Consider the following 57,671-nt stretch of genomic DNA (forward strand, 5'->3'; position numbering starts at 1 on the left):
CGTGGTGCAGCGGCAAGCCGCTGGTGATCGTGCTGAGACGTCGAAGGCGAAGCGCTCGCCACCCTCGTCGTCAACCGCCTGCGCGGCGGCCTGAAGGTCGCGGCCGTCAAGGCTCCGGGCTTCGGCGATCGCCGCAAGGCCATGCTGCAGGACATCGCGATCCTGACCGGCGGCCAGGCATCTCGGAAGACCTCGGCATCAAGCTCGAGAACGTCACGCTCAACATGCTCGGTCGCGCCAAGAAGGTGATGATCGACAAGGAGAACACCACGATCGTCAACGGCGCCGGCAAGAAGGCCGACATCGAGGCGCGCGTTGCCCAGATCAAGGCGCAGATCGAGGAGACCACCTCGGACTACGACCGTGAGAAGCTGCAGGAGCGTCTCGCCAAGCTCGCGGGCGGCGTCGCGGTGATCCGCGTCGGCGGCGCGACCGAGGTCGAGGTGAAGGACGCAAGGATCGCGTGGATGACGCGATGCATGCGACCCGTGCGGCTGTCGAGGAAGGCATCCTGCCGGGCGGCGGCGTCGCCTTGCTCCGAGCCACCGAAGCGCTCAAAGGCCTGCGCACCAAAAACGACGACCAGAAGACCGGCGTCGAGATCGTGCGCAAGGCGCTGTCCTGGCCGGCTCGGCAGATCGCGATCAACGCCGGTGAAGACGGCTCGGTCGTGGTTGGCAAAGTCCTGGAGAAGGATCAGTACTCTTACGGCTTCGATGCGCAGACGGGCGAGTACAGCAACCTGGTCTCCAAGGGCATCATCGACCCCACAAAGGTCGTGCGAGCCGCAGTCCAGAACGCGTCCTCCGTGGCAGCTCTTTTGATCACCACCGAGGCCATGGTCGCCGAGTTGCCGAAGAAGCCGGCTGCCGGGCCTGCAATGCCTCCGGGCGGTGGCATGGGCGGCATGGGTGGAATGGACTTCTGATTGATCCAGCCTCTCTAAAAGACATGCAGAACCTCAGCCGTCGTGCTGAGGTTCTTGCACTCGCTGGTGTTGACAAGGTGTCTTTGGCTATTGGCCCGCTTTTGCCTGTCGATCGGTAGCGAGCTGTGAGCCGGTGTCAAAATATGTTTCGGGTGCCCCCATTAGAACCGCGCCGACTGGGCCGGTCCCGCATGTGCTGTTGCGGCTGTCACATTGGACCGTACTCTAGATCAGGCCCCGCATGGCTTCGGCCCCGTGCATGCAACCCACGTGCGGCGGGGTTGGTCGATCTCTCCCTTCGACACCGCGAAAGGCCCCGACGCCGGGGCTGATTGCGTCGAGTGCCAGACTGGCCTGACCGAACAATGTTGTTCCCCGCAACGGCAGATCCTCGTCGCTAGCAAGCGGCCGAACCCGGGCCCGCGGTTCGCCATTATTAGGAAGCGTGGCGGCCACACTCACATCCTTCGATCCACCCGCACAGCCGCTCCCGATATCCGCCGGTCTGTTCCGTGCATCACCCAGTTCCATGGTAAGGTCCGTTGGCGCCCCGCAAGGTCGAGGCCCGCTATAACCGAGGGTCACTTTCCTCATCAAGGGCCGCTTTCTTCGCCTTGATTGGGGTTTTCTTGAATAGTCCGCAGACAACGTCTGCGGTCCTCCAACGGCAACTGATCGCGCGAACGCTGCGCAGCCAGATCGAAACGGCGCCAGGGCTGGCGGATGGCATCGGCCAAACTAGAGATGCCTCGTTCAACATGTCAGCTGACCTCGGCGCGAGGCATTTCAATTTCTGAGAAATTTTCTAAAGTTACCCGCAACCATCGATTTCGTTGCGCGTCATTATTCTGTCTGCGGAGCGTGTCATGGACGACAACGAGGAACTGCGAAGCCTTCAAGACTGCATCATGCGTTACCGCCTGATGCAGCGCGATGTGACCGATCCGCTCGCCCTCGGCCTACTGCACGATATCGTTGCAGAATTAGAGGCGGCTCTGCCGCAACGAGTGCCCGGTTGCGCCGCCGTGTTCTCCAGCCGTGAGCGCTGAGGCGGACGAGCGTGATGATCATCGGCACCGACACGCAGCGCGTACCATCAGGGGGATCGCATGCCCGGTGCGAACGTCCTCCCGCCAAGCCGCCCCGCAAGAGCCCAGCCTCGAAGTTCATGGGTGAATTCTGCGATAACTCGACTCTACAGTGGCCGAGTTGCTTCCGAATCATCGCGGTGACTTCGACCATCTTCCGAACGAAGGACTATGGCACCACCATACCGCAGCTGCCGTACGGGTTCGTTTGTAGTGCCTTGACGTTCAAAATTGCAGCGCAATGCCCTGGAGCCGGCAGTGATCGTCGCCTTGCGGGGCGCCATGCAAGCAGAAGCGCCGGTCCGCAACAAAAGCAAGAAGCATGACGAACGCCAGCGAATACTTCGATGTCGTGACGTCGCCAACGGCATTGAGTTCAGTGTCGTCAGTGAGGATCAACGACAATGAGCGAAGAGCTTTCCGACGATCGTCACCGGAAAGGATGGCTATTTTCCCTCGTCCATCCGAGTTGAGTTGCGAGGTCGCGGCGAATCGCGGGCCGCACAGTGCATACCCTTGGTGAGCGCTCTACGGCCGATCTTTGCGAGCGTCTCCATTCTTCGGCAATTGTCCCCCAGCGTGCAGCGCGGTCGAGTTGTGTAGGAGCTAGCTAGAACTGTATCGGGCTGATACGTCGGACGCGTCGCCACTTCTCCATAACTGCGTGATGGTACCGTATGGCCAGTTTTGTTGCAGGCATGTGATATGCTTTGGTTTGTAGGCATCTTGTATGCGCGATACCTTTATGGAATATTCGTACGCGACGATTGTGCCACTAACGTGACTCCACCCCACACTCGAAGTTTTGCCCCTTCCGGACGCTGCGGTTCTCCCGCTAATCTCGCTATTGAGAAGCAAGCCTAAGCTAGTCGCCGATCTGTGCCCGAAACCAACGGCCGCTGACTGAAGAAGAAGGGACATAATCTCGATGTTTATTGAATGAGCACGCTAGGCGCAGGTTGCGCGTCAGGTCACCGGGTGGGCCACGATGGCGCACTCGCGTTTCGCCTCGATGAGATGGCTCCGACTTAGTCCGCTACCGAAGCGCGCTTGAACAAGAATCGGCCTGGTGAAATCCGCTGGCAGGCGGCGCTGGATCGCTGGATCTAATCGTCAGAGCGAACGAAATTGAGTAAAATAACAGGCTTGCGGGCAGATAATGTCGGAGATAGACGCATCATCATCGGGGCATTGGCAGGAGCGGGACATGGCCATCCATTTCTACCGAGCCCTCTACCGCTTCCGCATGCGCTTGTATGTATAGACGTTGTTTCGTCGCAGCGGGCGCGAGAGGCAAGAAACGATCTGGCTGACGTGTAGCCTGATGCGGCTCGGGAATGAACTGCGGCAATCTGAGCACTGGTCCTGCGCTGCGGGTCGGCTAGGTCGGCACGAAGATGAGGCGACCAAAGCGCTCGCCAACGTCAGCCTCCGCTGATCGTGGCAAGACAGGCGCGATCGGTATCGCGGAGTAGGGCGGTCGCGGAGATCGTACGCCGCCCGACATAAAATCAGCCAGCCGTGCCGGCAGCAAGTCCAGTCAAGGCGCTACATTCTGTGTCCGCGCCATGAAAGAAGACGCGCGTGCCGGGAGGCCAAATCCGATGTTTTCCGGTCGGGCTTGCTCCAATTTCCCAACCAGCGCCTCCCCATACGGCGTCAACCACACCAAGATCACCGACATCATCACGAATAAAGAATATGTTGGGAGCGGCGTTTGTCTGCAGCGCCCCGCCTTCACCATTGGCTTGGCGGCTTAAGAGGCGCCAGATATCCGCCAGTTTGCTCTCGCCCGGAATGCCTAGTTCTCCGATGATCTCATCGTCATTCGAGAGAGTCTTCAAGATACATGTTTGCAGACATCTATTAACCGCGGTTTCGACTTTGACTGCAAATCGGCGCACAAACGTCGCGCCAAGCCACGAAATCCTGACGGGGGCCGATGACGTGATGTCTTCCTTAAAGTGGTCTCGCGCGGCGAATGTTTCAACCTCTCCCGGCTCGCCAGCACTTCCCTTCAGGGAGCATTCGATTCTGACATTGGTAGCAACGGGGCCATTATCAGGCCTGTTCTCCTCCGCAGTCGCGCTGAAACCAAATATTGCCAGAACAGAGATGAGCGGAATAAGCGCCAAACGGCGCGTTATTAACGTCGCTGGCAACCGGCACAAAATTACTTCCATTGATTAGTCTGCGATCGCTTCTGCGCTGGCTGGCTCGCGACGCTTACCAGGAGTCAGCGGGAGGGCTAATCGTTCAGACGGATCGCGCCCCACCTTTAGCTTCAACTCCGCTAGGTCGATAAACTCATCTGCCTGCCGCCGAAGTTCGTCGGCGATCATCGCCGGCTGGATCGCGAAAGTGGAAACCACTGTGACGCGGACGCCACGACGTTGCACGGCCTCGACCAGGCGACGGAAGTCACCGTCGCCGGAGAACAGAATGATCTGGTCGACGCGCTCAGCGAGTTCCATGGCATCGACGGCGAGCTCGATGTCGATATTACCTTTGACTTTTCGGCGGCCACAGGCATCCACGAATTCCTTGGTCGCCTTAGTGACAACTGCATAGCCATTGTAGTCGAGCCAATCGAGGAGCGGCCGGACCGATGAATATTCCTGATCCTCAATAATCGGCGTGTAATAGAACGCTCGTAGCAGGGTGCCACGGCGCTGAAACTCCCCGAGCAGGCGCTTGTAGTCGAGCTCAAAACCGAGCGTCCTGGCAGTTGCGTGGAGATTGGGGCCGTCGATAAAGAGCGCAATCTTGTGGTCGGGTGACATGCTTGAATTCACGCTTGGGCGGGTGCTACTGGCAGTCTGCTGTGATCGGCGCGTCTATACCTTGGTTCCGCTGGTTGCGCTCCAACGAATACAGTACGCCGCGAACTAAGAATCTAATTTCTCGCCTTTGTGCCATCTGAGTTTCCCAACCCAGATGTCGGGGTTGGGCAATACTGATTGGATTACCTCGCGTGACGCCGGTTCGGCGCGCCTGACTCTTTGTACGAATCGTTCAAATCTGAGACCGGGATGACACACTCTGCTGAGCGCGAGATTGTCTGTACCTCGCGTACCGTTTTCGTCGAAGCATTGTTCGACGAACAGGCCTTACATGTACCATCGCAGTCGCGTGACGGACTCTCTGCGCGGGCATCGGCAATGACAAACGAGCGCTGTGCGCTGGAGCGTTGTAAGCAAGAGAATGCGCGCCTCAGAGAGCTGGTTGTGCAGCTCTCTGAAATTGTCTTCCGCGACGTTGTAAACCGCGCCGAAGGAGCCCCTCAGAACGGTCACCAGCCTGCAGCATCGAGGCTTACGCTTTCAGGACAGATGGCGGGCGCCGTTCCAGTCTCCTTGGAAACTCCGCACGTATCTTCGTCGGGAACTAAGCAGGGCACAAATAATCGCACTCGAGGAGAGGGACAATGACCGACCGCGTGCCCACCGCACCCGAAGCGCTTGACTGCTCAAAAGATGCAGCTCCCGCACAGCAGATGTTTCAACAGCCTTTTGCGGTGCGCCCTAAGACGCGGTCTTTTATGAAGAACGCGATCCTGGCGGGTCTTTCTCCGCAGGACCTCGCGGCAATAGGGAAGTTCCTTGAGCCGATTGTGCTGAAAAAGCGTATGGCTCTGCAAGAGCCGAATAAGCGTGTCGAGCACGTCTATTTCATAGAATCAGGCCTTGTCTCGCTGAGGCTTGTCGCTGAGGGAAGCATCCTTGAAACAGCGGTGATAGGACATCAGGGCGCGGTCGGCGCTTTGCTGTTGGCGGGAGGGCATCTTTCAACGCATCAAGCTGTTGTGCTCTTTCCCGGAAGCGCGCACAGGATCCGTGTCGAGGAGTTGCGCCGGGTGATGAACGAGCGCCCAGAGATCCGAGAGCATCTCTTTGCATACGTTCAAGCGCTACACTTGCATTGCGCTATGACAGGATTGTGTGGAGTTCGGCGCGATCGCGATCAGCGGCTCGCCAGTTGGCTGTGCCTGGCGAGTGATGCCGCTGACGCTCGCGTGCTGCCCGTTACGCATGATTACCTTTCCTCGGTCCTAGGATTGCGCCGCGCCGGGGTAACCGAGACGCTCATCCAATTCGAAGAACAAGGGCTCATTCGCAAGATGCGTGGCGTCTTGCAGATCGATGAACGCAAGGGCCTCGAGCAAAAGGCATGTTGTTGTTACAGGCTTGTCTCACGCGCCTATGCCTCGGCTCAGTCCGCAGTCCCAGCAAAAGATTCGACGAGTTAGACAAAAATTGCTCAACTATTAGCCGACCTCCGAGATCGCCCATAGGTCGGTTCTTCGGCGGAGCAGTCCGTTCCGTAAGCCGCGCATCCTGCGCAAGACCCTCGCCACCTATTTGCTCCAGATCGTCATGCTCGGCGGCTACTCGCCTACCCGCACCTGCGTAGGGCACTACCGACCCCACACGGTCCACGCTGTTTCATCAGGGCAACGCACAACTTGTTAGGATGAACGTCTGTCTGATCGAGGGTCTGCTGACGCCAATCGGTATGTACGCAACGTACAGAGCGCGCCATGGGTCCCTGCAATCGTAACGCCTTCTCTTCCATATTCATTGGCGCTGTCTAAATCAAACCACTCCTTTCATCAAATAGAACGAGTAGATTTCATCTAGATTTTACAGCTTGCACCCTAATAGGACCTCGCTGCCCTGTGCTGCCCTCGGGGTAGCCTTTGACTGCGACGGCCCTGTCGTACTCCCCGCACGACAGGGCCGTTTGCCTGAGTGCTCGCGGCGCCTGCATGACCTTTAGCGTTGGCCGGAAGCTTGAGAGCCAATAATTTCTCAAAACCTACGCCGGCCGCGGTAAGAAGCGCCCGAAGCAGATGTTTAAGCGGCTCGGCACGACGCCGATGTTCCGGATCGCCGGGCACTTCGATCATCGGTGCCGGCAGTTGATGGGGGATGTTAGTGTCCTGCCGTACGTAACGTATGGTTCGAGTTCAAGATTTCGAAATCAATCTGGATTAGTTGGCGGTCGTCTCCGACGAAGCAGGTCAGCTCTCGTTGAGCGCAATATGGCAATCGCCCATCGGTCCCCGTGCTAATCAGCAGCCGTGCCATGGGGATACAATCATTCAAGGGGAATCATGAGTGACATCACGATCGAGATCGGAGGCCGACCAAGGGTTCACCGGAGCTTTCGCATTGGATTGCGCGGTCAAATAGCGCTGCTCGGACTTTCCGGGGTCCTTGTCACAGGTGCAATCTGCGTCGCCGCTATTAATTACGCGAGCCGGGTCCAGAGCGCTTCGAACGATAGCAAGGGATTCAAAGCCCATGTCACGTCATTGGCGCAAAGCGTCCTAGAGTCGCGACAAATCGCAATCAACTTCCTGCGCAAACCAAGCGAGATGTTGATCAAGACGCATACCGAGAGTTATGAGCGGCAGCTCGCAGACCTAAGTCGCGTCGAAGCATTTGTGACGGGTTTGCCCGAGGATGATCCGCTGAAGCAAGGGAGCGTGTTGCGGCCGGCAGTCAATCTCTATGCAACGCGCTTTCAGAACGTGGTCTCGGCCCAGCGCAACCTTGGCTTTAATGAAGACGACGGATTTCAGGGCAAGCTGCGCAATGCCGTGCACGTGGTCGAACAGCGGCTGTCAGAGCTGAACCAACCACGCCTCATGATCTTGATGCTGATGATGCGCCGGCATGAGAAAGATTTCATCTTGCGCGGCGAAGACAAATATGGCGATCAACTGGCGGATCGGGAGGTGGAATTCGAGACCTCGCTCGCTCAAGCGAACCTACCCGCTGATGTGAAATCCCAGATCCTCGAACTAATCCGGGCGTACAAGGCGACTTTTGTGTCGTTCATGGTGACACAACAGGCGTTGAGCGATCAGGTCGACGACCTCGGACAGATCTACGACCGCATTCGCCCGGCGCTCGTAAAGATCATGGCTGCCGCGGACGCTCATTCGCAGGCTGCCGCAATGCGAGCCGAAGAAATTCGGCGGAATCTTGTCTGGGTGATTGGGCTTGCAACGATGCTCGTTGGCCTGATCGCGTTACTGTTCGGCCGGCGCATTGCCCAGACAGTCGCTTCGATGACGGCGGCCATGCGTCAGCTCGGCGACGGTCGGTTCGACGTCGTTCTGCCGGGACTCGGCCGAAAAGACGAGCTTGGCGAGATGGCAGAAGCTGTCGAACTGTTCAAGTTGAAAGCTCGCGAGAAGGCGCAGGCCGAGCTCGATGCCAAGGCCGTACAGGATCGTACCGTCGCCGAGCTACGTCAGGCCGATATGGCTCGGCTCGCCAGCGAATTCGAAACCGCCGTAGGCAGGGTCATCGAGAGCGTTTCGTCCGCCTCCTCGCAACTTGAAGCCTCCGCACGCAGTCTGACCGGCACGGCCGATCACAGCCGGCAACTCTCCATTGCGGTCGCTTCGTCGTCGGAGGACGCATCCACCAACGTTAGGCGTGTCGCGGCCGCGGCGGGTGAACTGGCGAAAACCATCACCAACATCGGCCGACAAGTCCAAGAAGCGGCCAGTATAGCGGGCGACGCCGTTCTCAAGGCCGAACTCAGTGACCAGCGTATGGCCAGTCTGGCGGCCGCCGCGGAGCGGATCGGCAGCGTGGTCCAGTTGATCGCAACGATCGCACGGCAATCCAATTTGCTCGCTCTCAACGCGACGATTGAAGCCGCGCGCGCCGGCGACCGCGGCAGAGGGTTTGCGATTGTCGCTCAAGAGGTAAAATTGCTCGCAGCGCAAACCGCGGATGCGACCGTTGAGATCAGCCAGCAGATTAGCGGCATTCAGGCGGCGACGACTGAGTCGGTCGGCGCGATTACCGAAATTGGCGTCATCATCGGCCGCATCGCGGAGATTGCCCGGACTGTGGTCGACTCCATTGGAGAGCATGAGGCAACAAGCAAACGCATCGCGTTCAATGTACAGGAAGCGGCGGTCAGGACTACCCAGGTGGCGGCAAGTGCCGGTGAAGTCACCAGCCACGCGAAAGAAACCGGTGGGGCATCCTTGCAGGTGCTGACGTCTGCTGAACTGCTGTCTGAGGAAAGCTCTCGACTGAAGCACGAACTGGACAGCTTCCTAGTCAGGATTCAAGCGGCTTAGGTTGACGAGTCAAGTCGCTGTGTACCCGCCAAGCGAGCTCAAGAAGATCACTTCTAACCGATTGCTTCCGATTTTCGCGTGAAGTACGGCATGGACGAACGAGCCCCCCTCTGCAAGGAGCGGAACGGTACGTTTCGTACGGGAGCGCTGACACCACTGCCGTATTCATAGTTCCGACGCACCAGGCGCCGTGCCACGAGCGGCGGCGCGCCGCATAGACTTGCCAGTGTCCTTCGAATCCGATGTTCGCTAACGTGCCCACCGCAGAATAACTCGAATTTCGGATAATGGCACACTGGTCCAGTCCAACCATGGCACTCGCACCGCTGATCGCCTACGCTCATATCGGGAAGCGCTTTGCCGACGGTCATGACGGCGAACGCATCACAGCCGTCGACGATGTCTCGCTCGATATTGCCGCGGGCGAATTCCTGGCGATCGTCGGCGCCTCTGGCTCCGGCAAATCCACCTTGCTGCGGCTCGCCAACCGCCTGCTCGACCCCGATAGTGGTCGCGTCACCGTGGAGGGCGAGGACGTGCGCGACGTCGATCCGGTGCGCTTGCGCCGGCGCATGGGCTACGTGTTCCAGAGCGGCGGGCTGTTTCCGCATATGCGCGTCGCCGACAACATAGCCGTCACGCCAAGACTGCTCGGCTGGCCCACCACCGAGATCGCCGCGCGGGTCGATGAGCTGCTCGACCTGGTGCGGCTCGATCGCTCCCTCCATCGCGACCGCTACCCGCATGAACTGTCGGGCGGGCAGCAGCAGCGTGTAGGCGTGGCGCGGGCGCTTGCCGCCCGCCCCCACATCATGCTGATGGATGAACCCTTCGGCGCCCTCGATCCGCTGACCCGCGATACCCTCGGCGAGGAGTACCGCGCCCTGCATCGCAGGCTCGTCTTGACTACAGTAATGGTCACCCACGACATGACAGAGGCCTTGCTGCTTGCCGATCGCATCGCGGTAATGCGGACCGGACGGGTTGTGGCGCAAGGCCAGCCGGCTGAGCTCGCAAACAACAACGACCCCTATGTGGCGGAGCTGTTGAGCACGCCCAGACGGCAGGCTGAGCGGCTGAACGCCCTGCTCCCGGGAGCAAGCGCACAATGAGTTTCCTGACCGACCCTCGCTGGCGTGACGCGGCGGCGCACTTGCCGGACTATCTTGGCAGCCATGTTCAGGTCAGCCTGGCAGCCCTGGCGCTCGGACTCGTGATCAGCCTGCCGCTGGCGATCCTCACGCGCAACCATGCCGTGATCCGCGGTATCCTGCTCGGCCTCGCCAGCGTCGTCCAGACCGTGCCGGGACTGGCGCTGCTCGCGCTGTTTTACCCGCTCCTGCTCGCCATTGCGTCGTTGACGCTTCGCTGGTTCGGCTTCGACTTTTCCGCGTTTGGATTCTTGCCCGCCATGCTGGCGCTGGCGCTCTATTCCATGCTGCCGGTGCTGCGCAACACCATCACAGGGCTGAACGGCGTCGATCCCACGTTGCTTGAGGCGGCGCAAGGGGTCGGTATGACGGGGCGGCAATCGCTGTTCACGGTGGAATTGCCGTTGGCGCTGCCGGTGATCATGGCCGGCATCCGCACCTCGGCGGTATGGGTGATCGGGACCGCGACATTATCGACCCCGATCGGACAGACCAGCCTCGGCAATTACATCTTCGCCGGATTACAGACCCAGAACTGGGTGCTCGTGCTGTTCGGCTGCGCCGCCTCGGCGCTGCTGGCGCTCGCGGTCGATCAACTATTAACGCTCATCGAGCGCGGATTGCGCGAGCGCAAACGCCTCCGCACCATGCTCGGCGGCGTCGGCATCGCCGCACTGGTCGCGGCGACGCTGATCCCTTCGATGGCACGGACCCCATCGACCTACGTCGTCGGCGCCAAAACGTTTGCCGAGCAATATGTGCTCTCCGCGCTAATCGAGCAGCGGCTGCAAGCGGCGGGATTGCAGGCCTCGACGCGCGAGGCCCTCGGCTCCAGCGTGATTTTCCAGGCGCTCGCGGCCAACAACATCGACGTCTATGTGGATTATTCCGGCACGCTGTGGGTCAACCAGTTTCACCGCACCGAGATGCCGTCGCGTGAAGCATTGCTCGCCGAGCTGAAGAAAATCCTGGCAAAGCAGGACATCGCCCTGCTCGGCGCGCTCGGTTTCGAGAACGCCTACGCGCTGGTGATGCCGCGGCAGCGCGCCGAAGCACTCGGTATTCATTCGATCACCGACCTGGCTGCGCACGCGCCGACGCTGTCGATTGCGGGCGATTACGAGTTCTTCTCGCGCCCGGAATGGACTGCCCTGCACAAGGCCTACGGGCTCTCATTCCGTACGCAACGACAGATGCAGCCTGATTTCATGTATGCGGCCGTGGCGAGCGGCAACGTCGACGTCATCGCGGGTTATACCAGCGAGGGGCGGATCAAGGAATACGACCTGGTGACGCTGGCCGATCCCAAGCACGCGATCCCGCCTTATGATGCGGTCCTGCTGCTGGCACCGCGGCGGGCGCATGATGCGGCGTTGCAGGCGGCGCTGAAGCCGCTGCTTGGCCGGATCGACATCGCGACGATGCGCGAAGCTAATTTGCGTGCCAGCGGCAGCGATGCGAGCTCCTCGCCCGCCGCGGTGGCGCGTTGGCTGTGGCAGAGGATTGGCGGGCGGTAGGCGCAGGTCCAGCGTGCAAAACCGGTCAGGGCACAGCACCGTGGATACGGTGCAGTCGCTCTTTGCTCACCCGACCGGCTTACGCACTCATGCCCTGAGCTCCTGCCGCTGAAGCACCACTCGCCAGCAACGAAGAGCACGATAGTGCCGTCGGTCGGGCCGACGGTCCGCGGCCAGGCAATCATGAGGCTTTCGGACAGCGGCAGCGGCGCGCCCATCGAGAAACACCGCGCCAGGCGCGCGTATCGTCGCCACGGCCGCCGCCAGCATCGCCTCCTCGAACGGGCCGTTGGACGATATGGTGACAGGTATTGCGTCCACGAACCGTGTCCCGACGTCTCCAGCCACTATCGACAGAGCCGCAGGCGAATGCCCTGAGGGTGATCATTCCGACGTGCCATGATCGCCAAGCTTCCGAAGAAGCTATCCGCCGCTGTCCGTCTGGCTTTCATTGAGTAGAGCAGGATGTTCGTCGGATTTAATCGCTAATTGGCGCTCATTTGCATAAATCAAGCTTAAATTAAGTCTATACCGCCAATGTTGACGAAGCACTCCGAGTTTGGGGGATTTTCGTCAAGGAAATGCAACTAGAGGCGAACTCGTGCGCCGGTCTGATGCCGAGTAGTCTCGACCGCATTGTGTGCGGGTGTGGCTCTTTAGCCGAAGTCGTGACATCCCAGGTTAGTCGACCGGAGGCGAGGAATGCGCAGAAGCTCGCATAGTTCCCACCGTCATCCAGTAAGGTGCTGCGCGATTTGCGGCGGACGATTCGGGCTAATCCGTCATTACTGCTGGCAAACGGCTCTTTGCTCAAAGAAATGCGTCGACCGTTACAAGGCGCGTCGGGCGGCCTACCATAAATGGCTTCGCTGGTTGCACGCCGTTTAGAAGAGCCCGAGATAATGATCTGCTTTGTCGCAGGCGTCGCCTGCCCAGGATCTCTTCGCTCTGAGAGGCAGCGATGTTACGGCGATGTATTGCAGATCGTCGAAGGCATCGATGAAGCCGCTTGCCATATTCACCGAGGAATTCGTCCCATCCACTCATTTCTTACGGATCGGATAAAGGGGTTGCGTGCGAAAAGAACGAAGCGGTCAAAAGAAGTGAACTATAGCGTTTGGTCGTTACGTGCACCTCGCGCCGGCCATCGCTGTTGACGCCGACCGCGATGATCACCGCGACCGAGACAATGCGCCCATTCTGGCGCACCTTCACGTAGGTGGCGTCGATCCACAGACAGGGCCAGTCGCCCTCGATCGGGCGATTGAGGAAGGCCTTCACCTTGTCGTCGATCTCGCCGCACAGCCGCGACACCTGGCTCTTGGATATCCCCGTCATGCCCATCGCCTGTACCAGATCATCGACCGAGCGGGTGGAGACGCCCTGCACGTAGGCTTCCTGCACCACGGCGGTGAGCGCCTTCTCGGCCATCCGCCGCGGCTCGAGGAAGCACGGGAAGTAGGAGCCCTTGCGCAGTTTGAGGATACGCAGCTCGACCGTGCCGGCGCGGGTCTCCCAGCTCCGATCGCGGTAGCCGTTGCGCTGGACCTGGCGCTCCTGGCTCTTCTCGCCGTAACCGGCCCCGGTCAGGCCCTCGACCTCCAGCTCCATCAGCCGGCGGGCAGCAAAGCCGATCATCTCGCGCAACAGATCGGCATCTGGGGTCTTCTCTGCGAGCGCGCGCAGGTTCATCATGTCGTCGGTCATCGGTGGTTCCTCGAATCAGGTTGGCGTCGCAACCCAAACCTTACCGACGAATCATCGGTGACCACCCGCAAGGCCGCTCGCTCGCTACGGCGCCATGTGGGGCGCGCGTCGCGAGCGGCTTAGCTAATCAGCTACACCACTCCTTGGGACACGACCGACGCCAATGCGCGGCATCATCTGCTCGAAATCCTCGAAGACCGTTACGGCCGTCGATCGACACTCGTCACCAGCCAGCTTCCAATTGCCAAATGGCATGAGCTCATAACTGAACCGATGCCTTCATGATGCCTCCTTCTTCGACCGCTTAGTGCGTCGTACCCGATTGCGAAGCTGACTGATTTGTTCATCTGAGAGCTCGATCTGCCATGGCTGGCCTTTGGTTAACTGATGACCGGCCAGCAATCCGCGCGCGAGATAATCGAACACCGTTTGCGGGGTTACTCCAAGCTCAGCCGCAGCGCCCTGAATCGAGAAGCTACCGTCGGGCCAGCGCATCGGATTCTTGTCCGTGCCGTTGAGTTTGACGGTTGGAATGCCCCAGCGGGTACGCAACAGCCAGACGTTCTCGCCTTTGAAGGCGCAGCCTCAAGCCGCGACGAAGCCTTCCCGATTGAGTGTTGCGGCGATCTCGCCATCCATTTTGTGTTCGGCATTCAGCTCGGCGATCCGTTGCCGTAACCGATCAATGTCGATGTAATCGCGGTAGGTGTGAACGCGCCGCTGCACATGATGCTCGCTGGTTGCGCCGGTGTGCCAGATGATCTTGAGCCACACTTGACCTCGGGTCCGCTTCTGATCAAGAACGACTTCGCTGATGACAAATTGCAGAATGCGCTTGCGATCGGCCGCCGACGTGGTGGCCGCATTCCAAATCCGCGGCAGATTCTCGCCGAGCGCTTGTAGCCCCGCGCGTTCCGCCGAGCCGATCAGAAGCGGCTCTTGCGCGCGCCAGCGCGCATGCTCCTGCTCAACCGCCTCGACAACACGAAGCTTATCTTCCCAAACCCGCTCAAGCGAGCGCGCCACAAGACGGTTCTCGGGCTCGACGGCGTCATACTGACGCCGAGCGCGCTCGGCCTCGTAGCGAGCGCGCTCCACGCGAAGCGCCCACTGGCGCTCGAGCTGACGGCTCTCCTGCTCCAGTTGGCCCGCCGCCGCGAGTGCGATTGCAATCTGATCCGGCATCAGGGCGTCGAGGACCACCCTCTCGACCAGAGCATCAACCGCCAAGGCCCGGACTTCCTGGCACAGTGCACTGCCTTGCTGGTCCCGATCCGAGCGGCAGCAATACACCGGATAGTCGCCATTCGGCCCCGAGTAGCGCAAGCTCATGCGCCGTCCGCAACGGCCGCAGACCGCAATCCCTTGTAGCAGGGCCGCCCCTTTGCGCGGCACGCCAGCGTGCCCTGCCTCAAAGTGGGCGACGTTATCTGCCAGTCGGCGCTGGTTGGCCATGAACTCCTCCCAGCTGATATAACCCGTGTGAGCGGCGCGGAGGCAAACCGGCCAATCGGCGATCGCTACCTTGACCGTTCCCGTCAACGATCCAGGCTGGCATCGGCTCAGATCCTTTTGCCGGCGACCATAAACATACGCCCCAGCATAGGCTGGACAGGATACTAAGGACGCGTCCACTCTCTGACGCACGCCAGACGACCTCGTGTGGAGATGGCCCAAGTAGCGGTCGAACCGGCAAGGACAATCCGTTCCTGCCCAGGTAACGCATCACACGGCGAGCGCTTTGCAGTTCCCGGAATTTGGCAAATACAAGATGAAGACGGGCCTGCACCTCCTCGTCGGGATTGAGAACAATCGTACCCGCCCGATCGTAGGCGAGCCCGGCCGGCAGGGGCAGCCGCAGTTCGCCCCGTGCCGCCTTCTGACGCTCCCCTTGGTGAAGACGCATCCGAAGCTGATGCAACTCCGCCTCGCTCATGATACCGGACAATCCCAACAGCAGGCGGTCGTGGTAGGCTCGCGGATCGTAAAGCCGCTCACCATCCGCAATGAGGACGCCGAACACCGAGCACAGTTCGAGAAGCTGATGCCAGTCCCGGTTATTGCGGGCCAGGCGAGAAGCGTCGAGGCTCACCACAAGACCGGCGTTGCCAAGGCCGATCTCGGCAATGAGCTTCTGGAAACCATGACGATCCATGCCGCCAGCACCGGATTTGCCCAAGTCCTCGTCAATCACCTGGACGCGCTCGGGCGGCCAGCCCAGACCGATGGCACGATCGACAAGGCGGTACTGCAGCTCGGTGCTCTCCTGATGCTGGCGCACCTGGTGCACGGACGATTGCCGCACGTAGACATAGGCCAACTTGGCGCGGTGTGCGGTCGTAAGCCGCTCGTCAGCGATGTTCGATCTGATCAGCACGACCCAGTCCCCTTCCGGGCGTGCCGGGGATCGCTTGCATTCGCCGCATCAGCGCGGCGATGGTTTGAGCAATCTGCGTTTGTGTCGCGGTCGATAGATTCGGCCAGAGACGCGGAATGTCGGCTGTTGGACGGCCGGGTGGATTTGCCAACGTCGGCAGGGGTCGCTACGCAACGCGACCTGGAAGTGGTCGGTGGGTCATCGCGAATCACCTTCTCGTCGAGAAGGCTCAGACTCGCGCTCAAATGTTGCATCAATGGGATCAGCGTCCGTGCACTGATGCGCGGCAGATCGGCTGCGTTCGGGCGGGAAGTGATCGCCGTCTTGGCAAGATTCGTCGATGCGATCCGAACCGCTCGCCGCCGTCCGTCTGCCAGCGCGACGACGACGTAGGCGGAACCGCGCCCCGGCCGCTCCTTCAGGACGGCAAGCCGCTGTCCAAACAGAAAATGATGCGGGTCGGTAATCGTGACATGAGACACGACCCGGTCAAGAATAGGGGTACCCTGCCGTGTTCGGCGAGCCAACCATCGCAGATGCTATCCTCGACCGGATCATCCACAACTCCCACCGTATCGCCCTCGAAGGCGACAGCATGCGAAGGAAAAAAGCCGCGCGCCCCTTGACCGACGTCGAAAACAGCGAAACGAATATCAACTGACTTCAACAACCAGGCAACCAAAAGCCAGCGCCGCCACGCTGTCCGCGATTTAGCGAAACTGCTGTCCGTCAGTTAGCGAAACCGCTGTCCCGTTTTTGCGAAATACGCAAGAATAGGGGTACCCTGCCGTGTTCGGCGACCCAACCTACGCCGATGCCATACTCGATCGCCTGCTTCACAACGCTCACAGGCTCGCACTGAACGGTGACTCCATGCGTCGTCCGCTTCTTCTTCCGCGGCCTTGATTGCATCGTCGGCCCGATGAAGACCGAGACTGCAGCCCGCGAAGCTGACCGGCCGCTACGGCAAAGTTGGGGGTGCGCGTCCGGTCAGCTTCGCTCCGTCGAGCGACACCAGACGTGATCTCTTCGGCCAACGCTTGACCACGGGCTAACGATAGTGCCAATTGCCTTTAACGATCGGGGGCTTCACCTGCGCGCGATCAGATTGGAACGCTGCGCGGCATCAGATTGGAATAGCCGCGCGCGATCATCGGAATCCGCATACCTGAACGCGAGGCGTGAGTTTCTGGTGGTCACGCAGGGATCGCCATTACCGGTGAGCGGCGCGCTCAGGAAATGGCGAAAGCGAAAACGACGGGTTATAAAGGTGAGCGACGAGATCAGGTCGGCTCTTCAGAAGCAGGGCTACTACATCCGAAGGCTCAGCGATTTTCGGAAGCAATCACGCAAGGCCGCTCTCCCATTGGTCGCCAATGCCATTCGGGAGAGCAGTCTCAGGAAACCGGAAGGTCGCCCTTGCCGTCTGTAACGCTCTCTCATCGACCTTCAACGACGGACAATGCCGTAGGTGCTGCCTTGATGTCAGTTCTATCCGGACTCCCTTTGGGCTCTAGTTGACCGCCGATGATCGCGACGGCGATAACGTAGAGCCATCCCTGGTAGAAATCGAACAAATGCGAGTTGAGCAGCGAGCTTACGAAATTCTGCGCGACGGCCAGGAGGCCGATCCATGCAAGCAGGCTGCCCTTGCGCCGGCTGAACCCTTCTTTGAACAAGAGAAGATGAGCGCCCCACATGGCGTAGAGAACGATGCATCCGATGGCTCCCCACTGGATCGCTACCGCAAGCGTCTGATTGTGTGGATTGTCAACGATTTTCGCCCTTATGCCGGTTTGGCCGGCCGCTTCGTTTGCAAACAGCTCCTTCGTCGAACCGGTACCGTGACCAACAATCGGCGCCGAGCGAATGACCCCAATAGACTTGCGCCAGAACTCGAGGCGCTCCGCGCCACCGGTCTCCAATCCGCCGACAACCATGGTGTTGGTCTGATAGGCATCAACTTCTCCTAACAGACGCGCCATCTTGAACTGAAGATTGGGAGACACTCCCCACGCGCCGACGCCAAGCACACAAACTGTAGCCAAGACGGCGAGCGACGGCCATCCGCGTGCATAGCGGATGGTGACGAGCGCAAGCATGACCGGCAGGTAAATGAACGCGGTTCGGGCAATATTGACGAAGGCGAGGTTCGCGAAAAATGCGACGGCTATAGCGGCAAGCGCAATCGCCTGGCGTCGCCGTTGGTGGCGAAGGGCTTCGATTGCAAGTGCCACGCAAATGACCGCGATGAACGCGAAGCCCTGGGTCTGGTCCAAATAATTCTTCAGCGGAACCCCTGGTGACTTGGCCCCGATAAAGCTGGAGATGTCCGGAGAACAGAACACGACGAACGAGAGCAGAAGGAGGAGAAGATTCGATATCAGATAAGCCGCGAATATCAATCGTGCGCGAGACGTGTTCTGAAAATGCACGAAGAACGGCAAGAAGCAGACTAGCTTTGATGCTTTTCCGAACGCGTGCAACCGGTCAGTCCAGGGGACCCCATCAGCCCAAGCTGTACCGACGGCCGCTAGTCCGACGAGCAGGACAGGGAGCGCACAGGCCGGGCGCTTGAGCCCGTCGATGATCTCATCCGGCCGATAGGTGAAAACTATAAAGATAAGCGACAGGAGCACCAGACCGGTTGCTACGGTGGTCGACCATGGAAATGCGAGCGCCAGCGCGACGAAGCAAACGTCTGTTCTTCCGACACGGACATCCCTCGGACATCGCTCATTCGGCGCGCCCCACACCGATCGGACCAAGTTGGTCGGCTCAATCACGGCATTCGAGAAGGCACGCCTCCAACTCGAGAGGGAGAGTGCCTGCGCTCGCATTTTCTCCATTTCACGAGTTCCATTGGTTTTGTCATGCCAGGCGCGTTCCCACTATAGGGGCCTGGTTCCTGGCTCGGCTGAAGTATGGGAGGAGTCAAGCGCGAGTTCTGCGCGATCGAATTGCCCGATCGCGCCGCACAGCCTTGTGCACCGGCTAAGCGATTTTCAAGATGTGGCAATTCTCGCATGGCAGGCTTACGGGACAACTTCCGGCGCACCGTCAATGAAGAGGGCCACAACAAGCGACAGTAGCAGACCTGCTTGACTGAACGGCGGCGCAAACATGAATGGACTGCCGCGGCGGAACTCCCAAGGCTCACCATCCCATCAGAGAACGAGCTAAGTAGCAGCGCAGCGGATTCTTCGCTTGTCCCATTTGGGATAGTGTCGACGTTCTGCCCCTCCAAATGGTAGGTGACCTGCATCAGCAGGAGTTGCCCCCGGCGATCATGATAAATCGGGGAAAGCTCGCTTCACCGGGTCGTCAGTCATCCCGTCGGGCCGCCTCCCCTGTCAACGTAAGACCCTCGAAAAACAAGGTGAGCGACCGACGATCCGAGTCGCCCAGATCACGCGGGCGCATCAGAGGGCGATCGTCGCCTTTAAGGCGGATGGACCAGACTCGGTCGTCCAGGGCGGCCGCGGGGACATTTACCTCGTAGTCGCGACGTGACATATCGATCGCTATCTTACCCGCTTCGAGACCGTTGATGTAGACCGTGACGTTGCGCGGTTCGAAGGCCGAGATCAAGCGAACCCGGAGGGTTTGCGCCGGTTGCTTCGGGCGCACGCGCAACGCTACTTCGTTGGTCCGTGCCCAGCGACCACGCGGTTCTGGAGACCACCATCCAGCTGTGTAGTCGATCTTGGACGAACCTGTGCCGCCTGCGGCGAATTCCTCGAGATCCAAATGAACGATCGTTGGCTCCAGCGCCTCCGCGCGCGTGAGCTCGATTTGAACAATCTCTTTGCTCATCGTGTCGATCAGATTTTCAGGCGGCGCGCCGGCAACCGGCTTCAGTCCTGTGTCCCGAAGAAGGCCTATGAGCCGGCGCGTAATGATCGCACGACCGCGCTGGGTCACATGGTAGAACGAGTTGTCGGCCAGGCTCATCGGCATCCAAAAGTCGGCCGGATTTCCGATGACTTCGAGTCCTGCTTGGGATGCCAGATCACGAACCTGTTCGGCTCGCTGAGCCACGCGCGCTTCATCTGCGTAGCAATCGTCACCAACGACCGTTGGCCATGTGATTATGACTCTGACGCCGTTCTCTTTGGCTGCGCGCAACAGCTTGAATGCCTCCCGAACCCGCCCCGATCGCGTTTCCTTTCGGCTTCCGACTGTGGTCCTGAAGCATTCCGCCCTCAATGGCCTCTTTGGCCACGCCCTGGCTTACTCCGTTGGCCCAACCACCCGTACCGTCCGAATAGAGCATCGCCTCGACATGGCGGAGGGCCATCGCGTGCACTGCCTCGGAGGTCGGGCGCGGAGGTTCCCATGATCCGCGCTTCCTGATGTTGCGCCAAAAGGCGCGCGCGACGATCGGAAAGGGAGTCGTGAGAATCCTGCGCGCTCGCTCAGTTGGCGTCTGCGCCCAGAAATACTCGGTAGTCAGCTCAAGAGAAAGCCGTGCATAGCCCGCGTCCCCGTCGGGGTCGGAATAGCCCTGCCACTCGATGGGCATGATGACAACATCGCCGGGCTTGGCAAATTCAAGAATTCTCCTTGATCGATCGACCAGCGAATAGCCGGCATTGTCGGCCACATTAATGGCCCTGATGTTGAACGCTTTGCTGCGCTCTGCCGCATCAATACCGTGATGACCGTTCGAGCCGGAGTCGATGATGATACGCGGCCCCGGAGCGTGCTCAAGCAGTAGCCATTTGTAGGTGCTCGCGATGCTGTTCTCCGGAATGGTCAGCGTCACCAATCCGACATAAGTAACGCTGACAAGAGCAAAGCTGGCCAGACTGCTCGCAACAAGGGCGACCAGTCTCGTGGGCTTCGGCCGCTGAACGTCAGAAGTTGAAATAAAGAAAGGGCGATTCATGCATACTCGCCTTCGAAACGATTATGATAAGAACGAGTGAACCAAACGCCGCCCCCACCACGCGCGGATCGAGGTGCTCTGCCTGCAGTGCCTCGGTCAGTTGGCGAGCGTTCGGCGCGAACAGGGCGGTGGCGACTGCAAGGGCGAGTAGCGACAGAAATTCGAGATCGAAAAAACTCGGGCCTGTTGCGGTCTCTCCGCCGAAAAACATGGCTTTCAACATCGCCAGCGCGCCGCCAATCGTTGTGGCACGGAAGAATACCCAGCCGCTGATGGTAGCGGCAAACGTCAGGGTCCAGGCGACAGCACGCCAGGGCAGAGCCCGCGAGACGCCGAAGCGCTCCCGAAAGCCATGATTGATCAACAGCAAGGCACCGTGCCAAGCACCCCAGATAATGAAGGTCCATGCTGCGCCGTGCCAGAAGCCCCCGATTGCCATTGTCAGGAAGAGATTGAGATAGTGCCTACGCTTGCCACGCCGATTGCCGCCAAGCGGAATGTAGAGATAGTCTCTCAAAAATTGGGAAAGCGTCATGTGCCATCGGCGCCAGAAATCCACGATCGACAACGACTTGTAGGGAGAGTCGAAGTTCCAGGGAAACTTCAGGCTGAACATACGAGCAAGTCCGACTGCCATGTCGCTGTAGCCGGAGAAGTCAAAATACAGCTGGAATGTATAGGCCAGCGCGCCGAGCCACGCCGCCGTTGTGGTGAGGATTCCTCCGCCCTCCGCTGTGGCGAAGACCGCGTCGGCCACAGGGCCGAGATGGTCGGCAAAAATCGACTTCTTTGCCAAGCCGATCAGAAAAATCACTAGGACCGATCGACATTCATTGCATCCAGATCATTGCGGCAGCGAGATGGATGAAGCCGGTAAAGTTGTCAGATCGCCTGTCATAACGGGTTGCCAAGCGTCGGAAGTGTTTGAGCTGGCAAAAGCAGCGCTCGATGCGGTTGCGCTGTTTGTATGCGTCGGCGTCGTGCGGAATGATGATCCTGCGGGTGCGGTTTGACGGGATCACCGCCGTTGCGCCGATTTCCGCGATGATCGCACGCAGGGCGTTGCCGTCATAGGCCTTGTCGGCGAGCACGGCATCGCAGCTTTGGCCGTGGAGCAGTGCCGGCGCCTGGGTGATGTCATTAACTTGCCCAGCCGTGACGATGAAGCGGAGCGGACGGCCGAGCGCATCAGCCAGCATGTGGATCTTGGTGGTCAGTCCACCTCGGGAACGCCCCAGCGCCTGATCTTTGGCCCCCCTTTTCCGCTCGTCGCCTGCTGGTGGGCGCGAACGATGGTGCTGTCGATCATCAGATACTGGTTGTCGCGATCGGCGGTCAGAGCAGCGAACACGCGCTCCCAGACGCCGGCATGGCACCAGCGGCTGAAGCGCTGATGCACCGTTTTCCACTTGCCGTACCGTTCCGGCAGGTCGCTCCAGTGTGCGCCCGATCGCAAAACCCACAAACATCCGTTGACGAACAGTCGATTGTCCGCAGCCGTACGTCCCGGGTCGCCAGCTTTCCCCGGCAGCAGTGGCGCAATCCTCGCCCATTGCGCCTCCGTCAGCTCATATCGTTTCGCCGCCACCATCTGCTCCGTGTCTCGAATCACGGAACTCTATGAATCAGCGATCAAACCGCTTGGGAATCCTGAATGTCGATCGGTCCTAGGCCGAACACCATGTCGTTGGCGCGCCGCGAAAGGCTCGGCCGTAATTGGAACTGTGGAATCATCGCCGAGTGGTGGACGATGGGGCCGGCGAGCAGGTGTGGAAAGAAGGTTACGAACAGAGCGTACTCGATGAAACCGCGACGGCCCCGCCTCCCTTTGGACGCGTCCACCAGATAGGCGATCTGGACGAAGGTAAAGAACGATATGCCGAGCGGCAACACCAGCTCGAGGAGCGGCATCGACGTGCCGAGGACAGCGTTCGCATTCGTTATGAAGAAGTCGGCATACTTGAAGAGACTGAGCAGCGCCAGATTGACCACAATGCCCGAGTTCGTGAGAACCTTGGCATTTGTAGGCGCGGCAACGATGATGAGGCCGAGCCCATGGTTAAACACGACCGAGCCTAGAAGGACAGGAACGAGGTCCAGGCGCCACCATCCGTAGAAGAAGATCGAGGCACACAGCAAAAGGATAAACGAGAGCCGCGGCAGCCGAATAGCCTGAAGAAGCGTGTAGCTGATCAATGCGATCGGCAAAAAAAGAAAAATGAATTCGCTGGAGTTGAATAGCACCTTGGCGCACCTGCTGGTAAATGATCGCGGCCTAAAAATCATCAATTGCGGGGCCGCTCGAATTCGACGCTGGCAGCGCCAATATATATCTATCTTAGGTTGCAACACGCAGGTGGCAATATCCCATTCGGGACTTGTCGCACTCTCACCAACGAAGCTATCTACGCCTAAAGAGCGGATCGGAACTCGTCCGATCAGTTGAGTTGTAAACGTTGGCAGTTGGCTCCGGAAAGAGCGATTGTCGAATATGACTGATCTGCCGCTGAGTTGGGGCGCCGCCGAGGCCAAGCGACTGAAGGCCTTGGAAGAGGAGAACGCGGAGCTGAAGACGCTTTTCGCTGAGAAGCAGCTCGAGGCGGCTGCCCGTCGCGCGCGTCCTTCACAAAAATGATAGAGCTTGCGGCAAAGCGCGCTACGTGGCGCGTTTTCGAGCCTTCATTTCCTCGTGCTGTTAGCGAGGGAGGGACCTCTTTAGTGACCAAATCGAAATCGAAAGCCGCGGCCGTGAATGATGTGACGCTCTCATACGGCCTGATTGGCGCTGGCGCAGTCTTGGTCGTGATCGGGCTCTTGGGTCTACTTGCTTTGCGGAGGATCGATGCGAAAGCAAAGAAAACGCGAGAGCTGACTTAGTTGGTCTTCAGCAGGCTGGCCAGAATGACCTCGGGCGCGCATCGGAGGAAGCCCTCCGGCTTGTCGATTGGCGAGGCGTCTATATGGATGTTCTTTCAGAAGACTACCGCTCCTTAAACGCTTGAGAGGTTATTTCGACCAGCGGCGAAAAGACATAGTCGAGCACGCGCCGGCTTCCGGTTTTTATTTCAACCTTGACGGCCATGCCGGGCGAGAGCGGCACGGGCGCTCCATCCGCAATCACTCTCGTAACCTCGGGGCGAAGAGTGGCGGGAAAGACGAGGTTCTGCGTACGCTGAGCGCCGGCAAAGCCGCGGTTGTCGAGCGACCGGATCGGATTGCCTTCCGCCTGCGTTGCATCGGGTTCGGGGATCGCGTCGTGCTGAATGCTCAAAAGCGTTGCATCTATCGTGCCGTACCTGGTGAATGGCAGGGACTCGATCTTGATGGCGGCCGCTTGTCCGGGATGAACAAAACCGATATCGCGATTGGCAATGTAACACTCGATTTCCAGGCTGCCGGCGTCCGGGACGATCCGCATGAGTTCTTCGCCGGTACTCACAACTTGGCCGAACGTTGTCACGGACATCGCGCTGACCCGCCCGGCAATTGGGCTCTTCAGCACCATACGTTGCTGCCGCACGCGGGCCTTGGCGATTCTCTGCGTGATGCCATCGATTTCGCGCTCGGCTTCCGCGAGCTTTTGCAGATTATCGGCTGTAAAATCGCTGTATCCGCTCTCAATACGCTGACTTAGAACATCGATAGCGGCCTCGGTTTCAGAGAACTGACCGCGCGCCGTCGCGAGCTTCGCCTTCTGATCCTGCAGCCGCTCCAATGAATCGATGAGATCGGCCTTCGATCCGGAGCCGGTCCGCGCGAGGCTCGCGCGCATATCGACGCGCTCTTGAAGAGTGGCAGCGAGCGTCTCCAAGGCATCGCTGGTTGCGGCGTAAAGATCTCGCTCCAATTGCTTTTGGCGTTTTTCCGCCTCAAGTTCTGCTGTTTTCGCCTTGAGCTGGTTGAGGACTGCCTCCAGAACGAGCGCTTCGCGCTCCCGGACCTCGCGCGGAATAACCTCGTCCCAGTCTATGGCAGGACTTGCCAACCGCCGCGCTTCAACGGCGCGGAGAGCGGCGTTTCGGCGGATCGCCTCCCCGCGGAGCGCTTGCAGGCGAGCTCTGAGTTCGTTCACATCAGCATCGGCCTCACCGCTCTCAAGTCCGATCAGTTCCTGGCCTTCGGTCACAAGCTGCCCGTTCTGGACATGGATTGCGACGATCCGTCCAGGCTCGCTCGGCTGGATGATTTTGACGTGTCCGACGGGCTGGATCTTGCCTTGTGCGGTGGCGATTACGTCGATACGGCTTACATAGGACCAGACCAACACGCAGGTCGCCAATGTGCATATGATCCACATCAGCGCGACTCCAACCGGAGACGGCGCTATTTCGAGAATCTCGAGCGCCGCCGGCAGGAACTCCTGGTCGGACCGGGTCGGCTTCGGCAAGCGAGGCGTGCGTTTTCCTGGCAAAGACATGAGGCGCTTCCTAGGCGACCGTCTGGTCTTTAGCCGTGTTGTTCTGCAACGCCCATAAACGCGCATAGAGGCCTTGCGGGCGCTGCACGAGGGTGTCGTGCGTTCCCGTCTCAACGAGCCGCCCATCGACGATGCCGAAAATGCGGTCGCAGTGCCGCACCGTCACGAGTCGGTGAGCGATAATGATTACGGTCCTTCCCCTTGCGATATGACGCATATTGGCCTGAATGATCTGCTCGCTCTCATAGTCCAGAGCCGAGGTGGCTTCGTCGAAAACCAGGATCGGCGGGTCCGTCGCCAAGGCCCTCGCGATGGCAAGACGTTGACGCTGGCCTCCCGAGAGATTGGCGCCGCGCTCCTCGATCATGGTGTCGTAGCCCTGACGCAGCTTCGAGATGAACTCGTCGGCGCCCGAAAGGCGGGCCACGGCGATGACCTGGGATCGGGACATCGCCGGGTTGGCGAGCGCGATATTCTCGTGGATCGTGCGGTGAAAGAGCGTGCTTTCCTGAAGCACCACGCCGATATGCCGCCGAAGCCAGACAGGATCGATATGGGTGAGATTGCGCCCGTCGAGGAGCACCTCCCCCTCGCTCGGGACGTAGAGCCGCTGGATGAGCTTGGCCAAGGTTGATTTGCCCGAACCGGAGGGGCCAACGATCCCGATAACTTCCCCGGGATTGATCGTGAACGAAACATCCTTGAGCGCCTCCTGCTCTCCGGGCGCATAGCGGAAGGTCACATGCTTGAACACGACCTGCCCTTTTGGAATCGTCATTCCCTCAAAGGCGGCGGGAGCATGCTCGGGCGATGCATTCAGAATGTCCCCCAGCCGTTCGACAGACACCTGCACCTGCTGGAAATCCTGCCAAAACTGCGAGAGCCGTAAAATCGGCTGTGCGACCTGGCCGGCGATCATGTTGAAGGCGACCAGGCCGCCAATGGTCAGCTCCTCGTTGATGACGGCTTCTGCACCGAAGAGGAGCAGAAGGGCTGAAGAAAGTTTTGAGACGTATTGGATTGTGTTCTGACCGCCGGCGCCGAGCTTGGTCGCCGCGAAGGCGGACTGGACATAGGCGGCCAGTCGTTCTTCCCATTGAGTCCTGATAATTGGCTCGACCGCAGACGTCTTTATGGTCTGGATTCCGACGACGGATTCCACCAGGAACTGCTGGCTCGCAGCGCCCAAATTGAACTTCTGGTTGATCTTCTCTTTGAGCGTAGGCCGCACAGCGAACGCTATCAGCAGGTAGACGGGAATTGCTACGAGAACGGTCCAGGTCAGCTTGACCGAGTACGCCTCGAGCACGGCGATGTAGACGAACGTAAAGAGCAGGTCGATCAGCGAAAACAGCCCTTGGCCGGTCAGGAAGCTCCGAATAGTCTCGAGCTCGCGAACGCGCGCAATCGTCTGTCCCGCCGAACGGCTTTCAAAGTAACTGATCGGCAGTCGCAAGAGATGAGTGAAAAGCCGATGGCTCAATTCGACGTCGATCCGGTTGCTCGTGTGTGCGAGCGCGTAGGTGCGCAAATATTGCAGCACGACGTCGAAAAGCCCGATGGCCGCGATGCCGCCGACCAGCACAAGCAATGTCGAATAGGATTTATGTGGAAGGACCTTGTCGACGACAACCTGAAAGAACAGGGGCGTTACAAGCGCGAATACTTGCACAAATAGAGAGGCGACAAGAACGTGGAGCAGGGGACGGCGATAGCGCCATATCGAGGACAAAAACCATTGAAAGCCGAAGTGCCTTGGATCGACCCCTGAGCCGCCGACCTGGCGCTGAACCAGCAGGATGAATTTATCCATCATTCGATGGATTTCATCGATCGGCAATTCACGGGAGATCCGGGTGATGGGATCGACAATCCGGATGAGACCAGATGGAGTGCGGCCGCCAAGAACGACAAACTTTCCGTCCTGCAGGCGCGTGATAGCCGGAAGTGGCACACTGGCTATCCGGCGGATGGAGGGCTTGCTCACCAGTCGGGCCTTCAGACCGGTAAGCTTGGCCGCCCTGATCACGTCGCGCGGTTCGGCGCGGCCATGTAGCGCCAGCTCCCGTGCAAGGCTCGCTGGGTTGGCGGCGATTCTGTAATAAGCCGCGATTCCGCAAAGCGCGGCCAAGCCGGTATCGACGCGGACGTTATCGTGCAAGAAGCGGCTCCCTCAGACGCCCATGGTCAACAAAGCCCGTAGCGACCGTGCGGGTCTAGCAGGCTGTTGAAAAAAGGCGGTCGCCGCCGACCGAGGATCATGATTCATTGGCTCCGACGAGATTCGGAGATGGTGCGTGCGCGGCGGCGACAATCGAACGGGCGAGCTGTTCAGCTACGTCGACCTGGAAGCAAGGGTGCGGCGTGATCATCCGCTGCGAGGGATCCGGACGATCGTGAACGAGGCGCTGGCGGCGCTGGAGCACGAGTTCGCCGCCCTTTATTCGCCGATTGGACGGCCGTCGATCCCGCCGGAGAAGCTGCTGCGGGCGATGCTGTTGCAGGCGTTTTATTCGATCCGCTCGGAGCGACTTCTGATGGAGCGGTTGGAATATGATTTGCTGTTCCGCTGGTTCGTCGGAATCGGCGTCGACGATGCAGCCTGGGACCATTCGGTATTCTCGAAGAACCGCGACCGGCTGCTGGAAGGCGACATCGCGGCGAAGTTCCTGGCGGCGGTGCTGGCGCAGCCCAGGGTGAAGAAGCTTCTGTCGAGCGATCACTTCTCGGTCGACGGCACGCTGATCGAGGCCTGGGCCTCGATGAAGAGCGTCAAACCGAAGGATAGCTCCGGCGAGCCGCCGGCCCAAGGCGGCGGGCGCAATGCTGAAGCGAACTTCCATGGCCAGAAGCGCTCCAACGACACCCATGCTTCGACCACCGATCCGGAGGCCAGGCTCTACCGCAAGGGGAAAGGCAAGGAGACGAAGCTGTGCTTCATCGGGCACGGGCTGATGGAGAACCGCCACGGCTTGCTGGTCGACGCCTGCCTGACGCAGGCCGATGGGCATGCCGAACGGGTGGCCGCGCTGCACATGATCGAGCCTCGTGCCGATCGACCGACAGCGATCACGCTTGGTGCCGACAAAGCCTACGATGCAGAAGACTTCGTCAACGAGCTGCGCTCGATGAACGTGACGCCGCATGTTGCGCAGAATACCGGCGGCCGTAGCTCTGCGATCGACGGGCGTACGACCCGGCACGGCGGTTATGCTGTCAGCCAGCGCATCCGCAAGCGGATTGAGGAGGCATTCGGCTGGATCAAGACGGTCGCCGGGCAAGAGAAGACCAGATTCCGTGGCCGTGATCGGGTCGGATGGGCCTTTACCTTCGCTGCGGCCGCCTACAATCTGGTGCGGCTGCCCAAGTTGATCGCGGAGACCGGTTGATGGCCAAGGTGCCCGGCTTTGCCAAGGCCTTTGCCGGCCGCTGGCGCATCGTCGAAATGGACAACTGGGACAGCGACTTCCTCGATCTTGTCGGAGAGGCGCATCTCACCTTCCGTGGCAAGTCCGATGGCGAAATAGCGTTTGGGGCTCTCAAGGGCTTCCTGGATGCTCGCTACGGCACCCGCGACGGATCGGCCTGCGCCGAGTTCTCATGGGAGAGGCACGACGAGAATGATCCGTCCTGTGGTCGCGGATGGGCCATGATCGGCACTGCGGGCAGGCTCGTTGGCCACTTCTACATCCACAATGGCGACGATTCAGCCTTCGTTTGCGAACGCGGCTGAGTTCTTCAACGGCCTGCTAGGGAGGGGACATCTGCATTGAACCCAGCGCTGTCCGCGATGACATCGGAGGATTGCATTCTGCCGTCCCTAACCTTGTGACAAGTGCGGGCCCGTAGGCAGCCCTGAGAGTTAGGGATCATCCCTCGTGGATCATGTCAGGCCCAATTGGTCCCGCCGACGACGGTATAACTGGCAGAGGAGCCGCCGAGCGGTTGCCAAGTCGGATTACCCGTATGATCGAAGAGAGCAGCACCGAAATCACCCGTGCTGTTGTTGCGGAAGAGAACATCGGCAATCCCGTCACCGTTGAAGTCGCCGATCTCGGCGACGCTATATGCCGCCGCGGTGGGATTCAAAGCGTGCCAGGTGCCGCCGCCGGAGCCATTGAGCGCCTCATAGCCCCAATCGCCCGTGCTGTTGTTTCGGAAGAGGATATCGGAGATGCCATCCCCGTTAAAATCGCCGGTTCCAACCACGCTATAAGCGGGCGATGAGCCTCCAAGCGGCTGCCAAGTTGGATTGCCGTTATGATCGAAGAGAGCCGCACCAATATCACCGGTGCCGTTGTTGCGGTACAAGACATCGGAGACTCCATCGCCATTGAAGTCCCCCACGCCGACCACGCTGTAGGCGGTGTTATTTGTGCCGAGTGAATGCCACGTACCCCCGCCGGAGCCATTGAGCGCATCATAGCCCCAATCACCCGTCGCACTGTTTCGGAAAAGAATATCCGAGATGCCGTTGCCGTTGAAATCGCCCGTGCCGACCACGCTGTAGGCCGGCGACGACCCGCCCAGCGGCTGCCAGGTCGTATTGCCACTGTTATTAAACAGAGCCGCGCCAAAATCGCCGGTGCTGTTGTTCCGATAGAGCACGTCGGCGATGCCGTCGCCGTTGAAGTCCCCCACCCCTACGACGCTATAGGCCGTATTGTTGACCCCTAGCCCATGTCAGATGCCGCCGCCGGACCCATTGAGTGCGTCGAAGCCCCAATCGCCTGTCGTATTGTTACGGAAGAGAACGTCCGAAATGCCATCGCCATTGAAGTCCTTCGGGGAGCGGCTTTGCACGCCCCACCCGAGGGCTTGCATGATCTGGATATCCTCGGATGACAGGAGTCCCGGACCACCGACGCCCGGTCCGCCCGGTCCAAATGGGTCGTAGTCGTTCGAATCCGCCAGAACACCGTCCCAGTCGGCGAGATCGAAGCCGTCATTCGTGCCGTTGGAATAGGATGCATGAAATTGCAGCTGAGTGAGGATGTTGAGGCCATCGACCGAAAAGTATGTGTTATTGCCGTCCGAGCCGCCCGTATAGTCATGCTGCCCGCTCGCCGTATAGCGAAAGAAATCCATGGGCGCCCAACTGTTCCCGGACTTTCCGAGGCCACCGACGCGCCCCATGATCCCTTCCGTCAATTCGTGGAGGATCACGGCCTTCGCATCGTTTGGGCTGCTCTGCAGCGCGGAGGCAGTCCAATAAGCGTCATTCAGATAGATCGTGTCGTCGGTGCTGCTTCCAGCGCTGGCCAGTCCGAGGATTCGCGCTTCGCCGATCGAAACGTTAAGTCCGGCTCCGCTCGTGGGATCGGCTAGTTTCGCCAGAGCAGCGGCAGCGGAGCGGCCTGTTGCGGTTTGCGCATGCTGTTGGAGCGCGCTCACAAAGGAGGCATACGAGACGTGAACCCGATTGTAAAAGTTCTCGCCTGAATAGGCCGGGTTTAAAGACTGGAGATCGAAGGTGCAGTGGACGGTGCACGCATTGGGAAACAACTGTGAGAGATATTGCTCCGCACCGATGACGATATTCTCGAATTGTGCGCTCGCACCGGATCCCCACGTGTTCACAAAAACAAGGCCGCTCCCCTGAAATGAAACGGTCTGGCTGTCGGAAGTGCCCGACTGGCCACTTTGATCCGGGACCTGACTTGCCTGGGACTGCGGAAAGGGCGTCCCGATGTAATCGAAGCTCGTATCGTCAAACAACTCGCCGAGATTGCGATTTCTACCAACGGCCATGAACGACCCCAGTTTTGTAATGTTTGGACGTAAAGTTCCGCTACTTAAAATAATGAGCGTCCTGCCTCGCAACGTCGCATAACCGCCGCACGCCCTCTCATCGGAGAGTTATCAAGGCAAGACTCTGGATCTCATCCTATCCATGATTGCGACAAATTCGACCAGTCCCATTTGAGATAGATTCAGAGCAAAACAGACACACACTGTTCTTTACGCAACAATCTCGATTGACGATCGCGATCCTCCGCAATTAAGGAGCTTACGGTCCGTTCAGACGGGCAACGGCTCGTGACGATCTTCTCGCCGAAGCACACCTCTTCGTTGATGCTGTCGTCGGTTATGCCCCATCTTCGACAAATCATTCTATGGCTTGTCATCGCAGTCGCGGTCCTATTGGGCTCCTTCTTCGGTACTTTACGCGTGATCGATCGCTTTTTTCCGGGCGTGGGATATGACGTCGCCCGTTTCCCGCGCGTGCAACGTGGGCAGTCCCTGGACTTTCAAAACAATAATCGAGGTGCTCTCATCGACGGCTGGGCGAATTCTGAGCCCTGGGGCGTGTGGTCGGAGGGTGATCGGGCTCAGTTGGGGTTTTTGCTCGTGAGCGTTCTGCCTGAGCGTACAAAACTCCTGATAGGCTGCCGGGCGTTCATTACCCCGGCAAACCCTGAGCAACGGATCGAGTTCTGGGCGCAGAACATCAAGCTGGCCGATGTGACACTCCGAGAGAATATAAGCACCATTGCTGTCCCGCTTGGGGAGCTTCGATTCCGAGCAGGGTCTCCGCTCATTATCGAATTGCGCATGCCATCAGCCAGATCGCCGAAACAGCTCGCTCTCTCCCAAGATCCCCGCAAGCTTGCGATTGGACTCGAAAGAGCTCGATTCGAGGAAGAAGGCGTGTCTCGCTGACCACCTGCCGCACGGAAACACCCCCCTTCAGCTCTGTCGTCTGCAATTGGCTGGGGTGCCAGTCTTAATTTATCGGTTCTGTGCCGCTGGTACGCACCGAAGCAGATCGATCAGCGCCTCGCGCCACTCGCGGTTGCGAGATGACGATGCGGCAGATCTTGGGCTTCAGCTCGGCAAGGTCGATGAAGGCGTCAGCCTGACGCCGCAATCGCCGAGAGACCATGGCCGGCGCCGTAGCTGCAGTCGAGACCACCGTCACATGCACCCCTCGCCGCTGAACGGCCTGCACGAGCCTGCATAAATTGGCGTCACTGGAAAACAGCACGATCCGGTCCACCCGGCCCGCGAACTCCATGGCATCGACGGCAAGATCGACATCCATACTCCATTTCAGTCCGCGTTCTCCGCTCGCACCAATGCACCCTGCCGTCGGTTTGCTGACCACGGTAAAGCCATTATAGCCGAGCCATTCCATGAAAGGACGCGTGGCACCTAGCTCCCGGTTCTCGGTCGTTCTGGTGTAGTAGAAGGCACGAAGCAGCTTCCCGCAGCTCTCGAAGTGTTTGAGCAACCGTCTGTGATCCACTTCGAATCCGAGCGCTTTGGACGTGGTGTAAAGATTTAGGCCATCAATGAAGAGAGCTATCCTGTCGACCGGACATTCTGCCACGAGTGATCCTCCGAAGAAAACAGGCTGTTTCGGGTTTAGCTGCCAATCGGACGTGATCGCTCGGCACAAACAAAGGAGGGCTGGTCTTTGAATGACGCTGGGTGCACAGACAGTTCGCACCACTTGGGCATGGTGCGTCGATTGGACGGATTGCTGCGCGATACGAGACGCCGCTCAGATCGTGCTCCGGAACTCGCGCGTTATAAAGTCTGCATAAGCATTGCGGATACCATCTTTGAGGCTCGTTCGGGCGTACCATCCTATTTCTCGCATGCGATCAACGTTGAGCAGCTTCCGCGGCGTGCCATCCGGCTTGGTCGGATCGAAGACAATAGAGCCCTTGAACCCGATCACGTCGTTGATGGTCGTTGCGAGCTCGCCGATCGTACTGTCTTCACCAGTGCCAACATTAAACAGCCCGTCCCGTATATCGTCGCGCTCCATCAGGAACACGCAGGCGTCAGCCAAATCGTCCACATAGAGAAATTCCCGTCTTGGACGTCCGGATCCCCAGACCGGGTAAGTCGCCTCGTTTCGCTGTTTCGCCTCGTGGGCCTTACGGATGAGAGCTGGCAGCACATGGCTATTGTTCAAGTCATAATTGTCGTTGGGCCCATAGAGATTTGTCGGCATCGCGGAAACATACCGAGTTCCGTACCGCCGATTGTAGCTCTCGCACAGCTTGATTCCGGCGATTTTTGCGATGGCATAAGGTTCATTCGTGGGCTCCAGAGGCCCGCCAAGCAGGTATTCTTCCTTGATGGGTTGGGGACACGCCCGAGGATAAATGCAGCTCGACCCGAGAAACAACATACGCGGCACGCCAGCTAGCCAGGCCGCATGAACGACGTTCGCCTCAATCATGAGATTTTGATAAATGAACTCTGCGCGACACTGGTCATTCGCCTGTATGCCACCGACCTTGGCTGCCGCGAGAAAGATGTACTCGGGCTTTTCTTCCGCAAGAAACTGTGAAACCGCTGCCTGATTGGTCAGATCCAAGGAGGAACGTGCGCGGGTTAGCAGGTTCTCGTAACCGGCTCTTTGCAGCCGTCGGACAATGGCGGAGCCGACCATGCCACGATGGCCGGCGATATAGATCTTGCTGGATTTTTTCATCGCGCTACTCGTGATAATCGAATGCGCTAAACCCGTGCCGTCTGATCAGTGCATCCCGCTGCGCCGCCTTCAAGTCCTGTTCGATCATTTCCTTCACGAGCTCCTTGAAGGTGATCTTTGGCTCCCAGCCCAGCTTTTCTTTTGCCTTCGTGGGGTCGCCCAACAATGTTTCCACTTCGGTGGGCCGGAAATAGCGAGGGTCCACCGCGACAATGCAGTTACCGGCGGCATCGTAGCCTCGCTCATTCACACCTTCACCCTTCCAATGGACCGGCAAGTCGATGTGGTGCGCTGCGGTCTCGACGAACTGACGCACGCTGTATTGAACGCCCGTCGCAATGACGAAGTCTTCCGGCTTGTCCTGCTGAAGCATCATCCACTGCATTTCGACGTAGTCTTTCGCATGCCCCCAATCGCGCTTGGCATCGAGGTTGCCCAGATAGAGGCAATCCTGCAGACCGAGCTTGATGCGAGCCAGACCGCGCGTGATCTTGCGCGTGACGAATGTCTCGCCCCGGATCGGACTCTCATGATTAAAAAGAATGCCGTTGCAGGCATACACCCCATAAGCTTCGCGATAGTTCACCGTAATCCAGTAAGCATAGAGCTTCGCCACGGCATAAGGGCTGCGCGGATAGAAGGGGGTCGTTTCCCGCTGCGGGATCTCCTGAACAAGCCCATAGAGCTCGGAGGTACTGGCCTGATAAAAGCGCGTCTTTTTTTCCAGCCCCAGAATCCGGATGGCCTCGAGCACGCGCAGCGTTCCCAGCGCGTCGGAGTTTGCCGTGTATTCCGGCTCCTCGAAGCTCACGGCGACATGACTTTGGGCGGCCAAATTGTAGATTTCATCGGGCTGCACCTGCTGAACGATACGCACGAGAGAAGACGAGTCGGTCATATCGCCATGGTGGAGAATGAAGTGGCGATTCTTCTCGTGGGGATCCTGATAGAGGTGGTCGATGCGATCAGTGTTGAACAGCGAAGTCCGGCGCTTGATGCCATGGACTTCGTAGCCCTTCGAGAGCAGCAGCTCGGCGAGGTACGCGCCATCCTGGCCAGTGACGCCCGTGATCAGTGCCTTTTTCATGCGGTTAGCAGTCCTTTTTTACTTTAACTTCGACTCTTACGCCCGTGCGGCTTCTACCTGCGCGACGGCCCCGACCTTGCCTCTTCGTTTCCCATAAGACGCGAGCGCCACTCGCGGCCGAGATGCCGCATTACATAAGGGAGCACGGCAAGTCTCAGCTGTCCTTGGGACGGTACATAGCCCAGACAACGCTCGCGAATTCTGTTCATCTCGGCCACGCCAAGATCCTCCTGAGCCGTTGTCTTTTGGGCGGAATGCGCGCGAAAGGCGCCGATAAACCTTGGCAGATGGCAGAAGCGCGCTCCGCATTCGCGGAAACGGACGAGCAAGTCCCAGTCCATCGCAAAGTCAAATGTTTCGTCCAGATGCGAACCAACGCGCTCCCATAAACTTCGCCGCCAGAAGACCGTCTCTTGGGGAATGTAATCGACCCAGGAGAGAATCCGGCCTGAATGACGTGGAAGCATCCAGCGGCCGATCTCTCTGCCGCCAGCGTCGACGACAATGCGGTCGCCATAGATCACGTCTATGTCGGGATGCGCGGCGAAGAAGCGAGCGACGAACCGGAGCGCGCCTGGAAGAAGAAAATCGTCGCCGTTGATCCAGCCCAGGATGTCGCCGGATGTGAGGGCGAATCCTCGATTGAGAGCGTCCGACTGCCCGTTATCCTTTTCGCTTTCGAAATGGCTCAAATACTTGCGATAGAGGGCGACGGTTTCGGTGGTACCGTCCGTCGAGCCTCCATCCATGACGATGTATTCCAGCGGCGTGACATTCTGGCTGAGCACGCTCTCGATGGTCTGGGCGATAAACGACGCCTGGTTCAATACCGGCGTGACGATGGAGATGGAGAGCGGGCTTATATAGTCGAGCCCCGCCTCAGGTGCCGTGATGGGTCGCGGCGGATAGGCGTGGAGCTGACCAAGCCGAAATCCGCTCACCTGACGAAGGATCGTCTTCAACTCTGATACCATGGGCATTGGACTGAAACTCTCGATAGCGCGCGCGAAGCCTCGTGCTAGAGCTCGAGAGTTCCGACAAGCTGACCCGCTTCAAGCAACTCGGAAAAGCGGTAGCCGAGCGACAGATACAATTTGTGGGCTGCAATATTGTCGGGATAGACCTTCAGGCGAATCTGCTTTGCGCCCGAAAGTCGCGCAACCAGTTGGAGATGTTTCATCAAAAGCCTTGATGCTCCGCGCCCTCGGAGTTCGGGCGCGACGTAAATGCCGAGGCTCGGCACGGCGAAGCCTTCGTCCCACCCGCGCAGTAACCCATAGCCCAAGAAGCGGTCGTCAACACGAAGCACAATATACCGGTCGTTCCCGTGATAGCTGCAGATGCGGGCGGCCTCCGCTTGCGTAAACGGATGCGGATGGAAACGTCGGCTGCTCGGATCGGCGGCGATGATCGCGAACAGCTCCGCCAGCAGCGTGACATGGCCCGGGCGCGGATCGAGAATTTCAACGCTTACGCTCATGCCACGACCTTGGACGAGCCGACCGCCTTGCGCAGACCACGCCAGCAATCAGAATATGTCAGCCTGTCTCCAACAAGAGGGCCCGATTTTGCAATCGTCTCCTTGAAGAGGCCACGGAGGCAGTGAGCCGGTTGGCGTATGTTAAACCAGAGCCAAACCGATTTGAAATAAAGCAGGCGATACATCACATGGTGCCTATCGCCGTGCTGATTGCCGTGCAGTGTCTGGTAGAGATTGTCACTGATCGCCTGCACGAAATACGGCGAGACCCGGCCGAAATGCTTGACCTGCACTGCCGCGACTTCCGCCAGAAGTTCGAGCGTCTGCCCCGCTGACTTGGTCGTCGCATACCAGCGGTTTCCGGAAATGTCGACATCGCACGCAGCAAAGCGACAGCCTGCGAGCGCAAAACGCGTCCACAAATCGTAATCCATGCAGAACCGCAGCGCACGGTTTATTCCACCAATCTTCGTGTAAGCCGACTTGCGGAAAAAACTCGAGGGCTGCGCAAGATAGCCCTTCTCGAACATCTGGCGCGCCACATCGACCTTCGGACCGACCTCAATCGTCGGGTAAGGCCGAGGATTGCTGCCGTCCTCGTCCATATAGTGGCCTTGCCCAACCACGACCTCGGCGTCTGGATCGCGCGCCACAACCTCATTGACCGCCCAAAGCGCGCGATTGCTTTGGACATCGTCGGAGTTGAGCCAGGTGATCCAGCCATCGGGCGCTCGCGCAAACCCCTTGGCAATCGCGTCAGACTGACCGAAATCCCGCTCGCTGATCCAGCTGATCCGCTCGCCATAGCGCTTCAGGCGATCGACGGTGTCGTCCGTCGATCCGCCATCCATCACGAGGATAGTCAGATCCGGATATTCCTGATCGAGGAGACTGGCTATTGTCTCATCGATGAAGCGGCCCTGATTGTATGATGGGACAACGACCGTAATGGGGATCTCTGCCTTTGCCATCGCCACATCTCCTTAAGCGGCTATGCGGCGACCCTGCGCCGCCCACGTCCTGAAGCTGCGCAGGGACCGCCACGCAAGGCGGGGGGCCCAGCGCATATTCATGCTCATCCAGTACCAGCGGGCCATCAGCTGAACCTTGCGCCCGGCAGGAGGTGCTGCGCCCCGCGCCCACGCCGCGCCATGTTCGAGGGTGTATGCGTATTTGAACGCCCAGCTAAACGGCACGACGCCGTAATATTGATGGACGGCCTCGCAAATCCCGCTCAAGAGCCTTCGATCTGCATTGGCGGTGATGGCGTCATCATGCAGACGCGACAAAGAAAAGTAGTCGTCGCAAAAGTAGAACGGCACATTCTCCTGCCATCGCATCCAGAGTTCATAGTCGAGAATTTTGGAGTTGAGAGCGCCACAGAGCGTGGTGGCTATTCGTTTGAAGAACAGCGATGGCTGCGGCACGAGGCAAAAATGCATCATGCGCCGGCGTTGCTCGGAGATCAGCGGACTCCAATCGACTGGATAATCGATGACGGGCTTAAGCTCTCGGTCCGCGTACCGATTGCGGCCGTATACGACCATCGCCATTTGATTATAGTGAAAGAAGGTAGCTACCTTCCAGAACGTGTCGGCCAGATAGACATCATCCGAGTTGATCCAGGCGATTATTTCACCTTTCGTATTCGCAATGCCTTTGTTGACCCCGTGGTGATGTCCCCCATCCGGTCGGCTGTCATACCTGAGAACGCCGGGTCGAGATTGCGCGTATTCTTCGAGGATAGCGACGGATCCGTCAGTTGATCCACCATCGGCCACAAAGATTTCGAGATTCGGATAATCTTGCGCGAGCACGGAGTCGATCGTCTCGCGCAGGAAGTTCGCCTGATTGAAGGAGGGGACGACCACCGCAAAGCTCGGCAGCTCGGCGCGCGGCAAGTTCCGGACATGCGCGATCTGTTCTGGTTTCGGGGTGAATGCGAGGCTGCGCTCGAGATCATTCATTGTTGTGGTCCGATATCATACATGTCAGGCCGTGCCGCGCACGACATGCGTGATCGCCGTGCAAATCTCGTCAATCTCGTCGTCGCGAAGCCCGGTGTAGGTCGGAAAATTGATCCCGTGCGCTGCCAGGAATTCCGTATTCGGAAACGACTGTCCGGACGCATACATGGGCAAGCGATGCATGGGCACGAAGAACGGGCGCGTCTCGATGCCGTAATCCCGGGCGAGCTGGCGCATGATGGCCTCCCGGCGCTCTTCGCCGCCGCCCCTCAGCACTGCCGAGAATAGCCAGTATGTCCCCTCATAGCCTTTGAGCTGCGCTGGCAACTGCACCAAGCCATCGGACGCGAGCGGACGAAGCCGTTCCCGGTATCGCCCCGCAATCCGGCGGCGTTCGGCCAGATGAAAGTCGAGCATCTCGATCTGCCCGAGACCGATTGCGCCCGCAATGTTGGTCATGCGATAGTTGTAGCCTATGATGGGGTGCCAGTACCTGCGCTCAAGATCCATGCCTTGGCCGCGCAAGATCCTCGCGTGGCGCCGACGTGCAGGATCGCGGACATAGAGGGCGCCGCCCTCGCCGGTCGAAATGGTCTTGTTGCCATAGAAGCTGAACGTCGAGGCGTCGCCAAAATTGCCGGTCGGTTTTCCGAACACTTTTGCGCCCAGGCTTTCGGCGCAATCCTCAATCAGCCAGACACCGCGGTCGCGGCATAGTTCCGCAATTTGCGCGATGTCTGTCGGCATTCCATACAGATGCACGGCCATGACGCCCACGGAGCGCGGCGTCCATGCTTTCTTGATGAATTCGGCCGTCGCATTCCAGGTTGTCAGATCGCAATCCGCAAATACCGGGGTTGCGCCGCAGTACCGAACAGCGTTTGCCGAAGCGACATAAGTAAGTGAGGGAACGATAACCTCTTCACCGGCGCGCAATCCAAGAGCAAGACAGGCCAGGTGCAGCGCTGTCGTTCCGTTACTGGCCGAAAGGCACTCATCGACCTCCAGCGTTTTTGCGATCGCGTGCTCAAACTTCTGGAGATACGAGCCGGTGCTGGAAATCCAGCCGGAATCGATGGCGTCGATGACGTAACGGCGCTCGTTTCCGCACAACACCGGCTTGGAGACTTGGTATCGTATGTTCATACAATCTGCTTCTAAAGTCATTGTTCAACGAAAAACCGCGCGCACAACTCGCCCAAAACGCCACGAGCTCATCCGGGCATAGCTGCCGCGCTGTTGTTGGTTCGCTTGCTTGGGTCCCGGCGGGCATAGTCGTACGCCTCCGCCAGACCCGTCACATATTGTTGGATGCCATGATCCCGGCCAGCTTTCGCTTGCGCCCGCTCGGCATGAGCCCGGCCATCGTCGGGATCATCGAGCCACTGCAGCATCTTTGCCGCGATATCCTCGACATCGAACGGATCGAACAGTAAGCCCGCGCCGCCCTGCATCAGTTCGGGCAGTGAGGTTACGTTCGAGCACATCGCAGGCACGCCGAGCACCTGAGCCTCGATGACGGGATAGCTCGAGGCTTCGAATGTCGAGGGCATTACGCAATAGAGAGCGCCCTTATAAATCGCGGCAAGATGATCGACAGGGACGTGGTCGAGACACATGACATGCGGGCCAAGGCCGAGCTTTTCGATCGTGGCTTTCACGGCCGGCCAGCCGGAATGCCCGCGGTAGCCCGTGAAGACCAGCTTCAAATCGGCATTCGGGCGCTTGTCACGCACGATGCGCAACGCTTGCACGAGTCTGGCGTGATTTTTGTGCGGCCAGAACTGAGCTGGATAGACCACGTAACGAGATGGCAGCTTATACTGCGCTATAGCATCCTCAACGCTGAAGGCGCTAAGCCCGGCGATCACGCGGGGATCCCAGGTGACGGGCACGGTGAACACCTTGGCGGGCGGCACCTGCATCTGGGTCACGAGATCATTCCGAACGAAGTCGGACGATACAACGATTGCATCCGCTAACGATGCAGACCGCCTATACAGCCTATTGCGGGCTTCAATATCGCTAGGCAGGAAGTTCTCGGGAAAATGCAGGTGCTGAAGATCGTGAAGGTTCAGGACCGATGGAATGCGGAAATCAAGCAGTGAGAAGATCTGAACCGGACTATGGAGCACGTCCACACCGATATCCTCTCGAAGCCGGGAGAACGTTGCCATCGAGGACCCGGCACTCAATCGGCGGCGATGACCGAAAAGGCGATTGGGCACATCGATCGCTAGGCCGACGGCGAGACTTCGGCGCATGACGAAGTAGCTGACTCTGGTCCCAAACAGCTTGCGCAATGCCGGCAACTGATCCGGCAAGCAAATCAAGGTGACCCGCCGGCCGCTCTCCAACAGAGCGCTGGTCAGCATCTTCATGTAGGTCTCGACGCCGCCGGAGACGCCAAAGACAATCTCAAGCGTGTCGACCGCCACATGCAAGCCGCCCCCCGGCGCCTCGGAGGGAAAGTAGTCGCCATAACCTGGAGGACCGGGTTTGCGGCGCAACTGCAGGTCGGCGAGGCCTCTCAGCACCGCCTTTCCTCTGAGTTCCCGAAGAGCCGCGAGTTCGAGCACCTGGTCCTTGGCGACCAGCTTATGGGACTGAATGGCGTTCTCGACGGAGGCAAGCTCGAGATCGGTGCTCAGGCGATCGATAGCTTGCGACTTTTCCGCCCGATCCGCCTCGGCGGCGTCCAGATCGGCCTGGACGGTGTCGCGGGCCTCCAGAAGGGCCTGCCGGTCGGCCGTGACCTCAGCAAGTTCGGCAACAAGGCGCTCGAGGGCGCCTTTCTTTTCGGTCCGGTCCGCGTCAACGACGCGCAACTCACTTGCCAGATGTGCATTGGCGCTCACGAGGTTATCGCGTTCTTGGGCCAGAACCTCTTGCTCGCCCGTCAGTTCGGTAACATGCCGCGCGAGCCTTGCGATCACATCGGCCTTGTTGGCTTGATCCGCCTCGACCGATCGGAGGTTGCTTTCGAGATCCTTGTTGACGTTGAGCACATTCTCGCGCTCTTCAAGCAATTGCTCGCGGCTTTTTCTAAGCTCGGACATTTCTGCAGTGATCGACGCGAGACTGGCAGCCTTAGCGGCGCGGTCTTCTTCAACCGCCCGCAATTCGCGCGCCAGCCGTTCATTCACCGCCAAAACGTCTTCACGTTCCTTCGTCAGCGCCAATTGGTTGCTCTTAAGCTCGGCAAGCTCTCCTTCGATCTGCTCAAGAACCCGCGCCTTTTCGGCCCGATCGCCTTCCACGGCACGAAGCTCATCTTCAAGACGTCGATTGGCGCTCAGTACGTCTTCGCGTTCCTTGGTCAGCGCCAGCTGGCTGCTTTTCAGTTCGGCAAGCTCGCGTTCGACTTGTTCAAGAACGCGGGTCTTTGCGGTCCGATCGCTTTCGACCGCATGCAGCTCATGCTCAAGGCGCCGGTTGGCGTCGAGCACGTCCTCCCGCTCCTTCAGCAGCACCTGATGGGTACGTTTGAGATCGTGAACTTCCGCGAGCTCGAACCCGTCGTGAACGCAAGGGGGGAGGAACAGCCGTTTTCGGAGACTTGCATCCTCTTTCCTGACATAGAAGCGGCTGAGTCCGTCATACCAAGCAAGCTCGTAGTCAGCTGCAAGCACAGCTGGCTCCCAGTCGTCCCAGTTCCGAATGCTATCGGCCTCGTCCCAATTCTTGATCTGGACCGACGGCAGCGTCGCTTCAATGACAAGCACTCGAGGCCGACGCTTCCTCAAGTCAATGCCGCGCAGCACCGCTGCTTCAAACCCTTCGACATCGATCTTGAGGAAATCGATAATCCGATCCCCGCAATCGGCGATCACCTCCTGCAGCGTCACCACGGGCACTTCGTAGTCGACGACGGTGTATCCGGAGCGGCGGAGCTCTTCGGCCTGGGTTTCATTTGCGGTCGAGAGAGACGTGAGCTCGCTGCACTCGTAAAACCGCACCCGTCCGGCGGAGTCGGCCACCGCAACGTTGAGATTTTTGTCTCGCGCTCGTTCTCCAACGAACAGTTGGAACTGCCGCTGAACAGGCTCGATGTTTACGCCTGTCCAGCCCTGGTCGTAGAAATGCCTCGTTACCGAATGACGTGTCGGATCCCAGGCTCCCACATCGATGTAGAATCCAATCGACTGCCCCTGGAACAGTCTGGCAAGCAGCACGTCTTCGAAGTTTTGGCTGTAGGAGATCATTCGGTGCGCGCAGCCTCGGGCAGGAGAGACAGCTGCTGTTCGCTCGGAAGGTCGGCAACGCCATAATGGCTGAACAGGCAAGGATCGCCCTGATGGCGATGGATCACAGATATGGCTGCCAGCCGGCTGACATGAGACAGCAGCTGGATGTGAGGCGCTATCTCCGAGGGAGCACTGGTCTGGCGCCTGCTGAACAGCGCCTTCGGCAACTCGGCAAGCCCGGCTTCGAGCGTATATTCGCCGACATCGATATCGAGCTTGATGTCGTGGACGCAGCGAAGGATCGTACCCACACGGTCAATCGCGGGCGGAGGCGCGTCGAACTGCAATGAATTGCGGCCGTGCACCAGGACGCCCTTGACGTTGATCAGCTGCACACCGACCAGAGGAAACTCAACCGGCTGCTGCACGAGAAACTCGATATAGACCCGCAACCACTCGCCTTGTTGAAAGACACGGCGCGCCTTGCCCTCGCGGTCCGCGATAAGCGCCTTGACCGCCTTTGCCGATGGCACTCCGAATTGCTCGGTCAGGCTAAGATCGAGGATTTCCTTCGGATTGGCCTCAAACGGGTCCCACTCTTGCTTGGGACCGGAGGCTGCGACAGGACTGCCCGAAAGGCTCTGCTCGTGCACTTCAGGCGACCGCTCTGTCCCTCGGCCGGTGGGCGTTCCGAATTCGTGATGGAAATAGTACTCGACTGCTTCCTTGCCTCGGCCTTCGAAGACCTTGCGTCCCTGCGAAAGAACCATACCCCGATTGCAGAACTCCGCGGCGTCCGCCATCGAGTGCGTAACCAGCAGAACCGTCATCCCGCGCTTGCGCAGTTCGTTCAGTCGCGCATAGCATTTCTGTTGAAAGAACACGTCCCCAACAGCAAGCGCCTCGTCGACCAGCAGAAGATCCGGCTCTGCATGGATCGCGACGCTAAAGGCCAGGCGCAAGAACATCCCGCTCGAGTAGGTCTTGACCGGCCGATCAATGTAATCGCCGATCTCGGCGAACGTGATGATGTCGTCAATTCGACCGCGAATCTGGCGTTCCGTCAGGCCGAGGATAGCGCCGTTGATGAACACGTTCTCCCGTCCGGAAAATTCCGGATTGAAGCCGCTACCAAGCTCAAGCAAGCCGGCGATACGGCCCGATGTCAGCGCCGAACCGCTGGTCGGCTTGAGCACGCCTGCGAGAATCTGCAGTAGCGTGCTCTTGCCGGCGCCATTGCGTCCGATGACAGCCAACGCATCGCCGGGCAAAAGATCGAAGCTTACATTCTCGAGCGCCACATAGGCTGGCGGCTCCTTCAGCAACGACCCGAACACGGCGTGCGCCAATAGATGTCCGGGCCCGCGATGCAGATGATATCGTTTACCGAGCGCCTGTGCGCGCACGATGGGCAGCCGCGCGCCGTCCTTAGCGGCGCTGACGTCAGCGAGGATGTTCATTCCAGCCCCCCATGCGCTGCCAACAGAGAGCGAAACCTCGGCGCAAGCTCAGCGGCTTCGGCGTCTCGGCAGCGCAGCAAGCAAGCCATCGCCATATCCGAAGCGCCGTAGACCACCTCCATGGTCCAGGCGAGGCGCGCGAGCCCTCGATCCGATAGCTGATCGAGCCGTTGCAGAGACGGGACAAAGACGGCATCTGCCCATAGCGTTTGCGATGGGGCGCGCCCGACGGCGTATCTGCCGTGGGTCATGCGTCGGCCTTCGAGGTTATGGAAATGATGGAACATGAACTCGTGCTGGCGCAGAAAAGTCTCGCATTCGGAGAACAAGGGCTGATCGCGGTAGATCTGGACAAACTCGGTCTCGGCATGCACCACGAGAGCTCGCTCAAGCAGCCGCCCCGCATTTTGGAGCGCGAGAAGCGTTCCGCCCTGGATGTCAATCTTCAGAAAGTCGGCTGACGCGACTTCCTCGATATCGTCGAGGCGGACCGTCGAAATCCACCTTTCCTCCGTCACCTCACACATCTCCGCCAGCCCCTCGAACTGGCCAATCAGTTCGGTATTGGGGAGCAGCAGGGATGATGTGAGGGGGGCCCGGCAGGCATGAAACGTCGCCTGGGCGCCGTCGGCGACCGCATACGGATAAAACCGGCGCTTGCCCGACCAGGCCTCGTTAAGCCGGGCGCACTCCTGACCATCGGGCTCGAAGCCGATAGCCATCGCGCCCTTCCGGGCAAGCAAAGGCGCGTAAACATCCGCCTCTCCGGCTCCGTGCGCGCCGACATCCACGACCGTGTAGTCGTCAATGAAGCGTCCGAACAGCGCGGCGAGCGCAGCCAGATAATCCTGTCTCAGATCGGACACGGCGTTGCTCATAGCAGGTCGGCGAATGAGCGTCGGGTGCGCTGGAAAAAGGCGAAGGTCGCGAGCGCGAACAGGATGCAGCCTGCGGAGTGGATCGCCCACTCGCCCGCCGCCATCATCTCACCATCAAGAACGAGATTTCTGAACGCCGTCACAAACCACGTGACTGGATTAAGCTCGACCGCAGTGGTGAACGCCGCCGGAACTGCGGAAGCTGGATAACAGACTGGCGCCAGAAACATGAGCAGTTGCGCGAGCAGGGGACTTAACTGCGACAGGTCTCTAAAGAACACGCCCAAGGTCGCGAAAAGGAACGCGAGACCCAGTCCGATCGCGGCCAAGGGCAGGAATATCAGCGGCAACGCCAAAGCAGTCGGAGGCACAGCGCCCCAGATCACGCCGACGGCGGCAACGAGAATAAGCGCGTTGATCGCGGCCAGTACGAGCGCGCTGTTGACGGCGACCACTGGAAGCAGGGCAAGAGGAAAGCGAACTCTCTTCACAAAGTTCGTTGCCGATGTGATGCACGACGCAGAGCGAGTCATCACCTCCGCTATAAAGAGGTACGGGACCAGCCCGGCAAAGATCATCAGCGCGCCCTCGTTGGGGCGCCCATCCGTGCCCGCCGACCACCGCACGTTGAGCACGAGCGAAAAGACGAACGTAAACATCGATAGGAGAAGGCCCGCGTAGAGAAACGGCCATAAGGCGCCAAGGACCGTGCCACGATAGCGCTGCGACAGGTCCCGTCGCGTCAGCATGAAGCCAAGCCACAACGTCTGCGCCATATCCCTATTCCTTCGTCTGGATACTGAGCAGGCGCTCCGCGAGCATCGCGGTCGTCAGTGGCGTGCGGGATGCAACGAACACGCTGCGATACAGCCTGGTCGCATTGGCTGGCGCAGGCTCGAGCCAATTAGTCGGGAATTCCTCGTGCCAAGGCTGCGTGCGCGGCACGTACACACAAGGAAAGAGGCGCTTCAGAGAATTGAATATCAAGTCGCGGGTTGGCCGGCAGCCGACGCCGTTCGCGGCCTGAGTTGGATCGTTCTCGTCCTCGACGACCTCGTTGATCGACTCTTCGGTCCCGAAGGAGACGCAGGTTTCGAGCAAAAGCATCTCTTTGGTCAAAGATGCAATTCGCTTCAATGCGGAGAGCGGTTCTGAGAGATGGTATAAGACCCCATAGGCATAGACGATATCGTGCGCGATCAAATCGGCCGGGAAGTCGCGTTCGACATCCACCACGCGGGCCGAAACCGTCGGGAATCGCGTGCGAAGATGAACCAGATTCTCCTCCCGCGCGTCGGTTGCAGTAATTTTGCAACCGCGATCGATAAAGAAGCTCGTGTGATCGCCCACGCCCGCGCCGAGCTCAAGGACCGTCCGGCCGGCAATCGGCAGCAACAGGCTGGCAAGATGCTCTTGCCGCCTCCTGTTGTGCCGCTGATAGGCATCATGAGTAAAGAATTCTATGGACATCAAGAGCGCGCGCGTAACGATCGTCGTTCAGCAGATAATCCTGCCGGCCGTTCGTGTGCCGAAGGTGCTCTTCACCTACCCAAAGAAAATCCGCTCAGCCATATCCCAAATGGGACTGTTCGTTCGTTTCCTTGCCGCTAAAGGTTGGCGCAAGGTTTGCTGTCGGCAGAACGGGTACAGCTGGGGACGCGTGTCTTCTGGCTGCGAGCATTTCAGAACGATATGGTCGCGCGAGCTCCCGTTCGCGACAGCGTCCTTTTGGTTGTGGAAGTCACTTGCTCGGTTCCAGCGCCGACGCGAGGCCTTATCCGTGCGCGAGGCGCGCCTTGGATCTCAGGAGGCGCGTTCGTCCGCGAAGGATTCTGCGGGGAGCAATACATCGTTGCCCTGCCGATCGACGAAACGATCGTGGGCGACACGACCGGCAACGCTAGTGACTGTTGAACGACAAATTGTTTGGACGGAGGCATTGAAGCGGGAAATGAGCGGATTGATTGTGCCCTTGGTTCTGTGCGGTGGTGCAGGAACACGTCTATGGCCCGCATCGCGTGATAGTCGGCCGAAGCAGTTCCTCAACCTTTTCGGTTCGCATTCGTCATTCCAAGAGACGATAAAGCGAGTTGTCGATCCTTCGCTGTTTGATAAGCCTATTATTATCACCAACGCAGCCTATCGGTTCATCGTACGCGAGCAGCTTTCAGCACTTGGCGTTGACGCCGACGTGCTGCTCGAGCCTGCGCGTCGCGATTCCGGGCCGGCCATGCTTGCGGGTTCGGCCTTTGCCCGTATGCGAAATGAGAGGTCCGTCGTTCTGGCGCTTGCCGCCGATCACGCTGTGCAAGATCCTTCCGCTTTCGCCCTCTCCTGCCGCAGCGCGCTTGACGCGGCACGGGACGAGTTTATTCTCACATTCGGCGTTACGCCGGAGGGGCCCTCGACTGAATACGGGTACATCCAGCCCGGCGAGAGGATCGCGGCCGACATCAGAAAAGCCGCCAAGTTCGTGGAGAAACCCGACGCAGAGCTTGCCGCCAAATACGTTTCGGCGGGCTATCTTTGGAACTCTGGAAACTTCATGTTTCGGGCCGATGCACTGCTTACCGAATATGCGCAGTTCGATGCCGACACGGTGGCGGCAGTTACGTCAGCAGTCACGAACGTTACGGCCGATCTCGGTTTCCTTGCTCTTGATGCGGCCTCGTTCAAGGGCGCGCGGGCTATTTCCATCGACTATGCCGTCATGGAGAAGACTTCCCGCGCCGCCGTTGTTGAGGTGGACTGGGGCTGGTCGGATGTCGGTTCGTGGCGAGCGGTCTGGGAGTTATCGTCCAAAGACGGCGACGGCAACGTCGCAAAAGGCAAAGCAATCTTCGAAGACTCAAGGAACTGCACGGTTAGCGCCGAGAACGCCTTGGTGGCCCTCGAAGGGGTTGACGATCTCGTCGTTGTGGCGACGGAGGACGCCGTTCTGGTGTCGCGCAATCGACAGCCGGGTGCGATGAAACGCCTTGTCGGCTCGGTTCGAAAGGCTGCACCGCAGCTCGCCGAAAACCACCTCAGAGTCGACCGGCCCTGGGGATCATATCAGTCGCTTGATATCGGTGATCGCCATCAGGTCAAGCGCATCGTGGTGACGCCCGGAGGCCGGTTGTCGTTGCAGCAGCATCATCACCGCGCCGAGCATTGGGTTGTTGTGCGGGGCATTGCGCTCGTGACGATCGATGATAGGGAGACGCTCGTTCATGAAAATGAATCGATCTATGTCCCGATGGGCGCCGTCCACCGCATGGCCAACCCGGGCAAGATCCTGCTCGAGCTGATCGAGGTCCAGACCGGAAGCTATCTTGGCGAGGACGACATCATCCGCCTCGAGGACGATTACAAGCGCTCGTGAGATGACGGTCGCACCAGGACATTCCGCCAACCAGATGATGGGAAAGGCACCACCGGAAGTCACGGTGGTGGTTCCCTCGCTCAATCAAGGCTGCTATCTGGAGGACGCCCTGCAATCTATCGCTATTCAGGATGTCCCGACCGAGATCATTGTCATGGATGGCGGTTCGACCGACATCTCACTTGCGATCCTTCGCCGCTGGAGCGGACGTCTGGCATTTTGGCGTAGTGCACCCGACGGCGGCCAAGCCGCAGCAATTAATGAGGGTATGCAACACGGCACGGCGCCATATGTCAGCTGGCTGAACAGTGACGACAAGCTTGAGCCTGGTAGCCTGCGCGCGCTCATCAACGCGTTGGATGAAAATCCCATCGCCCCCGCCGCTTATGGAGAGGCCCTGAACCTCGATGCACGAGGCGCCAAACGCCCCGTATGGGTGCAGCCGTTTAGCGAGCGCTATTTAAGGCTGCGTTGCATTATCTCCCAGCCGGGAACACTCATCCGACGTTCCGCCTGGGACGCGCTGGGAGGGCTCGATCCAACCCTCCACTTCGCGCTGGATTACGATCTCTGGTGGCGGCTCTACCGCCGTTTTGGGCCGCTCGTTCATGTGCCGCGGGTCTTAGCTGTGAACCGTCTTCATGCGGATACCAAGACGCGCAACAACCGCGCGGCTCATTATGCTGAAGCGATGCGCGTTGTCCGCCGGCATCATGGCAGCCTGCCCGTGAAATGGTGGCTCGCACGACCTTATGCGGTGTGGTGGAAGGCGCTGCTGGCGACGTTCGGCAATCGCCGGTAATTCACGCAAGTTGGCGCCGCAGACAGTCTATCCGCTTTACGCCTGAGCGCGGCCTTCGCCTTCATTTCTTTCGCAAAGCATCTCGTCGTAGAGGTCGAGATATCGCTGCACCATGAGATCCGCTGTAAAAAGCGTCTCATATCGCCGACGAGCATTTTGCCCCATACGCTTGCCCGCTAGTGGGTTCTCAGCAAGGTATGTCATCGCCCCCCTTAGGGCATTTGCATCCGATGGGCGGACGACGAGTCCCGTCTGTCGGTCGATATTAACGAAGCTCGTTCCAGTGCCGATCTCTGCCGAGATCATCGGCTTGCCGTACATGGCTCCCTCCAGAAGCGAGATCCCAAACGCTTCCGATCGCAGATGGGACGGGAAAACGAAGGCGTGGCACAGCGTCAGGAGAGCGGCCTTGTCCTCATCCGACACCTCACCGAGCAGTTTGACATTCGAGAGGTCGTGCCTTTTGGCTTGCTCATGCAATCTGCGCTCGACGGGCCCTGTCCCCACGATGACGACTGGAATATCCGTCCCCTTGACGGCTTCCAACAGGATGTGAAGCCCCTTGTAGTATCGCAAACCGCCAACGAAGAGGAAGAATTGATCGCCGACGCGAGCGCGCCATTTCTCAATTACATCGGCAGTCGGCTGCGGATAAGTTGACTGGTCGACCCCGATCGGGATCGAGCGCGTCTTCGAAGCGTAATTCCGCAAGGTTTCGCTTGTAGCACAATAGTTAGGCGATGTGGCAACGATACGATCGACGCTGTCGAGAAAGCGCTTCATCAGCGGACGATAGAGCCATAGCCCCGCACGTTGGCGGACGACATCCGAATGATAGGTAACGATTGAAGGCTTGGATGCGAGGGCCGTCAGATGCACGAGATCCATAAGCGGCCAAGGGAAATGATAGTGAATGATGTCCGCATGGCCAGCTAGTTCCGTGAACTTCTTGAATAGAGAAAGCGAAATCGTGGTCGACGCTAGTTCAAGGTGCAAGGGCACCGGATGGCTCATGTAATTGGCGAGCTTGGAGGCGTGCAATGGTCGCTGGCGGCTTGGAAAAAGAACATCGACGGTGTGACCGCGCCGGGCAACGCCTCGCGCGAGCTGGTCGATGAACTGGGGTATCCCGCCATATGTATCTGGAAGATGGGTCTTATAGAGATGGAGAATCCTCATACTTTTTCATGCTTGCTCGAGCTCGCGCTCGTATAAGAAGAACACACTCGAAATGACAGGCGATCGGTTCGGTCTGCCGTGCTCATGCAGCCCAACGAACAGCCGACGCGCGCACCGATAAGGCGCGCCAAGGTCGCCCGATTGGAAACGGCCTAGACGCACCCGGATTGCAATTGCATGGATGCCGTTGCGAGCCGACGCTCGTGACATTTGCGTGGCGCCGCTTGATGACAATCGATGGGCGGAGTTGTCTATTTCTGGTCAAGTCCGATCAGCAGCGGCTCCTGAAAACGAGCGTCGCCTTGATCGACGAATAGCGAACTCGAGCCAGCCCCAGCTAGTCCCATTTGAGATAGAACACGCAAAATGTGCGTATTTTCCCCACGCACACCATGGCGCGACATGCCGTTCCTGGAGATTGGCATCGGGCGGCATTCACGTAACGCTCGTCAGAGTGCCGCGACGCCTTAAGTGAAGAGGCCGCGCTTGTGACTCTATGCGATCGGTGAACTCTTGGAGTAACCGGCGGAAGGCCCTTTGCGGCCGATAGCACCAGCGAGGACGAACGGGACGCGCACTTTTGAACAGCCGACAGGCGCTTCTTTGGATGCAGCATCCCGTTACGTCGAGAACGGACTGTGGGTGTTCGTTTCTGCGATGTCTGGCGTTGTTGCTGACCCGACCTCTTGCCGTCTTCTTTGTACATGACGTACGAAACTGGTGCGCCTTCAATTGACATTGGGAGATGATTTTGCAGAAGAAATGTCCGTCAGTATGCCGGAACACCTCGGACATACAGCCTGGCGCTCGGTCAACGAGCAGAAATATGACTTTGAATGCCGCGTGACAGAGATGATCGGCGAAACTCTCGCGCCCATGCGCCCCCACCGCAACCGCATTCACCGTTACCGCCGTTTTCTTGAAACACCAATCGTCGGGCTTCAGCGCGAAGATGTCGAAAGACGTCTGTCTGAGGAGGCGTTACGCCATGGATGCGCTCGTTTCGGCTATGTTGTCGTTCGTTTTGAATATGCCGGACGGATCGGCTCCTCCGATCCAAATTTGAGCGGCGTGGCACTGAAGCGCAGCAATCGCGCGGGGGTTCACTTACCTTGAGGGGCTTTACGGCTTGAGCGAGCAGCCTGCCCCATAAATGAACCATACGACGATGAAATTCAGCGCGAAAGCGAGGAACTACGCGTGATGTGTGCAGATGCCAGACTGTAAACTGAATGACTCTCTTCTTGCTGATGAGTTCGGTTTTCACTTGCGTATGAATTGCCATCGCAATGTGCGCTCAAATCGAACGTCAGAGGAAGGGCGTTTTCCATCGCGCCAAAAAAACTCCGTGGCGCAATCATGCAGCCGGACACTTTTAGAAATTGATGAGAAACCTATCCCAAATGGGACTGTCCACTTTGACGCACGCAGCTATAAGTTGATGCATAGTTGGCTGGTTTTTAGCGAGATGCATTTCTTGAACTATTGCCATGCTTGAGATTGACGAGGGAACGGGGGCCGGTCTGAAGGGAGCATTGTTTTGCCCGAGTGAACTGCGCATCGCTCGTGGGGAACCACCCGGTATGTTTGGTGCGCTTGATCTGTTGGGGCGGCCTGCGATTCTAATCGATCGGAACGGCTTTGTGACCGCCGTCAACGACAACGCCTCCAAGCTCTTGGATGACGACCTCTCGGTGAAGGGAAAGCGTCTGTTTGCAGCGGACGCTCAGTCGCGGTTGAGGCTGGACCGACTGATCACACAGATCCGGATTCTATCCAGCAAACCGGGCCGCACCACCCTTCAAGCAGTGGTCGCTCGGAGTCAGCGCCGGCCGATCGTCATCGACGCCATCGTGCAAGGCTGGGACGGCGCAAGTGATCTTCCCTTCCAGGATGTGGGTGCTCTTCTGATCTTGACCGATCTGAACGAAATACCCCGTGTCTCGCAGACTTCCGTGATGGCGATCTTTGGATTGACGCCCGCTCAGGCTCGACTCGCATCGCTGTTGGTGGCGGGAAAGTCTCTGGAAGAAATCGCCCTTGATATGAACATTTCGTCCGGGACCGCGCGCAACCATCTCAAGGCGGTCTTTTTACGGACAGGGACCAGGCGGCAGGCTGAGCTGGTCTCTCTGTTGTCTCGATTGTTACAGCCTTGGCAAACTTAAAGCTGCCGCCGCGGTACACTAGCTCGCCCCACGCGGGATCGTCGGTTTCCACGTTTTTAAAGATGGAAAGCCGCGGGCTGGGCCTATGAAGCTTTATCTTATTACATGATGCTGACGAGCCATCGGGCAAAGCATTCGCAATCACCCCCGGCAATTCTTGGCCTTTAACGAGACCGTCTCAATGTTTCCCAAGCCAAAATCCGTCTTGTTGCCCAACACCTACGGCTTCGAATCCGAGCCGATGGTGAAGCCGACCGGCTTTCGCGAATACGACGCGCGGTGGTTGTTCCAGAAGGAAATCAACCTGATGGGGGTACAGGCGCTCGGCATGGGACTGGGCGCGCTGATCGCCGAGCTCGGCGTCAAGCAAGAGATCGTCACCGGCCATGATTTCCGCGGCTATTCGGCCTCGATCAAATATGCGCTGATCTCCGGCCTGATGGCGGCCGGCTGCAAGGTGCACGACATCGGCCTTGCGGTGACGCCGATGGCCTATTTCGCGCAGTTCGATCTCGACGTGCCCGCTGTTGCCATGGTCACGGCCTCGCACAATGATAATGGCTGGACCGGCGTGAAGATGGGCGCCAACCGTCCGCTGACCTTCGGCCCCGACGAGATGACGCGGCTGAAGGAGATCGTGCTCAATGCCGATTTCAAGAACAAGGCCGGCGGCTCCTACCGGTTCCACGAGAATTATCCGGCGCGCTATATCGCCGACCTCACGAACCGCCCGAAGCTCAAACGCAAGCTCAACGTCGTCGCGGCCTGCGGCAACGGCACGGCCGGCGCTTTCGCGCCGCAGGTGCTGGAGGCGATCGGGTGCGAGGTGATTCCGCTCGACACCGAGCTCGACCACACCTTCCCGAAATGCAATCCGAATCCAGAAGACATGGAGATGCTGCACGCGATCCGCGACGCGGTGCTGCATCACAAGGCCGATGTCGGCCTCGGTTTCGACGGCGACGGCGACCGCTGCGGCGTCGTCGACAACACCGGTGAGGAGATCTTCGCCGACAAGGTCGGCGTGATGCTGGCACGCGACATGTCGGCGATCCACAAGGACGCGCGGTTCATCGTCGATGTGAAGTCCACTGGCCTGTTCATCACCGATCCCGTCTTGCAGAAGCAAGGCGCCAAGACCGCCTATTGGAAGACCGGCCATTCCTACATGAAGCGCCGCACCAACGAGACCGGTGCGCTCGCCGGCTTCGAGAAGTCTGGCCACTTCTTCTTCAACAAGCCCTATGGCCGCGGCTACGACGACGGCCTGGTCTCGGCGATCGCGATTTGCGACATGCTCGATCGCGCCCCCGGCAAGTCGATGGCCGACCTGAAGAACGCGCTGCCCAAGACCTGGTCGTCGCCGACCATGTCGCCGCATTGTGCCGACGAGACCAAGTATGGCGTCATCGACGCCGTGGTGAAGCATTTTGAGGGCTTGCAGGCCAAGGGCGCCAAGATCGGCGGCCAGGCCATCCGGGACCTCGTCACCGTCAACGGCGTGCGCGTCACGGTCGAGGACGGCAGCTGGGGACTGGTGCGCGCATCCTCGAACAAGCCCGAGCTCGTCGTCGTGGTCGAGAGTCCGGTCTCCCAACAGCGCATGCGCGACATGTTCGAGATGGTGGACGGTGTGCTGCGCACGCATCCGGAAATCGGCGAGTACAATCAGACGATCTAAAGCCCTTCTTCCCGCCGCGCAGGTCTGTCGGCTTATACCTAGGCCTTCGGAGGAAACGCTGCTTCTTTAACGCGACAAAGCTGTCCAAAGCCGCGCCTACTTTGGTTAGAAATCTCCGCACTTCCAGGTTCAGACGATTGCTATCTTCAGATAAGGACTTAGCGGCGGCCTGCGTAGATACCGCGCCAGTCTCGGCCGCACCGCGGCCACTCAGGCTCGCTCAAGTCCTGCGGAGGCCGCCCGACCCGCCGGAACAGAGCCCGCTGCAACGCCGCCTCGCTCGCGTAAATCGGCGGTAACGGCCAGCTTAAGCCCGCCTCGCGTGCTCGCAGCAGGTAGGAGGCAACCGAGCTCTTGCTGATCTGCAGCCGTTCCGAGATCTCCCGAACCGACAGGTCCTGCTCGTACACCGCCAGGAGAATGCGCCGGAGCAATCGTTCGAATGCCAATCGAATTGTGATCCGCACGTCGCTTTCTACCTTCGCTTACTCCCTTCTGATCCCGAATCTCCAAGCATTCTCCGCTGAAATGGGCGGCGTGACCGTGGATGTGGTTAGTTCACTGTCGCAGCCCGCATCCTCGGACGATTTCGACATTCTTGATTACTCGCGACCTCTCCCCGAACGAACCGGCCGACGATTGGGAAATCCATAACGAGCAACTGGTCTGCGTGGGCTCTCCAATTCACGTAGGCGGCAAAGGCCTCTCGATCGTTCGCTCGATGCCAGTTCTGAATGTTATATCCCGGCCAGACATACTGCCTACATGGCTAGAGCCATGAACTTGACCTCGAACGACATAAAGTCGGGGGCGCGATATGATCACAATTACCTGGCACTGCCAGCGGTCATGACGGGAAAATGCCTTCTCGTGGCGCCCGAGATTGTTGTCAGTGATCTGGTCCGCGGAGGCGCGCTGCATATGATACCGGGATCGCGCGCTCCGAGCGGTATGCGATATCGGGCCTATGCGGTGGATCGCAGTGACAATCCCGAAATCGCTCGCGCCTTTTGCCGGTGGCTGGTTCGGCTCTGTAAGAGGTCCATGATTCCGGGAGTCGCCTAACATCGCCTACGAGAGCGACACAGATCGAAACTTCGCCTATCCGATTGCACACGCCATCGGCAGGACGCGTGGCTTTGTCCGGTTCGTACACACTTTTCGCGCAAATGAGAACGGCAATCTGTCAATATAGAGTTACCTTTGAGCCGCGGCGTACCCGCGCCGCTTTACGTGCTATCGTGATCGTTCGAGCTTTTGCGGCTGGTGAGATTGGCATGGCCGGGGTGCGTATTTCGCGAACCGTTCGATTTGATGCGTAAGCCCCGATATTTGACGCACGAATGTGGAACGATGCCGCTGACGAGTGGAAAGCCCATCGGTTATGACCCGGAATCGATGGTTTATAGATTCACGATGTTCGATGGCAACAGGAGCATCGAGTGCGAGATCAGTAACGCGGCGCTGTGCGCCTTGGGAGGAATGTGGGCGGATCCGAGGCTCACGCACGACTCTGTCTTTAAAACCTGTCGCAAACTGATCGAGAGAGTCGCGTCAAATCAATACAGAGGCGATGTGGGACCGGTCCGGATTTTCGCGAAACATCTTCCTTCGGTGAGGGCGGGAGATGGCCAATCAGCGAAGCGCCCTCGTCGCCCTCGTCTTTCGAGTTCTTGATCGTTTCAAGAAACGCCGATTTAGAGAGCGTGTTGTTGTAGACGTTGACGACCGCCGGCCAAGGCCACTGCCGTCTAATCGGAATCTATGACCTTGTGCAACTCCATCCGAACCTCAAAGATGGCGAGCGAAAGCAATTTCGCAGTCTCATAGCTGCCACGACCAAGCAGAAATGAGTGATACTCTTCCAGGGGTGCAAGCAGCGACAGCAATCGTTCTTCAAGATTAGCGGCCTGCATATGTTCAAAACACACGATCGGGTCGCGCCGAGGCGTTCCATTCCTCTCGCTCCATACGCCGTTCCACCAATAGTGTGCGGATTGTGGTCAGGCGCAGGGATGTTTCCGATGATTCACGGCCTTTCGGCATTTGTCCAGCAACAATGCGAAAGCTCAACCCACACCATCATCGAGGTTTCGCCAACCGACCGGGCGGCGCCAAACAGCCCTGCTTTAACCATCCCACCAACACTAGCACCGGTTGTACTGACGATAACGCACTTAACATGTTGAAGGTCCCGTAGGAATACGGGACATGAAGCTGTGCTGCGCGGTAAGCACGAACATCAAAATCTGCGATGACTAAACTCGTACTAGTTGTGTTGCGGCCATTATTCTGCCAAATGTGGCGGGCGGAGTGTCGACAGGCCCCCTGGCGCGATCGGCTGCACGTAATCGGGCGGCGTCAGTATAAAGGTGCTTTCGATGCTTTAAATGAGTTTGGACACCGATCCGGCGCCCTTATCGGGTTTTCGGAATTCTCACGACCAACTGGGCGATCCAAGCGGATTTGACGCGGTACATCATGGACGGCCCCTTGACCTTGGAGGGCAAGGGATTCTCGATTTGAAGGACGGGTCACTAGAATGAGATCAGCAGCAAAGAAGATGAAGCAGCGCAGTGCCGGCAAGTCGGACATTGAGTTGGGCAAGCGGATTCGCCTGCGACGTGTCGAGCAGAAGATCTCGCAGGCTGAGCTCGGCGACAAACTCGGCGTCAGCTTCCAGCAGGTCCAGAAGTACGAAAAGGGCGTCAACCGCGTCGGCGCCGCTCGCCTTCAGCAGATCGCGACCGCGCTCGATGTCCCGGTCACCTTCTTCTACGACGGTGACAACAAGGCCCGGGAAGTCGAGAGCCTCCTGTTCCTCGACAGTGCCTTCAGCCTTCGGTTGCTGCGCGCCTACAGCAAGATCAAGGATCAGACTGTCCAGCGCCAGCTGGTATCGCTGATGGAATCGATCGCTGCCGAGGAAGACTGAACGGCGGCCCCATATCGCGGGTCGCGATCGACTAGACTAGATCGAGCGGCTCGGCTGGCGGGGTACCGGAACACACAATTTGCTGGTCCGACCGGGAGAGCATCGAGGCGCTGTCAATGTGGAAGCCGCGCCTCAGAATTGTCGTCGCAAGCATGCGGGTACGGGGTGCCATACGAATGGTCGTTCCGCTAGACCCACGGTGCGGACGGTTACGATCCAGTGCCACCGCAGTACGCGCCGTTCATTTTGTGCAAAGTTTGCGTGTACGCTTCAACGAACAGCGTGGCGACTTCAAGTGCGGTCAGCACTAAACTCATGCGTCGTTCGTCGCATCGTAGGTTTGCGTTTTGATAAGCCATCAAGGGAGCATGAGCACCACCTCCCGGCCTCTTTCCATCGTCCAACCGAGTCTGCTGACCGGGTTGCTTAGCGGCATCAACAGACTCACAGCCCGAACGAACGTGTTTGAGCTTGGCTATGGGAACAGTCCACGCGTCTCCTTTGCGTCCCGTACCCGCTCCACTCCGATGGCCATGGCGGCGGTTCGGTTCAACACCTTATCCCGCTTACTTCGCAACAATACCTGTTCAAACGCTCGATTCAGAATCTGATACTCGCGCCGCATGACCTCTTCCTCCTCCCAGAACAATCGTTGAAGGTCCTGCACCCATTCGAAGTAGCTAACTACGACACCTCCTGAGTTGCACAGGATGTCCGGGATCAGGAAGATCTCATCCTGACGTTTTTCTAGCACTCGATCAGCCTCTGGCGTAGTCGGTCCATTCGCCCCTTCGGCAAGTATGCGGCAGCGCAGATTACCGGCGATTTTTCCGTTGATGACCCG

The 57,671-nt window shown here is 59.0% G+C and carries 46 protein-coding genes and 7 pseudogenes (1 of these 53 running past the window's edge); 20 read left to right on the forward strand and 33 right to left on the reverse strand.

Features of this window, described 5'->3' with window-relative positions; genetic code table 11:
• Positions 1 to 928 (forward strand): annotated as a pseudogene (gene groEL, locus J2R78_RS41290) (chaperonin GroEL); the annotation flags it as partial.
• A gap of 866 nt (positions 929 to 1,794) precedes the next feature.
• Entirely contained in the window at positions 1,795 to 1,977 is a 183-nt protein-coding gene (locus J2R78_RS41295; protein ID WP_253610379.1) for a hypothetical protein, read from the forward strand.
• A gap of 264 nt (positions 1,978 to 2,241) precedes the next feature.
• Here J2R78_RS41295 and J2R78_RS41300 read toward each other — a convergent pair whose 3' ends face one another.
• From J2R78_RS41300 to J2R78_RS41310, 3 genes are all read right to left on the reverse strand, one after another.
• Positions 2,242 to 2,421, reverse strand: coding sequence for a hypothetical protein (locus J2R78_RS41300; protein WP_253610378.1), 180 nt, complete (start codon positions 2,419 to 2,421; stop codon positions 2,242 to 2,244).
• A 1,106-nt stretch (positions 2,422 to 3,527) separates the two neighbouring features.
• Entirely contained in the window at positions 3,528 to 4,199 is a 672-nt protein-coding gene (locus J2R78_RS41305) for a hypothetical protein (protein ID WP_253610377.1), read from the reverse strand.
• Between the two features lie 3 nt (positions 4,200 to 4,202).
• Positions 4,203 to 4,799 carry an NYN domain-containing protein gene (locus J2R78_RS41310; protein ID WP_253610376.1) on the reverse strand — a complete coding sequence of 199 codons (597 nt, stop codon included), beginning with the start codon at positions 4,797 to 4,799 and terminating at the stop codon, positions 4,203 to 4,205.
• Positions 4,800 to 5,443: 644 nt separating this feature from the next.
• On the opposite strand from J2R78_RS41310, the gene J2R78_RS41315 reads away from it, so the two are divergent.
• The 4 genes from J2R78_RS41315 (at position 5,444) to J2R78_RS41330 (ending at position 11,795) form a co-directional block, all read left to right on the forward strand.
• On the forward strand, positions 5,444 to 6,265 hold the full coding sequence (locus tag J2R78_RS41315) for a Crp/Fnr family transcriptional regulator (RefSeq protein WP_253610375.1): 822 nt from the start codon (positions 5,444 to 5,446) through the stop codon (positions 6,263 to 6,265).
• A gap of 867 nt (positions 6,266 to 7,132) precedes the next feature.
• Positions 7,133 to 9,127 carry a methyl-accepting chemotaxis protein gene (locus J2R78_RS41320; protein ID WP_253610374.1) on the forward strand — a complete coding sequence of 665 codons (1,995 nt, stop codon included), beginning with the start codon at positions 7,133 to 7,135 and terminating at the stop codon, positions 9,125 to 9,127.
• Positions 9,128 to 9,438: 311 nt separating this feature from the next.
• The gene (locus J2R78_RS41325) at positions 9,439 to 10,239 is read left to right on the forward strand and encodes an ATP-binding cassette domain-containing protein (RefSeq protein ID WP_253610373.1); all 801 of its coding nucleotides are present in this window, start codon (positions 9,439 to 9,441) and stop codon (positions 10,237 to 10,239) included.
• Positions 10,236 to 11,795, forward strand: a complete 1,560-nt coding sequence (locus J2R78_RS41330) for an ABC transporter permease/substrate-binding protein (protein ID WP_253610372.1) — start codon at positions 10,236 to 10,238, stop codon at positions 11,793 to 11,795. Before J2R78_RS41325 ends, J2R78_RS41330 begins: the two co-directional genes overlap by 4 nt.
• Positions 11,796 to 12,926: 1,131 nt before the next feature.
• Here J2R78_RS41330 and J2R78_RS41335 read toward each other — a convergent pair.
• Positions 12,927 to 13,502: pseudogene (locus tag J2R78_RS41335) on the reverse strand (transposase); the annotation flags it as partial.
• Positions 13,503 to 13,667: 165 nt separating this feature from the next.
• On the opposite strand from J2R78_RS41335, the pseudogene J2R78_RS44915 reads away from it, so the two are divergent.
• Positions 13,668 to 13,775: pseudogene (locus tag J2R78_RS44915) on the forward strand (ATP-binding protein); the annotation flags it as partial.
• Positions 13,776 to 13,781: 6 nt separating this feature from the next.
• Here the strand turns inward: J2R78_RS44915 and J2R78_RS41345 are convergent.
• The 3 genes from J2R78_RS41345 to J2R78_RS41355 are packed head-to-tail and all read right to left on the reverse strand — an operon-like array spanning position 13,782 to position 15,879.
• Positions 13,782 to 14,054 carry a hypothetical protein gene (locus J2R78_RS41345; RefSeq protein ID WP_253610371.1) on the reverse strand — a complete coding sequence of 91 codons (273 nt, stop codon included), beginning with the start codon at positions 14,052 to 14,054 and terminating at the stop codon, positions 13,782 to 13,784.
• A gap of 33 nt (positions 14,055 to 14,087) precedes the next feature.
• Positions 14,088 to 14,957: a zinc ribbon domain-containing protein gene (locus tag J2R78_RS41350; protein ID WP_253610370.1), complete on the reverse strand. Its 870-nt coding sequence runs from the start codon at positions 14,955 to 14,957 to the stop codon at positions 14,088 to 14,090.
• The gene (locus J2R78_RS41355; protein WP_309145053.1) at positions 14,929 to 15,879 is read right to left on the reverse strand and encodes a recombinase family protein; all 951 of its coding nucleotides are present in this window, start codon (positions 15,877 to 15,879) and stop codon (positions 14,929 to 14,931) included. Before J2R78_RS41355 ends, J2R78_RS41350 begins: the two co-directional genes overlap by 29 nt.
• 511 nt (positions 15,880 to 16,390) lie before the next feature.
• Here J2R78_RS41355 and J2R78_RS41360 point away from each other — a divergent pair.
• Together J2R78_RS41360 and J2R78_RS41365 are read left to right on the forward strand one after the other, a co-directional pair.
• Entirely contained in the window at positions 16,391 to 16,540 is a 150-nt protein-coding gene (locus J2R78_RS41360) for an ATP-binding protein (RefSeq protein ID WP_375167148.1), read from the forward strand.
• Between the two features lie 128 nt (positions 16,541 to 16,668).
• A pseudogene (locus tag J2R78_RS41365) lies at positions 16,669 to 16,785 on the forward strand (ATP-binding protein); the annotation flags it as partial.
• 533 nt (positions 16,786 to 17,318) lie between these two features.
• Here J2R78_RS41365 and J2R78_RS41375 read toward each other — a convergent pair.
• The 6 genes from J2R78_RS41375 to J2R78_RS41400 all read right to left on the reverse strand — a co-directional run bounded on the left by J2R78_RS41375 (position 17,319) and on the right by J2R78_RS41400 (position 23,014).
• A complete protein-coding gene (locus tag J2R78_RS41375; RefSeq protein ID WP_253610369.1) occupies positions 17,319 to 18,728 on the reverse strand; it encodes an O-antigen ligase in 1,410 nt (469 codons plus the stop codon).
• A 475-nt stretch (positions 18,729 to 19,203) separates the two neighbouring features.
• The gene (locus J2R78_RS41380) at positions 19,204 to 20,007 is read right to left on the reverse strand and encodes a hypothetical protein (protein WP_253636046.1); all 804 of its coding nucleotides are present in this window, start codon (positions 20,005 to 20,007) and stop codon (positions 19,204 to 19,206) included.
• Positions 19,946 to 20,770 (reverse strand): hypothetical protein, encoded by an 825-nt coding sequence (locus J2R78_RS41385; protein WP_253610367.1) that lies wholly within the window; start codon positions 20,768 to 20,770, stop codon positions 19,946 to 19,948. The genes J2R78_RS41380 and J2R78_RS41385 overlap by 62 nt, the downstream gene beginning before the upstream one ends.
• Entirely contained in the window at positions 20,739 to 21,584 is an 846-nt protein-coding gene (locus J2R78_RS41390) for an MBOAT family O-acyltransferase (RefSeq protein ID WP_253610366.1), read from the reverse strand. The genes J2R78_RS41385 and J2R78_RS41390 overlap by 32 nt, the downstream gene beginning before the upstream one ends.
• A 16-nt stretch (positions 21,585 to 21,600) precedes the next feature.
• A protein-coding gene (locus tag J2R78_RS41395; protein WP_253636047.1) for an IS5 family transposase occupies positions 21,601 to 22,361 on the reverse strand; the annotation gives its coding sequence in 2 pieces (ribosomal slippage) (positions 21,601 to 22,016 and positions 22,016 to 22,361; 762 coding nt in all).
• 41 nt (positions 22,362 to 22,402) lie between these two features.
• Positions 22,403 to 23,014, reverse strand: coding sequence for a hypothetical protein (locus J2R78_RS41400; protein ID WP_253610365.1), 612 nt, complete (start codon positions 23,012 to 23,014; stop codon positions 22,403 to 22,405).
• A gap of 277 nt (positions 23,015 to 23,291) precedes the next feature.
• Here J2R78_RS41400 and J2R78_RS41405 point away from each other — a divergent pair.
• Positions 23,292 to 23,402, forward strand: a pseudogene (locus tag J2R78_RS41405) (IS3 family transposase); the annotation flags it as partial.
• Between the two features lie 348 nt (positions 23,403 to 23,750).
• Here J2R78_RS41405 and J2R78_RS41410 read toward each other — a convergent pair.
• Both J2R78_RS41410 and J2R78_RS41415 read right to left on the reverse strand, forming a co-directional pair.
• Positions 23,751 to 25,187 (reverse strand): HlyD family type I secretion periplasmic adaptor subunit, encoded by a 1,437-nt coding sequence (locus J2R78_RS41410; protein WP_253610364.1) that lies wholly within the window; start codon positions 25,185 to 25,187, stop codon positions 23,751 to 23,753.
• A 10-nt stretch (positions 25,188 to 25,197) separates the two neighbouring features.
• On the reverse strand, positions 25,198 to 27,348 hold the full coding sequence (locus J2R78_RS41415) for a peptidase domain-containing ABC transporter (protein WP_253610363.1): 2,151 nt from the start codon (positions 27,346 to 27,348) through the stop codon (positions 25,198 to 25,200).
• 136 nt (positions 27,349 to 27,484) lie between these two features.
• Here J2R78_RS41415 and J2R78_RS41420 point away from each other — a divergent pair, with 136 nt between their 5' ends.
• Both J2R78_RS41420 and J2R78_RS41425 read left to right on the forward strand, forming a co-directional pair.
• Positions 27,485 to 28,576 (forward strand): IS5 family transposase, encoded by a 1,092-nt coding sequence (locus J2R78_RS41420; RefSeq protein ID WP_253610362.1) that lies wholly within the window; start codon positions 27,485 to 27,487, stop codon positions 28,574 to 28,576.
• Positions 28,576 to 28,920 carry a hypothetical protein gene (locus J2R78_RS41425; RefSeq protein WP_253610246.1) on the forward strand — a complete coding sequence of 115 codons (345 nt, stop codon included), beginning with the start codon at positions 28,576 to 28,578 and terminating at the stop codon, positions 28,918 to 28,920. The genes J2R78_RS41420 and J2R78_RS41425 overlap by 1 nt, the downstream gene beginning before the upstream one ends.
• Before the next feature lie 155 nt (positions 28,921 to 29,075).
• Here the strand turns inward: J2R78_RS41425 and J2R78_RS41430 are convergent, their stop codons facing one another.
• The gene (locus tag J2R78_RS41430; protein WP_253610361.1) at positions 29,076 to 29,828 is read right to left on the reverse strand and encodes a VCBS repeat-containing protein; all 753 of its coding nucleotides are present in this window, start codon (positions 29,826 to 29,828) and stop codon (positions 29,076 to 29,078) included.
• Positions 29,829 to 29,870: 42 nt separating this feature from the next.
• Entirely contained in the window at positions 29,871 to 30,938 is a 1,068-nt protein-coding gene (locus tag J2R78_RS41435) for an NF038122 family metalloprotease (RefSeq protein WP_253610360.1), read from the reverse strand.
• A gap of 288 nt (positions 30,939 to 31,226) precedes the next feature.
• On the opposite strand from J2R78_RS41435, the gene J2R78_RS41440 reads away from it, so the two are divergent.
• Positions 31,227 to 31,850 (forward strand): DUF7024 domain-containing protein, encoded by a 624-nt coding sequence (locus J2R78_RS41440; RefSeq protein WP_253610359.1) that lies wholly within the window; start codon positions 31,227 to 31,229, stop codon positions 31,848 to 31,850.
• A 64-nt stretch (positions 31,851 to 31,914) separates the two neighbouring features.
• Here J2R78_RS41440 and J2R78_RS41445 read toward each other — a convergent pair whose 3' ends face one another.
• From J2R78_RS41445 to J2R78_RS41505, 13 genes are all read right to left on the reverse strand, one after another.
• On the reverse strand, positions 31,915 to 32,520 hold the full coding sequence (locus tag J2R78_RS41445) for an NYN domain-containing protein (protein WP_253610358.1): 606 nt from the start codon (positions 32,518 to 32,520) through the stop codon (positions 31,915 to 31,917).
• A 174-nt stretch (positions 32,521 to 32,694) separates the two neighbouring features.
• Positions 32,695 to 33,639, reverse strand: a complete 945-nt coding sequence (locus tag J2R78_RS41450) for a GDP-L-fucose synthase (protein WP_253610357.1) — start codon at positions 33,637 to 33,639, stop codon at positions 32,695 to 32,697.
• A gap of 4 nt (positions 33,640 to 33,643) precedes the next feature.
• On the reverse strand, positions 33,644 to 34,726 hold the full coding sequence (gene gmd, locus J2R78_RS41455) for a GDP-mannose 4,6-dehydratase (protein ID WP_253610356.1): 1,083 nt from the start codon (positions 34,724 to 34,726) through the stop codon (positions 33,644 to 33,646).
• A 53-nt stretch (positions 34,727 to 34,779) separates the two neighbouring features.
• Positions 34,780 to 35,688, reverse strand: coding sequence for a glycosyltransferase family 2 protein (locus tag J2R78_RS41460; protein ID WP_253610355.1), 909 nt, complete (start codon positions 35,686 to 35,688; stop codon positions 34,780 to 34,782).
• Between the two features lie 56 nt (positions 35,689 to 35,744).
• Positions 35,745 to 36,206 (reverse strand): GNAT family N-acetyltransferase, encoded by a 462-nt coding sequence (locus J2R78_RS41465; RefSeq protein WP_253610354.1) that lies wholly within the window; start codon positions 36,204 to 36,206, stop codon positions 35,745 to 35,747.
• The gene (locus J2R78_RS41470) at positions 36,203 to 37,177 is read right to left on the reverse strand and encodes a glycosyltransferase family 2 protein (protein ID WP_253610353.1); all 975 of its coding nucleotides are present in this window, start codon (positions 37,175 to 37,177) and stop codon (positions 36,203 to 36,205) included. The genes J2R78_RS41465 and J2R78_RS41470 overlap by 4 nt, the downstream gene beginning before the upstream one ends.
• A 12-nt stretch (positions 37,178 to 37,189) precedes the next feature.
• Positions 37,190 to 38,173, reverse strand: coding sequence for a glycosyltransferase (locus J2R78_RS41475; RefSeq protein WP_253610352.1), 984 nt, complete (start codon positions 38,171 to 38,173; stop codon positions 37,190 to 37,192).
• 24 nt (positions 38,174 to 38,197) lie between these two features.
• Positions 38,198 to 39,319: a DegT/DnrJ/EryC1/StrS aminotransferase family protein gene (locus J2R78_RS41480; protein WP_253610351.1), complete on the reverse strand. Its 1,122-nt coding sequence runs from the start codon at positions 39,317 to 39,319 to the stop codon at positions 38,198 to 38,200.
• A 68-nt stretch (positions 39,320 to 39,387) separates the two neighbouring features.
• Complete coding sequence (locus J2R78_RS41485; protein ID WP_253610350.1) at positions 39,388 to 42,378, reverse strand: FkbM family methyltransferase; 2,991 nt, start codon at positions 42,376 to 42,378, stop codon at positions 39,388 to 39,390.
• Positions 42,375 to 43,820, reverse strand: coding sequence for an ABC transporter ATP-binding protein (locus J2R78_RS41490; RefSeq protein WP_253610349.1), 1,446 nt, complete (start codon positions 43,818 to 43,820; stop codon positions 42,375 to 42,377). Before J2R78_RS41490 ends, J2R78_RS41485 begins: the two co-directional genes overlap by 4 nt.
• Positions 43,817 to 44,686 (reverse strand): FkbM family methyltransferase, encoded by an 870-nt coding sequence (locus tag J2R78_RS41495; RefSeq protein ID WP_253610348.1) that lies wholly within the window; start codon positions 44,684 to 44,686, stop codon positions 43,817 to 43,819. Before J2R78_RS41495 ends, J2R78_RS41490 begins: the two co-directional genes overlap by 4 nt.
• Before the next feature lie 8 nt (positions 44,687 to 44,694).
• Positions 44,695 to 45,474: an ABC transporter permease gene (locus tag J2R78_RS41500; protein ID WP_253610347.1), complete on the reverse strand. Its 780-nt coding sequence runs from the start codon at positions 45,472 to 45,474 to the stop codon at positions 44,695 to 44,697.
• A gap of 4 nt (positions 45,475 to 45,478) precedes the next feature.
• Positions 45,479 to 46,168 (reverse strand): bifunctional 2-polyprenyl-6-hydroxyphenol methylase/3-demethylubiquinol 3-O-methyltransferase UbiG, encoded by a 690-nt coding sequence (locus J2R78_RS41505; protein WP_253610346.1) that lies wholly within the window; start codon positions 46,166 to 46,168, stop codon positions 45,479 to 45,481.
• Positions 46,169 to 46,649: 481 nt separating this feature from the next.
• Between J2R78_RS41505 and J2R78_RS41510 the strand changes: the two genes are divergently transcribed.
• Positions 46,650 to 48,062: a mannose-1-phosphate guanylyltransferase/mannose-6-phosphate isomerase gene (locus J2R78_RS41510; RefSeq protein ID WP_253610629.1), complete on the forward strand. Its 1,413-nt coding sequence runs from the start codon at positions 46,650 to 46,652 to the stop codon at positions 48,060 to 48,062.
• Between the two features lies 1 nt (position 48,063).
• The gene (locus tag J2R78_RS41515) at positions 48,064 to 48,864 is read left to right on the forward strand and encodes a glycosyltransferase family 2 protein (RefSeq protein WP_253610345.1); all 801 of its coding nucleotides are present in this window, start codon (positions 48,064 to 48,066) and stop codon (positions 48,862 to 48,864) included.
• A gap of 36 nt (positions 48,865 to 48,900) precedes the next feature.
• Here J2R78_RS41515 and J2R78_RS41520 read toward each other — a convergent pair whose 3' ends face one another.
• Entirely contained in the window at positions 48,901 to 50,043 is a 1,143-nt protein-coding gene (locus J2R78_RS41520) for a glycosyltransferase family 4 protein (protein ID WP_253610344.1), read from the reverse strand.
• Between the two features lie 762 nt (positions 50,044 to 50,805).
• Between J2R78_RS41520 and J2R78_RS41525 the strand changes: the two genes are divergently transcribed.
• The 3 genes from J2R78_RS41525 (at position 50,806) to J2R78_RS41535 (ending at position 53,892) form a co-directional block, all read left to right on the forward strand.
• Positions 50,806 to 51,159: a hypothetical protein gene (locus tag J2R78_RS41525; RefSeq protein ID WP_253636048.1), complete on the forward strand. Its 354-nt coding sequence runs from the start codon at positions 50,806 to 50,808 to the stop codon at positions 51,157 to 51,159.
• 374 nt (positions 51,160 to 51,533) lie between these two features.
• Entirely contained in the window at positions 51,534 to 52,211 is a 678-nt protein-coding gene (locus J2R78_RS41530; RefSeq protein ID WP_253610342.1) for a helix-turn-helix transcriptional regulator, read from the forward strand.
• Positions 52,212 to 52,392: 181 nt separating this feature from the next.
• A complete protein-coding gene (locus J2R78_RS41535; protein WP_253610341.1) occupies positions 52,393 to 53,892 on the forward strand; it encodes a phosphomannomutase/phosphoglucomutase in 1,500 nt (499 codons plus the stop codon).
• Positions 53,893 to 54,098: 206 nt separating this feature from the next.
• On the opposite strand, the pseudogene J2R78_RS41540 reads toward J2R78_RS41535, so the two are convergent.
• Positions 54,099 to 54,359 (reverse strand): annotated as a pseudogene (locus J2R78_RS41540) (sigma factor-like helix-turn-helix DNA-binding protein); the annotation flags it as partial.
• On the opposite strand from J2R78_RS41540, the pseudogene J2R78_RS41545 reads away from it, so the two are divergent.
• Positions 54,298 to 54,957: pseudogene (locus J2R78_RS41545) on the forward strand (LysR substrate-binding domain-containing protein); the annotation flags it as partial. The pseudogenes J2R78_RS41540 and J2R78_RS41545 overlap by 62 nt on opposite strands.
• 1,498 nt (positions 54,958 to 56,455) lie before the next feature.
• Positions 56,456 to 56,827 (forward strand): helix-turn-helix domain-containing protein, encoded by a 372-nt coding sequence (locus J2R78_RS41550; RefSeq protein WP_253610628.1) that lies wholly within the window; start codon positions 56,456 to 56,458, stop codon positions 56,825 to 56,827.
• A 475-nt stretch (positions 56,828 to 57,302) separates the two neighbouring features.
• Here the strand turns inward: J2R78_RS41550 and J2R78_RS41555 are convergent, their stop codons facing one another.
• Positions 57,303 to 57,671, reverse strand: partial view of a Glu/Leu/Phe/Val dehydrogenase gene (locus J2R78_RS41555; RefSeq protein ID WP_253610340.1) — the final stretch only. 891 nt of this gene lie beyond the right edge of the window; 369 of the gene's 1,260 nt are visible here — the last part of the coding sequence; its start codon lies beyond the right edge, outside the window — the gene reads right to left on this strand; the stop codon is at positions 57,303 to 57,305.

The sequence above is a fragment of the Bradyrhizobium sp. USDA 4538 genome, assembly GCF_024171045.1.
GTDB lineage: Bacteria > Pseudomonadota > Alphaproteobacteria > Rhizobiales > Xanthobacteraceae > Bradyrhizobium > Bradyrhizobium australafricanum.

Bases quoted from the DNA above. Each gene is read 5' to 3' on its own strand.
- J2R78_RS41295 (WP_253610379.1), top strand. From the start codon at position 1,795: ATGGACGACAACGAGGAACTGCGAAGCCTTCAAGACTGCATCATGCGT.
- J2R78_RS41305 (WP_253610377.1), bottom strand. From the start codon at position 4,199: ATGGAAGTAATTTTGTGCCGGTTGCCAGCGACGTTAATAACGCGCCGT.
- J2R78_RS41310 (WP_253610376.1), bottom strand. From the start codon at position 4,799: ATGTCACCCGACCACAAGATTGCGCTCTTTATCGACGGCCCCAATCTC.
- J2R78_RS41315 (WP_253610375.1), top strand. From the start codon at position 5,444: ATGACCGACCGCGTGCCCACCGCACCCGAAGCGCTTGACTGCTCAAAA.
- J2R78_RS41320 (WP_253610374.1), top strand. From the start codon at position 7,133: ATGAGTGACATCACGATCGAGATCGGAGGCCGACCAAGGGTTCACCGG.
- J2R78_RS41325 (WP_253610373.1), top strand. From the start codon at position 9,439: ATGGCACTCGCACCGCTGATCGCCTACGCTCATATCGGGAAGCGCTTT.
- J2R78_RS41330 (WP_253610372.1), top strand. From the start codon at position 10,236: ATGAGTTTCCTGACCGACCCTCGCTGGCGTGACGCGGCGGCGCACTTG.
- J2R78_RS41350 (WP_253610370.1), bottom strand. From the start codon at position 14,957: ATGGCCAACCAGCGCCGACTGGCAGATAACGTCGCCCACTTTGAGGCA.
- J2R78_RS41375 (WP_253610369.1), bottom strand. From the start codon at position 18,728: ATGGAGAAAATGCGAGCGCAGGCACTCTCCCTCTCGAGTTGGAGGCGT.
- J2R78_RS41385 (WP_253610367.1), bottom strand. From the start codon at position 20,770: ATGAATCGCCCTTTCTTTATTTCAACTTCTGACGTTCAGCGGCCGAAG.
- J2R78_RS41410 (WP_253610364.1), bottom strand. From the start codon at position 25,187: ATGTCTTTGCCAGGAAAACGCACGCCTCGCTTGCCGAAGCCGACCCGG.
- J2R78_RS41425 (WP_253610246.1), top strand. From the start codon at position 28,576: ATGGCCAAGGTGCCCGGCTTTGCCAAGGCCTTTGCCGGCCGCTGGCGC.
- J2R78_RS41435 (WP_253610360.1), bottom strand. From the start codon at position 30,938: ATGGCCGTTGGTAGAAATCGCAATCTCGGCGAGTTGTTTGACGATACG.
- J2R78_RS41450 (WP_253610357.1), bottom strand. From the start codon at position 33,639: ATGAAAAAATCCAGCAAGATCTATATCGCCGGCCATCGTGGCATGGTC.
- gmd (WP_253610356.1), bottom strand. From the start codon at position 34,726: ATGAAAAAGGCACTGATCACGGGCGTCACTGGCCAGGATGGCGCGTAC.
- J2R78_RS41465 (WP_253610354.1), bottom strand. From the start codon at position 36,206: ATGAGCGTAAGCGTTGAAATTCTCGATCCGCGCCCGGGCCATGTCACG.
- J2R78_RS41470 (WP_253610353.1), bottom strand. From the start codon at position 37,177: ATGGCAAAGGCAGAGATCCCCATTACGGTCGTTGTCCCATCATACAAT.
- J2R78_RS41475 (WP_253610352.1), bottom strand. From the start codon at position 38,173: ATGAATGATCTCGAGCGCAGCCTCGCATTCACCCCGAAACCAGAACAG.
- J2R78_RS41480 (WP_253610351.1), bottom strand. From the start codon at position 39,319: ATGAACATACGATACCAAGTCTCCAAGCCGGTGTTGTGCGGAAACGAG.
- J2R78_RS41485 (WP_253610350.1), bottom strand. From the start codon at position 42,378: ATGATCTCCTACAGCCAAAACTTCGAAGACGTGCTGCTTGCCAGACTG.
- J2R78_RS41490 (WP_253610349.1), bottom strand. From the start codon at position 43,820: ATGAACATCCTCGCTGACGTCAGCGCCGCTAAGGACGGCGCGCGGCTG.
- J2R78_RS41500 (WP_253610347.1), bottom strand. From the start codon at position 45,474: ATGGCGCAGACGTTGTGGCTTGGCTTCATGCTGACGCGACGGGACCTG.
- J2R78_RS41505 (WP_253610346.1), bottom strand. From the start codon at position 46,168: ATGTCCATAGAATTCTTTACTCATGATGCCTATCAGCGGCACAACAGG.
- J2R78_RS41510 (WP_253610629.1), top strand. From the start codon at position 46,650: ATGAGCGGATTGATTGTGCCCTTGGTTCTGTGCGGTGGTGCAGGAACA.
- J2R78_RS41515 (WP_253610345.1), top strand. From the start codon at position 48,064: ATGACGGTCGCACCAGGACATTCCGCCAACCAGATGATGGGAAAGGCA.
- J2R78_RS41520 (WP_253610344.1), bottom strand. From the start codon at position 50,043: ATGAGGATTCTCCATCTCTATAAGACCCATCTTCCAGATACATATGGC.
- J2R78_RS41525 (WP_253636048.1), top strand. From the start codon at position 50,806: ATGTCCGTCAGTATGCCGGAACACCTCGGACATACAGCCTGGCGCTCG.
- J2R78_RS41530 (WP_253610342.1), top strand. From the start codon at position 51,534: ATGCTTGAGATTGACGAGGGAACGGGGGCCGGTCTGAAGGGAGCATTG.
- J2R78_RS41535 (WP_253610341.1), top strand. From the start codon at position 52,393: ATGTTTCCCAAGCCAAAATCCGTCTTGTTGCCCAACACCTACGGCTTC.
- J2R78_RS41550 (WP_253610628.1), top strand. From the start codon at position 56,456: ATGAAGCAGCGCAGTGCCGGCAAGTCGGACATTGAGTTGGGCAAGCGG.